We start from the raw sequence: 49,846 nt of genomic DNA on the forward strand, positions 1-49,846 counted from the left end.
CACTCTTGCGGCGGCATTGTTACATGATGTCGTTGAAGACACGAAGGTGACAGATGAAGAAGTTGAGCGACAGTTTGGCTCGGAAATCGCCCGTCTTGTCGATGGAGTTACGAAGTTGAAACGCCTGCGTTTTGAAACGCGAGAGGAACAACAAGCTGAAAATTTGCGTAAAATGTTTTTGGCAATGGCCAAGGATATTCGCGTAGCGCTCATTCGTTTAGCTGATCGCCTGCATAATATGAGAACGCTGAAATATCGTCCGCTGGAAAAACAACGCAAGACAGCAGAAGAGACGCTGGAAATTTTTGCGCCATTAGCTCATCGATTGGGTATGTCAACTATCAAGTGGGAGCTTGAAGATATTTCTTTACGTTTTTTAGATCCGCAACAATACTATCGCATTGCACATTTGATGGCGAAAAAACGTGAGGAGCGAGACCATTACATTCAGCAGGTGATTGTCGATTTGCGGGCTAAATTAGATGAGCTCAATGTACGTGCTGATTTGTCTGGTCGAGCGAAGCATATTTATAGTATTTATAAAAAGATGACCGTCCTGCATAAAGAGTTCAACGAAATCTACGATTTATTTGCCGTTCGCGTGATTGTTGATTCCGTCAAAGATTGTTATGCGGTTCTTGGCATTGTGCATACAATGTGGAAGCCTGTTCCAGGCAGATTTAAAGACTATATCGCGATGCCAAAACCTAATTTGTACCAAAGTCTTCATACGACGGTCATTGGGCCAAATGGTGAACCGATCGAGATTCAAATTCGCACGTGGGAGATGCACCGAACGGCAGAGTATGGCATTGCGGCTCATTGGATCTACAAAGAAACCACTTACCAAAATAAAGAAAAAGAGCCGAGTGTGGCAATTATTGACAAAAGTGCCGCGCTGACTGGGCAAACTTCTCAATCAGTACAATCAACAGCATTTGCCAAAAAATTAGGATGGTTCCGCGAGGTTTTAGAGTGGCAGCAAGATTTTCGCGATGCCCAAGAATTTATGGAAACCTTAAAAATGGATCTATTCACAGACCAAGTATTCGTTTTTACGCCTAAAGGAGATGTGATTGAACTTCCTGCTGGATCATGTCCAATTGATTTTGCCTACCGTATTCATACAGATGTCGGCAATCGCTGTGTAGGAGCGAAGGTCAATGGTCGGATCGTCACACTGGATACGCGATTGCGAACGGGAGACATTGTCGAAATTCTCACTTCTAAGCTCTCGTATGGTCCTAGTCGTGATTGGTTAAAAATTGCACAGACTTCACAGGCGCGCGCCAAGATCCGAATGTGGTTTAAACGGGAGCGGCGAGATGAAAACGTAGAAAAAGGCAGAGATTTGATCGAAAAAGAAATTGTGAAACACAAGTTAGACCCGCACGCGGTCATGGCAAATTATTTGTCTGAGGTACTCGGAAAATTTAATCTCACGAAAGTTGATGACCTGTTTGCCTCTGTTGGGTATGGGGGGATTTCTGCTTCCCAAGTGATGACGCGCATTTTGGAACGGATGAAAAAAAGTGATGCGACACTTGAGTCTGTCGCACATTTGCCACTTATGCCGCTGTCAGAGCGCGATCAAAAAAAGAAGCAGCATGTAAGCAAGGGTCATACGGGTGTGCGTGTAGAGGGGATCGACAATCTCTTGATCCGCTTTTCGCGTTGCTGCAATCCTGTTCCAGGGGATGAGATTATTGGGTTTATCACGCGAGGCCGAGGAGTATCTGTACACAGAAAAGACTGCCCCAACGTGCTAGCAATGATTGATGAGGGAAGTCGTATGATTGAAGTCGAATGGGACAGTAGTGTCGGGCAATCGTACAATGTCGACATAGAGGTCACTGCACTCGATCGAAGGGGTCTCATTAATGAAGTGATGAATGCTGTTGTGGAAACAAAAACGGATATTACTGCGGTGACAGGAAGAGCGGATCGGCGCAGGATGGCGACGATCCATTTGAGCATTGCGATTCGCAATGTCGATCACTTGCAGATGGTGGTGGATCGAATTAAGCGGGTAAAAGACATTTATGCTGTACGGCGCGTAATTCAATAACGGAAGCTGGCAGGGAGAATGTATTTAAAAAAATCTATAAAAGAAAGGAGGAAGCCTGGTTTTGTGGTTGATCAACGTGAAGGACGACTGCTCCTTGGCCAACGAGAAATTGTTGCTGTGTACACAAGGATAAAACGGTCAAATTCTATTGAACCACAGGCTCAAAAGAGTCGAAAAAATCTATTGAGATGATCATAGGTTTTTTGAACCAGGATATAGCTGTCGTGAGAGTCGTGGTACAGCGTGTGCGGCGCGCACAAGTGCGCGTACAAAATCAAGTTGTGGGAGAAATCGGCAGAGGATTGTTGCTCCTCGTAGGGTTTACACATGATGACGCAGAACCAGATTTGACCTATATGGTGGATAAAATTACAAATTTACGGGTTTTTGAGGATCCGGACGGGAAGATGAATGATTCTTTACTCGATGTAGGAGGGGGGATTCTATCCATCTCGCAGTTTACATTGTATGGGGATGCACGTAAGGGGCGACGACCTAATTTTATGGAAGCTGCTCGTCCGGAAGTGGCTGAGCCATTGTATGAGCGCTTTAATGAGCTGCTGCGAGAGACTGGGATGATTGTGGCGACAGGAGTATTTGGCGCGATGATGGACGTGGAATTTATTAATGAGGGGCCTGTTACCTTGTGTCTCGATACAGATCATCTCTAGGAGGTAAGTTATGCGAATTTGGCGTTTTACATTAAATCCGCTAGGGACAAATACATATGTTGTTAGCGATGATGAGGGGGCTGGACTCATCATTGATCCGAGTTCTCCTGATATGACTTCCGTTCTTGAACTCATTGAGCAAGAAAAATTACAGATTCAACAGATTGTGAACACCCATTGTCATTTTGATCACGTGCTTGGCAATGAGGAGCTTCGTGTAAAGCTTGGTGTTCCCTTGCGGATTCATGAGCGTGAACTGCCATTGCTGGAAAATGCGCCAAAGCAAGCTCTTGATTGGCTAGACATTGTAGTGACGACAGAGCAGCCAGACGGATTTTTTGTCGACGGAGAAGAGCTGTTGATTGGAAAATTGCGGTTTACCGTTCTTGAGACACCTGGACACAGCCCAGGTGGAGTGTGTTTTTATCATGCAACAGAAAATGTCCTTTTTTCAGGAGATACGTTATTTGCTGGAACGGTAGGCAGAACGGATTTGCCAGGGGCTGATGGTTCCCAATTGTTAGTTTCCTTAAAAACAAAATTGTGGCCTTTGCCTGATCAGACAAAAGTGTATCCTGGGCATGAAGAAGATACGACCATTGGCGAGGAGCGGTCGTTAAACCCGTATTTCCACTTTGCTTAAAAGACGGAGGTTTTGTCGCTACATTTTTTTTGCAGATGATGAAGGATCGCCAGGGAGTGTTTTACGCTCAGCGAATCCTTCAGTGAGGCCATGCCAGTGGCTAATTTTCGCTTCTCCATCACGCCAACACAAATAGGCATCTTCACCGTTTATCGTTGTTAAAAAGTCGACAAGTCCTGTATCGATGTCCTTTACTTCAATAGATAAAGTTAGTAAGTGGTCAATTTGCTGACGAGCAGTGAGTAAAGAGAATTCAATTTGCGCTTCTTCTTTAAAAAAATCATCACTGTTGCCATCTTTATTTTCTTTTTGTTTGCGTACCAGGGCAAGCCGCATGAGAGCGAGTTCTTCGCGAGCTTTGCGCAACTCCATGATCTGTCGTTTGATTTGGGGGAGTAAGGCATTTGCTTCTTCGACTGTATAGTAGTGTTTTTCCATAGTTGTCACCTTCCACTTGATCACATCGTCGTCTGACTTTAAGGACGCAACGAACGATGTCTTTTCTTGAGTAAATTTGACGGAATGTAGCAAAATGAAACATGAAATAGCAGGAAAGCGCATTGATACGTCGAATAACTACATCATACACTGGAATGCCCCAATTTAGACAATGGGATAAGGGGAGTGTTTAGACAACATGAATCAGCTATCTCCCCATCTGGAAACAGCATGGAAAGAGTTTAGGGAAAATGGGCAGTTGCAGATCGTCTTTCAACCTATTTTACGCTTAGAATCCGGACAAATTATCGGTTATGAACTTTTAAGTCGCGCATCGTCGGGAAGCGGTCAACCGATGGCGATCGATGAGTTACTAACCGCAGCTGAGGCGTTAGAACAACTTAGTGAGTTCGATTTGTTTTTGTTGGATCGCGCTTTGGATCATATTGGGCGACTTCCACTGGCTAAAATGCGCTTCTTTGTCAATGTGATTCCAAGTACATTGCAATCAAATAAGTTAGCGAAAGTATTACATAACTTTGTTGAACGAACGCGAGGAACGATTCCGCTTGTACTTGAAGTGTGCGAACGGACAGCGGATCCGTCGGCGGCCCCGTGGTCAGAATTGTTAGAACCTATTCGACGGATGGGAATTGACGTGGCGATCGACGATGTTGGCAGTGGGTATGCAGGATTAAACCGCACCGTAGAAATTCAACCGAACTGGATGAAACTAGACATTGGACTCGTTCGCGATATTGACACGAACTCCATGAAAGCAGCGATGGTTGCGAGCATCGTGACTTTTGCGCGCAAACTTGGATCGATTCATTTGATCGCGGAGGGAATTGAAACGCAAGCAGAATTCAATACACTGCGCGATTTGGGGATTGAATATGGGCAAGGGTACTGGTTAGCTAGACCGCTTGACCGCATGTTAGAGGATCAAATCTTGCCACTTGGTAAAGGTCCAAAACGACCGACTTCTGCTGTCTCGTTTGACCGATACGGAGTAGCGCTCGCCGGTTTTCTTGAAAGGATCTGCAATGGGCATGTGGCGGAAACTGCGATGGCGCTTGACGCTTGTAATACCATCGAGCACGTGATTCACGCACGCAAGATCGAGGTCTTTCGCGTCGTCAATCAGCTTGCTTATTCGATGACGTCTGAAGCGGACGTGTTAGACAGTGAACCGTATCCGGTTCCAGATGAAGCGTTTGGGGTTTTGCGTAAAGGACAAGAACACGTTGCACAAAAAACGCAAGACTTAAGTCAGGAATACAGCTTATTGCATGGATGCCTATCTTCAGTGAAAGTGCCTATTCTTGTTCAAGAGCAGCTGTTGGGATTTCTTTATTGCGGGTTTTCCAAGGCCAACCAAGTGCGAGCGAATGTGATTGTCGTATTAAAAGGATTTGCGACTGCGATCGCGATCGGTATCATGGCTCAGCGAATGATCGAACAAGGGTTGCAAAGTCAATTGCTGTCGCCTTTGCCGCAGTCGGAGTTGGAATAGGAGCGTAAAGGCAATGGAAATTGGCGTCATGCACGGCGGAAGACTTGAAGACTACGAACAAGCTGCTAAGCGGCCGCGAGATGAATTGGCGGATTTTAGTGCAAACATCAATCCGCTTGCACCTCCAAAGAGTGTCGTTGATGCAATTGCAATGAGTATAAAGCGTGTTCAAGATTATCCAGATCCTCTGTCACGCCGTTTGCGCAGAGCATTTAGTGAACGATATGCTGTTTCTGTAAAAAGCGTGTTTGCTGCGAATGGAGCTTCTGAAGTCATTGATTTGTTTTTGCGAATCGTGCGGCCACGGCGGGTTCTCATCCTTGAACCTGCCTTTTCTGAGTATGCACATGCAGCAAAACGAAATGGCATAGAGACGGTTTCAGTACCGCTGTTGCCTGACTTTTCATTGCCGCGCGAAATGATTGAGCGGACCCTGGAAAAAGGCGATGTCATGATTTTGACGACACCACATAATCCTTCTGGCCGATTTTATTCACGTGAGGAGATGTCTTTTATCTATGATGCGATTTCTTCGGAACAGGCGTATGCAATTGTGGATGAGGCATTTATCGATTTTGTGGAGAATGGGGAAGCTAGATCTTCTTTGACTTTGCCGCGCGTCAATTCCAGGGTGATGATTGTTCGCTCATTGACGAAGATGTATGGGATTGCAGGATTGCGTCTTGGATTTGGGATCGCAAGTGAAGAACGCGTGGCAGAGATTTTGCGAATGCGCGACGGCTGGAGTGTAAATGTCGTGGCAGAGGCCGCTGGGGTTGCGGCGCTTAGAGATGGAGAATTTGCCGAGCAAACGCGCAATTGGTTGCGCATGGAACGCGCTTACTGCATGGAACGTCTACAGCAAATGCCGGGTTTGCGCGCGCACCCTTCAGAAGCGAATTTTCTCTTAGTCGATGGATCAGCAGTAGAACTTGACGTTGCAAAATGGCAGGAGCGATTAACGCAACACGGACTGTTTGTGCGCGAATGTACGTCTTATGGTACTTTTGACAAAGGGGTATTTCGAATGGCAATTTTGCAGCGAGACAAAAACAAACGGTTACTTGATGCGCTCGCTCAAGAATTGGAGCGGAATTAATGTCTTTCTTTCGTATAAAATGGCAGGCGTTTACGATCCGACTTGCTCGCGTATTACCGATTTCTTTGCTAAAGTTATTCATCTATATTCTAAAAAAGAAATATGTAATCGGTGCAGTTGCCGTTGTATTTAATGAAGAAGGGAAAATACTGCTTTTGCATCATACGTACAGAAAAGATGCATCGTGGCGACTACCTGGAGGTCTAAAAGAAGCGCATGAAACACCTTATGAAACTGTGGTGCGCGAACTACAAGAGGAGGCCAATATACAGGTTGAGCCGCTCGCAGTCATTGCCGTACAACAGTCAAAAATCAGTCTTGACGTTGCAGTTCTCTGTAAGTTAATTTCTGAAGAACCATTTACTAAAAACATTGAAGTAGATGAACGTAAATGGGAGGACCCCTGTACGCTTTTAGCGAGACTACCACATGAGCAGCAATTATTTGTAAATTATGCCATAAAGCTACGCGCATGTTTTAGCCTGTAGCGTGGCTCGTTTCATAGCAGAGAATACTTATGGTGCTTAAGCAAATGCCTGATCAAGCACTCTGCGCACAGTTTCTAAGGGGCATTGTGCGGGTACGTGAATTTGCAGTATGTAGTGGTCTGGACCAAACGTTTTAATTTCGCCTGTGATCGTCTGACCCGTTGCTTTTTGTAGGTCTTGTACCAAGGTATCAGAAGCGACACGATAGGGTACGGTGAGGTCGAATGAGCGTGTTTCTTGTTTACTGTGTACAGTGATCGCAGATAAAATCACGGTCGAGTTTGGAAGTACACGGTGTCGATCGCCATCTTGCAAAGTTGTATAGTACCAATTGACATCGATTACGCGTCCAGTATACTCGACTGAGCTAAAGTAATAGGAACGAAAGCTGATCGTTTGTCCAATCGTAAAAGGGCGAACAGTAAAAAGAATCAGTCCCGCAAAAAGATTTGACAAAGTAGATTGGGCAGCGATTCCAACGATGACACCTGTTAAGGCACCACCAACTAAAATACTACTAATTTGTACCTGTAAAAGGTGTAAAGTGACGATCCCGACAAAAAGGTATCCCAGAGCGCTAAGGATTCTGCGGCCGATGACCCACGCTCGCGCAGCCCCATTCTTTTGCTTGCTAGCGAATTTTGTAAATAGGCGATTGATATAGCGAACAAACCAAAATCCAATGAGCAACCAGGTAATAGCGAGTGCCCAGTGATAGTAGAGATCGTCGCGTTTGGGGAGATTTGCGATGATTCCATTGGTTTGTATCACACTAAAAAGCACAGCTAAAATGATTAATGCGGCAGCCGTGATAGCGAGTCGACGCCATGGCGGCTGTTGATTTGTGAGATCCATTGTATACACTCCTTGTACAGCACTCCATGAATTCAAATTCTATTCTACGCAAACGAATCGCAAAATGGCAAACCGAGATCGGTTAAAGAAAATCGAAAGTAGGGGGGAGACGTCGTGGGTAAGATTCTTGTTTATCACGAACGCGCAGCAAAAGAATGTGTAAGGGAACTGGCGAAATGGGGGATTACGCAGGCTGTCGGCGCGCAATCACAAGCAGAGGCACTGGCTGTTCTCGAAGATGTAGAGATTATTTTTGGCTGGAACATTCCTCAGGATGTGTTTGCTAAGGCGCCCTCTTTGCGCTGGGTTCAACTTATGGGGGCTGGAGTGGATGACATTGTTTTATCCAGGCAGTTACCGCCGCAAGTCATACTTACCCGTATCGTGGGTCAATTTGGCCTTGCCATTGCAGAGTACGTATTTGCTTATCTATTATATCACTACAAACACATTGAACTCTTGCGTGCGCAACAACAGTCGCAAATATGGAAAAAAAAGCGGTTGCCTTTACTCGCGGGCAAAACACTTGCCGTCGCAGGTCTTGGTTCTATCGGAGAGGAAATTATTCGCTTGGGACGCGCTTTTGGCATGCGAATCCTAGGGTTAAGTAAGACGGGGAGCAAACGCGAACTTGTTGATGAGCATTTTTTTGATCGAGATTGGCCGCTTTTTGTAGAGCAAGCAGATATCTTGGTCATTACTCTGCCACATACTTCAGAGACATTCCATGTGGTGAATCAACGTGTATTTGCCGCAATGAAAAGTACCGCTGTGATAGTGAATGTTGGGCGCGGCGCTGTGATTGATGAAGTAGAACTCATACGTTTTCTCGAACAAAATAAAGAGAGCATGGCCATACTTGACGTCTTTGAAACTGAACCTCTTGCCCCTGAACATCAATTTTGGAAAATGAAAAATGTCCTGATTACCCCGCATTTGTCTGGTCCCAGTTCCATTGCCGAAGTCAGTCAATTTTTTTCTGAAAACTTTACGCGTTATCAAAATGGGCAGCCTCTGCTTGGTACAGTGCCACATGGATCTGAATATTAACTTTTAGGCTAAGCTTGTGTTTTTCGACGCAGTTTGCGCGCTTGTACAGAGGTTACATGTGTAGCATGAGTTCGCGTTTCGGATCGCTTTTTTGCATCCGCTTTTGATTTATGTCTCAGATAAAGGGCGCCCAACCAAATGAGAACGAGAGCAATTCCCCCAGCGATAATCCAAATGAGTGTTTTCTTCGAGAATCCAAGAAAAACCAGTGCAGCTCCTAAATCATACGGCATAATACCAAGCCCTGTAGTCCATAAGTACGTCCATGTGCCCACTTCAGGGAGCATCGCTGAGGCGTAATTTAAAACGACAAACGGAATTAAAGGAATTAGGCGTGCCATGAGAAGACCAATCGCTCCATGACGCCCTACGAGTTCATTTAATTTCTCCAAATGCTTGTCTGCTACAAACTTACGGATCCATCCTTCACCAAAGTGTTTGGCGAGTAAAAAAGTGACGTAAGAACCGAGCATGGCGCCAAGCCATACATAGAGAATTCCTAACCACACGCCGAAAATCTGCATGTCGATGACCATAAGAAATTCAGCTGGAAAAGGAATGATACAAAGGAGCGCCATCAGAATGATCGACCCAATCACACCAAAAGGTCCTAAGTGTCGAATAAATGAAGAAACGTCGTGTTCAAAGCGAAAATAGACCCAAACGGCGGCAATTCCCACGACAAGAGTGCCGATGGTCCACCAGAGTGTCGCAGATTTTTTTGTTTTCTGTGGATTTTCTATAGGTTGGGTGATTTGCATGTTGGCACGCCTTTCCGACTGTTCTCGGTATGCTTTAGTATGCGTCATGTACAAATGACCATACGTACTGTTTTTGCATAAAAAAGCCGCTACAACGCAAAAACTAACGTGCAGAGGAGGTGTGTGGAGATGTATGGGACGATTTGGTCGCTCTTGCCATTTCTTGTCGTGATTCCACTTGCAATGCTTACGCGTCAAGTGGTGCCTGCGCTTGTCGTAGGACTACTTGTAGGATCTTACATGATGGCGCCAACCCCACTAGGTGGCATTGACAAAGCTTTATATTATTTATATAAGGAGGTGGAGGTTTCTGGGAATCTTCATTTGATTTTATTCTTATATACTTTCGGATCATTCGTCGGTCTCGTGCGTATTACAGGTGGTGTCAATGGATTTGCGAAGTGGCTGGAACCGCGAGTTAAATCAGTGCGCGGCGCGTTTGCAGTCGCTTGGCTCACTTCGCTTGGCACGTTTATGGCACCAGACTTTCGCATTATTGCAGTAGCTCCCATTATGAAAAGTATTATTGAACGTCTGCATATTCGCCCGCAGAAAATGGCATATGTCATCGATGTGACAGCGACACCCTTGATCAGCTTAATCCCAATAGGTACTGCGTTTGTCGGGTACATGATTGGGCTACTCGCCGTAGCGTTAAAACATGTAGGGAGTTCACAGGCTGCTTACCCGCTGTTCTTGTCGACCATACCACTTAACTTTTTTGCGATTGCGATTCTTCTCATTGGCGCGTACATTAGCTTTTTTAGTAAAGATGTAAAGGCAGCAAATGCGGGTGAGCGTTCGTTTGCAAAGCGGCAAGTTTCATCTGAACATAAAGCGCGCACTGTAATTGCTCATGCGAGTCATTTGCATCGCGGTATACAGATGGAAACCGGTAAATTGGGGACGTTGCATAAACCCTCAGAACATGCGGCTCCCCCTGAAGCCATCGATGTGTTGAGCGAGCAGGCTCCCCCCTCTGCTTTGAATCTCGTGCTCCCTATCTTATTATTGCTCATGCTCACATTCTTTTTAACTTGGTGGAGCGGACACGCGCTTGCAACGAATTTCTTTGGCGTTTTGATGAAGGCAGATGCGACAAAGGCCATGTTACAAGCTATTTTGATCACGCTGGTCGTGTCTTCACTCTTCTATTTGTTTCGCGGGCAGAAAATTAGTAAATTGATGTATGGTGTTCTAGCAGGTGGAAATGAGATGATGGCTGTCATTGTTTTGCTTGTTTTCGTTTGGGCAGTATCTGGAGTTTCCACAGATCTTGGATTTTCACCTTATGTGGCACATACTGTAGGAGCTGTCGTACCAAGAATGTTGATTGCTCCCGCGCTGTTTGTACTAGGGTCAGTGATTTCTTATTTTATCGGTTCTTCCTTTGGAACGTGGGGAATTCTTATGCCTTTAGGCTTTTCCCTTGCCATGACCACACATGCATCACTTGCTTTGATCGCAGCTGCAGTGTTTGCGAGCGGTACGTTGGGTGGATTTGCCTCTCCTCTAAGTGATAATACGGTTGCTATGGCAACTGTTATGAAACTTCCCGTCGTAGACTTCGCAAACTCACTGTTAAAATCAACGCTTTTAGCAGGTGCCGTTGCGACTGTATTCTATGGAATCGCAGGGTTTGTCATGTGAAGTGTTTTGCTGCACTGCGATTTATAACAAAGTGCACAAACACCTAAACGGTGCTTGTGCACTTATTTTGAGCCTAAAGAGGAATTAAAACATGCGTTTTACTGCGGACAAATGATTGTACCAATAGGATCCAGGATAGACAGGCAGATAACCGACCTTATGCAAACCTCCGCCTTCTTGGATCATCTCGCCATGCCCGAGGTAAATGCCTACATGTGCTCCGGCATCAAAGGCAAGCAAGTCGCCTGGTTGCATCGAGCTCACTGGAACACGGTCACCTACATACAGATATTGCCCTTTACTTGAGGTAGTGAACAAGTAGCCAAGTGCATGGTGGTAAACGTATTCAGTGAAGTTGCTACAGTCAAAACCGTATTGCCCACGATCTTCATTGTGTCCCCAAATATACGGGGTTCCCAATTTGCTTTGTGCAATTTGTTTTAGAGCAAGCACTTTTGCCGTGGCGGGTGCAGTGAGTCCTGCACGTGGTGAAATGTTAGGATCTATGCGCACGCCATGCGGTGGCAATGGAATAGAACTACTTTGTCCGCTTGTTTGTCCGCTTGGCGACTGGGTAGTTGTACTTGATCCGGTTGTAGAGGGTACGGGTACATCTGCAACGGTCTGCGCGCCGTTTGTATCGACGGTTCCCGTTGCGACAGAGGCAGTTTTGGTTGGATTGCCACCTGCGCGTAGTTCTGTTCTAACACCACCAGAGTGCGGTGCAGTTCTTGAGTAATTCCAACCAAGGGAGTGATCTAATACCCGTACGCGCCGAATCTCTTCCCGCGGATACTCTGCAGTTGCAAAGTTGATTACGCCGCTTACATCTGCGCTGTCAATTGTTTTTTCGCCGCCAATTTTGTGCAGCGCATGTGGGGTTACAGGTCCTGTATAGAGGCGTTTGACATGTACAGTGACCGTCTTGTTTGATGCGTCATACTCAGTGCCGAGAATGCGATAAAATTTTGGGAGGGGATGGGCTACATAAGCCCCACTTTGCACAAGATGATGTGCAGAAGGAGCAGCAACGGGTTGACCGCAACTTGTAAGGCTCAATAAGGAAACCAGTGCTGCAGCAGCTGGGATTACATGTTTCTGGATGCGCAAAAAGACACCTCCTCAATCATTTGCCTTGTAGTTAGATTGGCAAATGAAGGGGTGTCTTATGCGCAACTTGCTTTTCTTGAAAAAAAGTAGAAACCTGAATTCACGATTCTGTTACGCTGCGCAAAGTGGAGTCACTTTGATTTACAAATTTGCGATAGCGTTGATACATCAAAACGCGCCACGGCAAGAGCATACCAAAAGCGAGGATAAAAAAGAGGCTACCAGTCTGTGGGATTGTTACATAGGACTCAATATACGTATGCAAGGCAAGGCGTAAGATCAATAAAACGAGCAATACAATAATAAAGGCTGGTGAACGTCGCAAATACACTTGACCATCAATGCGCTCCATTTTTGAACTGGCAATCAAGGGGATGGAAAACAAGCATCCAAACAAAAAAGCGATGATTGCGTAAGTCAGTGGAATACGCATAAAGGGAAAAGCAAACATCAAAAATCCGGTTGTCATGCCTAGTGGCGGAATCAGGATTTTTCTTGCCGATGTCGGTTTTTTCGCTGCGTGTAAGCGTACAAAGATGACCATAAGCGCAAAGATCACGATGACAAGCGTACTGAGAAGTTGGAGAGTCGCATTTGAAAAAGCGGGCATTGCACAAATACCTCCTTGCGGCAGTCATGGCATAATTCTTGCAACCTACCCCTTATGTCATCATACCGCAGTCTTCTTACGCATTCAATTCCCGTGCATCATATCGCAAAATGTTTCGATTTTCGATGTGTGTGCTGGAATGTGTTATGATGAGAGCAAATTGCTGTGAAAAGAGGCTTTATTGTTATGATCGAAAACGATTTATTTTTACGGGCATGCCGTCGCGAGCCAGTTGAACGCATCCCTGTGTGGTATATGCGGCAGGCGGGTCGCTATCAACCGGATTATAGAGAGGTGCGAAAGAAGTATAGTCTCATTGAGATTTGTGAACATCCAGAAGTTTGTGCACAAGTCACTCTGTCCCCTGTTCAACAACTGGGCGTGGACGCTGCAATTTTATTTTCTGATATCATGGTGCCCATTGGGGCGATGGGATTGGCGTTTGACATTCAAAAGGATCATGGTCCAGTGATTGAGCAGCCTTTACGGCAAGCAAATGACATTGAGCGCTTAAAACCCATCGATCCGGAGTCAGACTTACCTTATGTATTTGAGACAATCAAAATCTTAACACGTGAATTAAAAGTACCTTTAATTGGTTTTTCTGGGGCTCCATTCACTCTTGCAAGCTATATGATTGAAGGTGGGCCTTCGCGCGATTATTTGCGCACAAAGGCACTGATGTATGGAGAACCCAAGCTTTGGTATATGCTAATGGATCGTTTAGGAGATATGGTGATTACTTATTTGCGGGCACAAGTACAGGCAGGTGCATCTGCTATTCAAATTTTTGATAGTTGGGTGGGGAGTTTAGCTCCCGACGATTATGCAGAGTACGTGCTGCCTACTATGCAACGCATATTTACACAATTAAGTGACTTACATGTACCGCGCATCTATTTTGGTGTGACGACAGGTGAGTTGCTTACTACATTTGTAAAAACAGGTGCAGATGTGTTTGGAGTCGATTGGCGGGTGCCGATTCGATCAGCGCGCGCGCGTGTTGGTCGTAATGTAGCGATTCAGGGCAATCTTGACCCGGCTGTTTTATTTGCTCCGTGGGCTGAAGTGCAACGCCGAGCAGAGGCAATTATTGATATGGGCATCGAACAGCCTGGATTTATTTTTAATCTCGGGCATGGCGTGTTTCCGGCTACCTCAGTTGAACAATTACAGCGCTTAACAAGCTTTGTTCATACTTATAGCGAGCGGGCATTACGGGGATAACGGGGGGATAAGTCACATGGTGAAACAGGTGGCTGTGTTACTGTTGGCGTATGGGACTCCTGCCAATATGGATGAAGTAGAGGCTTTTTATACACATATTCGCCATGGTCATCCGCCAACCCAAGAGCTTTTAGCACAACTAAAAGCTCGTTATGAAGCAATCGGTGGATGTTCTCCACTGATTTCAATAAGTCAAGAAGTCGCGCGTTTGCTTGAGCAGAGATTAAATAAAGTGGCAGAGCAAGACGCTCATTTTAAAGTGTACCTGGGAATGAAACACTCGGCTCCCTTTATTGCAGATGCTGTAGATCAGGCGGTGAATGCTGGCGTCGATGCGGCAGTCGGTATTGTATTAGCCCCGCATTATTCTACAATGAGTGTCGGGGTCTATGAAGAGGAAGCAAAAGAGGCAGCGCATCAGCGAGGATTGGCGCCAGTGACATTTGTCCACAACTGGCACCTTGAACAAGCGTACTTAGACGCTTTAGAAAAGCGATTGCGTCAATCGCTTGCAAAATTCAATGAGGAAGAGAAGCAACATTTGAAATTGCTCTTTTCGGCACATAGTTTACCGCGTAGGATTCTCGATGTAGGGGATCCTTATCCAGAACAACTGCTCGAGACGAGTCAAGCGCTCGCTATGCGGATCGGGTTTACGGATTGGCAGTTTGCGTGGCAGAGCGCTGGTCGTACGAAGGAACCGTGGCTTGGACCAGATATTTTAGAAGTCATTGATACACTTGCAAAAGAGGGATATCGCGCAATACTAGATTGCCCAGTGGGTTTTGTCTCAGATCATTTAGAGGTTCTTTATGACTTGGATATTGAGGCAAAGGCGCGAGCAGAGGCGCAATACATCCATTTTGAACGGACGGCGTCACTAAATACGGATGAAGAGTTACTCGAGGCACTTGCACAATCTGTTTTTCGTGCGTTGCAGACAATCGCTTGAAGTTCGCATGTTTCATGTAGGTCTTTTCTTACTTCGCTTAACGCTTGAGCTAGTATTTTAGGTTGTTTGTTTAAAGGAGCAGTTTTTGCACAAAAAGCAAACAGGGCAGGAGATATCCCCAAAGCCCCGTTTGCTTTTTGTGCAGTAGGTTAGACTTGAAATTGCAGTGTTTCTTTGTTGAGTTCTTGCGCGTGATCGGAAAGTGATACACTCGCGGAGGCGATTTCTTGTGTAGCAGCAGTTTGTTCTTCGGCAGTTGCAGTAACATTTGCAATATCTTGAGCAACCTGTTCGGAGAGTTGCGCAACGCGTCTCGCTGCATCGCGCAGGTTGTCTGAATGCGAGGTCATATCTTTTGCAGAATGCGATACTTCGGCGATCTGCTGTGCAACACTTTGCACTGAAGCGCCGATTTCTGTGAAGATGCCACTCACTTTTTGCATGACTTGTGTGCCGATTTGTACTTGTTCTTTATCCTCGCGCGCAGCGATGACAGATGCATTCGTCTCTTTTTGAATATCCAGAATGAGTCGACCGATATCGGCAGAAGCTTCGCGCGACTTTTCCGCAAGTTTGCGCACTTCATCAGCTACAACGGCGAAACCACGGCCCTGCTCGCCTGCGCGGGCAGCTTCAATCGCGGCATTTAAGGCGAGGAGATTCGTTTGTTCAGCAATGTCATTAATGAGTTTAATAATTTCACCGATCTGGCGGGAGCGGCTTTCTAATCGCTCGATTCGCTCTTGGTTGAGATCGACATGCTCGGCAATGCGTTCCATCTGGGTGAGTGCACTATGCACGGCTTCATCGCCTTCACCTTTATGTACGACTAATTGTTGTGTTAATTCTGCCGTTGTTTGGGCACTCGATGATACGACGTTAATCGCTTGCAACGTCTCCTCAAGAATGGATTCGATCGTTCCAACTTCGTGACGTTGTTGTTCCGCTGCTTCAGAAACTTGTGAGGCGTATTCAGCGAGATTCGTAGATGCAGAAGCGACTTCTTCTGTGGTTGCGTTTAGTTCTTGCGAAGTTGCGGCAAGTTCGCTGGCAGCTGCTTGAATTTGATGAACGAGTGCGGCAATTGCTGTTTGCATATGTGCGAAAGAGTCGGCAAGTTGTCCAGTTTCGTCGTTGCTGCGCGATCCTGTAAGTGTTTGTTTGAAATCGCCGTTTGCCATACTTTTAGCAAGTTCTACTAGGGATTTTAGATTTTTAATCACTCGTGAGGTTAGATAAAGCTGGATAAAAATTGCAAGCAATGTAGCGACGATCGTCCCGATGACATTGACAGTATGTGCATAGGCGATGTAATTTTTGAAGGCAGCTTCTGCCTGTTGGCGACGTTGGATAATCGCTTGTGTCAGTTGGTTGAGTGCTTGAAGTGTTGGGTTCACCGGAACTTTCACAAAGTTTTCCTGCGCTTGCAAACGCAAAGTCCCGGTGTCGATTGCAGTCATGGTTTGATAATTTCCCATCAGATATTGCGACCAAGCTTGGTTAAATGCATTGAGATCAGCTTTATACGTCGTTTTTGCAGCTGCTGGCGCGGCGGTGATTTCTTGGAGCAATTGTTGCGTGAGTGACTTAATGGATGTTAGATCTGATTGATAGGCGTTCATGTAGTACTGCTCTGTCGCAGGAGGTGACATCAAATAGCGTGCGCCGTGGGAATCGGCACTGCGCACTGCGGTGTCAAGAGACTGGACTGTCGTAAGTAGGTGGTCATTGCTGTCAAGGATACGTTCAGCTTGTTGTTGTGAAACACTATAAAGACTGGACGAAATGATAATTGTTATCACATAGATGGCGCTTCCGAGCAATGTGCCAGTTATAAATTTTGAACGAATACTCGCCAAAGTGTGAACACCCCATTCATATAATCTACAAAGCTAGGCAAAACAGGTGTTGAGATGTTGTGTCACATTTGATTCACCTCGGTCAATGGACTGTGAATGTTTTAGTTAAAGATGAAATCTATGGATGTTAATTCGTCGTGGCGGTTCGAAATTCCTGCAGAAAACGCCTGGATTCTAGCAAATTTTGTCGAAAAAAAACGAGAAGCCTCGTTTAGCGCTGTCTCGTTTTTGTAAATTTTTTTATTCCTTAATGGACTGCGGGCCCATTGACTACTGTGACAATCGTTCCAATTGGCACGCGCATGAAGATTTGTTTGGCAACAGACGGCGGGAGTTCGACACAGCCGACACTTTGGGGAAATCCATACTGTTGGCGAATAAATCCATGAACTGCGCAACCTCCGCTAAAGTACATCACATATGGAACGCCAGGATCGTCATAGTAGGTTCCGTTTGGATTTTGCCCTCGCATGGTTTGGGATCGATATTTTTCATAGATAGGAAACGAGCCAATAGGGGTACGTGCGCCTGCAATCCCGGTATTACAAAGACTGGTAAGGAGTAAGTGGTTTCCCTGATAGAAATAAAGCCGTTCAGGAATGGTTTCTTTCACAAGAATGTGATAGGGGGCGGGAAGAGCGTTTGGGGTTGGGATGTGCTTGACAGATTCTGCGATCATCTGTTGAAGGGTTGGTGTTGCAATCCCATTTACAGGAAGTTTATGATCGAATTCATAAGTCATCACAGCGCCTTCTGTATAGACGCCGTAGTATCCAGTAAGGATTGGATAGGAATAATCATGTAAATCTTTTAATTCCTTCTGTAGTTGCCATACTTCTTTTGACGAACTGTTTAATTCGAGTGTCTGATACAGCTTTTTGGGTTTGCTTTTATGCGTCATATGCTCTTTTGTAGAAAGAGTTGCTGGTTTGCTTGATTTTGCTGCAGCGGTTGTGGCTACAGATTGGCATCCAGACAAAAAAAGAGAAGTGACGGCGAGAGGGAAAAAGTATTTGAGCAATTTCAATGGCAAAACCTCCTTTAGAGCAGACGGAATGCATTAAAATCCTTCTGCCAAGATAGACGGTGACTTTCTGGTTTTTGGTTACATGCGATGAGGTTGCGTACCCCCAATCTGTACCGTCTATATGGATAAGCGCCATTTTGCTGGATTATGCCAGAAGAAAGGTTGTGAGTAGAGGGAAACTACGAGGGAAGGGCCTTTATCCTGCAGTGACAAGGTATAAAGGCGCGCGTTCGATTTGCTGTGCTTGTTTCATATTGAGAAAACCTACACTAACCATGCTTTTTAGAACTTCCCATTGGCGTGCTTTTGCAAATTTGAGATGCTTGATTGGATCATAAAGGCTTGGTGCCTGCGGGAGGCCAGCTAAAATGGCACACTCTGCTGGCGTAAGATTTTGCACGCTTCGATTAAAGTAAATTTTCGCCGCCTGTCCGACACCGTATGCACCATGTCCCAAATAGACTTCGTTTAGGTATAGGGCTAATACTTCATTTTTGGGAAGGGCTTGACTGACCATAATCGCGAGGGCAATCTGTTTTAATTTTCGGGGAATTGTTTTTTGATCACTTAGAAAAATATCTTTCACCAGTTGTTCAGTAATTGTACTTCCCCCTTCTACGAGACGGCCTTTCATCAGGTCGACAAAGAGCGCTCGCAAGATTCCCTCAATATCAATCCCATGGTTATGATAGAATCCACGATCTTCTGTCGCGATGAGCGCTTTTTGTAAAAAAAGGGGGATGTCAGATAATTGCACATATCCCCCGTGAGCGGCTGCGCGCGCCTCCACACGCTGTACAAGGAGCGTTGGAATGTCAGGACTCCACACGGACTGTATGTAGAGTCCACTTGCAACCGTGACGAGTGCGAAAGAAGTGATCAACGAAAGCATGACTCGTCTCATACAAGGTTCCTCCTTGAATCGCCAACCCTATCTGCGTGAAGGTGGAGGGACTTCTGTCGTGCGGCGCCCCGTTTGGTGTTTACGCATCTCTGCGACGACAAGTCGATCAAGCTGCGAAGACAATTGAATGATTATGGGGTCTTGCAGATTGCCATGTCGCGCAAAGTGTTCTTCCATAGCTTTTCGAATCAGCCACATTTCTTGTGAGGATGAGTGATAGGGTAACAACATTGTGCCTTCATCATACAGGTTGTCGGTTTTTTTATGTTCAATCACTGTAGCTCCACCTAAATTAAGCACGAACAGAAGTTTCCATCACGCTTTTTATCGTCGCAATTGCAAGATCGAGTTCTTCTTTCGTAATAATTAGCGGTGGTGCAAAACGAATGACGTTTTCATGCGTTTCTTTACACAATAGCCCCTTGTCTTTCAGGGCTTCGCAATAAGGACGAGCTGCCGTTGTCAGTTCCATGCCAACGAACAATCCTCTGCCGCGCACTTCTGAGATTACAGGATTTTGGATTTCACGCAGTTTCTCAATAAAATATTGTCCAAGTTCTAATGATCGCTCAGCTAATTGTTCATCGACAATGACATCAAGTGCAGCGATTGCACAGGCGCAAGCTAACGGATTGCCACCAAAAGTAGATCCGTGCGAACCCGGTTCAAAGACGCCAAGAATGGCACGGTCTGCCGCAACGGCAGAGATGGGCATAACACCGCCGCCAAGTGCCTTGCCTAAGATGTACATGTCAGGGACCACATCTTCCCAGTCACAGGCAAATAGTTTTCCCGTTCGGCCAAATCCCGTTTGGATTTCGTCAGCGACAAAGAGTACATCGTTTTCCTTGCAAATGGCATATGCTTCTCTGAGGAAGCCTTCTCTTGGTATAACGATTCCAGCTTCTCCTTGAATCGGTTCGACAATGAGTGCAGCTGTATTTTTTGAAATCGCTTGACGCAAAGCAGCCGTATCACCATAGGGGATAATTTTGAAACCGGGCGTCATCGGGCCAAACCCGCGTTTGTATTCATCATTTGATGACATGGACACGGCCGTTAGGGTGCGACCATGAAAATTCCCTTCACATACGATGATTTCTGCTTGATCAGGAGCCACTTTTTTTACGTCATATGCATAGCGCCGAACTGCTTTGACTGCTGTTTCTACCGCTTCTGCACCCGTATTCATCGGTAAGACCATTTGTTTCTTCGTAAGTTCGGCAACCTTTTGATAAAATGGACCCAGTTGGTCATTGTGAAAGGCCCGCGAAGTGAGCGTTACGCGATCCGCTTGATCTTTTAATGCTTGAATGATGCGCGGATGACGGTGCCCCTGATTCACGGCAGAATAAGCGCTTAACATATCCATATATTTATTTCCTTCAGCATCGTACACCCAAATGCCTTCTGCTTTTGCGACAACGACGGGTAATGGATGATAGTTATGCGCACCATATTGTTCAGTTAGTGCAATCATTTCTGTTGAATTCATGATGTAGTTTCCTCCTGTGATCAGACCTATGCTGGGACGGTGAAGGCAACATGAAGTACTTTATAGGTATTGTACCTCCGACTGACCAATCAGAACAAATTGACGAGTTGCGGCGCAAGTATCCAGGAAGACATCTGGCTCATATTGATCCGCATATCACACTCATTCCACCACTCGAGTTTACCGAGACGCCTTTCGATTGGCTTCAAATGATAGAACAGACGTTGGCAGAGATTCAACCATTCTCGATTCAACTTGGTCAACCGGGCTTCTTTTCGCAGCGAGTGTTGTTTTTAAATGTTCACATCTTGCGTGCAAAGGGGAAGGAGAGTAACGCATTGCATCGTATGTATGAAAAAATGCAAAGTGTCACTGAACCGTATCGAACACAGGCGAGTCAATATGCACAAAGTAATCGCAATGGGTCGTTTCACCCACACTTAACTGTAGCTATGGCGTCCTTTGGAACATCTTTTTCTGTTATGACACAGATGTATGCGGACGCAACTGTACTGAGTCCTCTATTTCATCCTTTCATCGTCCGATCTGTGCGCGTTTTCGTAAAAACACCGGAGCGTTGGATTCCTTATCGAGATATAAACTTAGCTAAATAGTTGCCGTTGCTCTTGCTACCTGCTTACGGCATCAAGAGAAACGGCATCTTGTCTGTTGTACGTTTGATGATTCACTCGTGAACTTTATGAGAAGTATTTTTCAAATGCATTGACTAATTGTTGAGTAACGTCTTCTACAGAGTGTCCTTCAATCTGATGTCGTTGTAATAGATAGAGAAATTCACCATCTTTAAAGAAACCGACTGAAGGGGAAGAAGGAGGATAATTTTTAAAGTACGTGCGCACCTTTTTTGTCGCCTCTACATCTTGACCAGCAAAAACAGTTACTAAGTGGTCAGGGCGAGGTCCTTTTTCTAAAGCAAAAGCGACCGCTGGGCGTGCGATGCCAGCTGCACAACCACAGATGGAGTTTACAACGACGAGCGTGGTTCCTTTGACTCCCTCAATGGCTGCCACGACATCGTCAGGGGTGCGCAATTCTTTAAAGCCAATCTGCGTAAGCTCTTCGCGCATGGGCTGGATCATTTCTAGAAAAATCGGGGAATCATACGCCAAATTCGAGTCCTCCTTTATCTCTTGTAGTTGGATTATAGCACATTGCGTTTCGTTCGTTAGGATTTTGCTGTCACTGTCGCAGGATTGCGCTTTTTATCGCGCCTGTATCGGAAATAAAAACTGCCGGCTACAATGAGGATGAGCGCAATCAAGCCAGAAGGGACAGGATTTGCTTCAATCCAGCGCAATCCTACATGCCAATAGGCGCTGACCGTGCTGCCTAGTAAGATAAACATGCTCGCCCAAAGAGCCGCTGAGATGATCGTAATCACGAGGTAAAGCGGGACATTGAGTTTGTTCATTCCTGCAACATAAGCGATCAATACGCGCACGCCAGCGATGAAGCGACCAAATCCCACAATCGGTATGGAGTATTTGCGAAATGCGGTCTCTGCAGCGATTAATTTTTTTTCATCGAGCCGTACGTAACGACCATAGCGTAATAACACGGGGCGCCCTACGTAAGAACCGATCAGATAGGCGATGAGTGAACCAGTAAAGGAACCGAGTGTGGCGATAATGAGTAGCGGTACGATACGAAAAACACCTTGATGCCACATAAAACCTGAAAAGACCAAAATCGTTTCAGCGGGAAACGGAATTAACAGAAACTCTAAAATCAGTGCAATAAAAATTCCCGGATATCCATAGTGGACTAAAATGGCGTGCGGCGACATTCCTATCATCCATTCGTTCTGTAGATTTGCAAAAATTTTTCTTCGCTACTCTCTATGACGTTGTGAATGGTCGATTTGTTCGATCCAGTGATTTAGGGATGGGGAATTCCTGTTAGAAAACTGTGGTCCTTATTTTACTGTATTGTCTTTTTGCGGCACAATACTCAACCTAATGAAATCTTAGCTATTGACTGATTGCCGCTTCGTGCTGGGCCGTTGTTGCCCATATGATGTGTGCAGGCAATTCTGGCATAGTCCAATCCGTCTTTACCCAGGTAACAAATGCGGCAACGAAATCCGGATCCCACTGTGTTCCACTGCCATCTTCCAAAATCTCGAGTGCTTTTTCAATCGGCATGCCTGAGCGATAAGGTCGATCTGAAGTCATCGCATCAAATGCATCTGCTACTGCAATAATTCTTCCCAGCCAGTGAATCTGATAACCAGCCAGCTCATCAGGATAGCCTTTGCCGTCAAATCTTTCATGATGGGAACGGACTCCAGGCAATAATGGAGCCATCGCAAAACTTGGTTGCACTTGTTTGAGTATGGCTTCACCTAGTACTGGGTGACGTTTCATCTGCTCAAATTCTTCATCGGTGAGTCGTCCTGTTTTTAAGAGAACGTCGTCTCTCACGCCAATTTTACCGATATCATGCAACAGGGCCGATTTGCGCAGTCGTGCGAGATCGAAGGAAGACATTCCGAGTTGCTTCCCGAGTTCTACAGCATAATGTGCTACGCGGTAGGAGTGTCCAGCTGTGTACGGATCGCGGGCATCAAGTGCCGCAGCGAGTGTAGCGTAATAGCTATCTAGCAATCTTTCGTTGATGGCATCACGGTGTGCAAGTCCTTCTACCATTTGGTTAAATCCTGAGATGAGACGTGAGAATTCATCAGAGTAGAGATCTGTTGCCCGCACTGTAAAGTCTCCTTGCTCAACCTCGTGCATGGTTGCTTTGACTTCAGCAATTGGGAATACAATGTTGCGCGCTAGCAGCCAGGCACTAAGAACTGCAAATCCTGCGCCAAATAGAAAGAGGATAAGAGCCCACGGCCAGTATTGCGAGGCGAGTGCAGGCGCCGATTCTGCTAAGCGAATCTGCGTTGCAAAGCTAAAGAGCAACAGGGGAAAGATTCCCATGATCAAAAGACTCAATGTAAATTTGACGCGAATTGGAATAAGGACTGTGCCATGCAGGGAGAGATCGGTCAACGAACGGTTGCGTGCCATTTCATTTAAATGTCGAAGCAAGTCGCGAATCGCTTCACTTTGGAGAAAAAACTCGATGAGGCTGTGCATACTTGCGATAAGAACGGCGACAATTGCGGCAAATATGATGTATGCATAGGGTACAGTTAGCCGATGAGTCGACATTTCATAAAGCGTAATTACAATCGCTGGAATGGAGAGTCCCAATAAATGAGGTCCCATGGTGCGCTTTACTGACAGCCATGGAAAGCGATGAACCTGTAGATATGCCATTTGTATTTGTTCAAATGTCAGTTGTGTTTCGTCTGTGTGAAAAGCAGGAGCAATGGGACGCAAGTGGCTGCGCAATACCAGAAATTCACTCAGCCACATGACGCAAAGTGAGATCATGAGTGTATCGGATAACAAAATTGCTTGGCCTTTCGGAATGGTGAGGATCGAAAAAATAAAGATACCGCCGACACCAAGTACCGTAACGATAGAACTAATCGCATAATTCAGCAATAATCGGCCTAAAAACTTACGGTATACCTGATTTGCGGTGGAGTTGCGATCGACCATCCGTTAGCCTCCCCCAATGCTCATGCACGATATTTCTATCATATCACATGAAATTTCCACGTAGGAGGGGCAGTTGTGGTTTTGGCAAGTGCATAGCGCTTGTATGGAATAGGAGATGACGGGAAAGTTACTTAAAGAGTCTGTGAGAAGGTATCGAATAGGGGGTTCATTCGCTTCATGTCCTTGCGAAGCACACTTTTTACGTTCTTGTTTCTAGCGCTCCTGGGGTATTCTTTGTGGGCATTTTGGAAGGTAATGTATCACCGGCAAGTTTTCATGCATTTAGGTATTTCGCGACAGGCGCGCGGTGAATCGCGTGAGCGCCTGCGCTTGGCTTTGCGTCAAGTATTTTTACATAGCAAGTTATTTAAGGATCGGCGCAGTGGATTTATGCATCTGATTATTTTTTATGGTTTTTTGATTGTTCAACTCGGGGCCTTGCAAATCATCATAAAGGGTTTTATCTGGGGATTTGAATGGCCGATTGGCAAGGCGGAGCCGTGGTTTAATTTTTTTGAAGAATTGACTGTGGCTGCAGTGATTGTAGCCGTTTTGTATGCGGGATACCGGCGTTTTGTCGAACGACTAAAGCGTTTGAAAAAATCAGTAAAGGCATCGATTGTCCTGTATTATATCATTGCACTTATGTTATCTGTATTCTTTGTTTTGGCTTTTGAACGATTGTGGCTGGGGATTCCCCCCTCGCCATTTACCCCTTTTTCATCACTTCTCTCCTTTCTTTTTGAGGGGATTCAGCCGCAAACCGCCTATCTTTGGTTTTATGTGTTTTGGTGGGCGCATCTCCTGATCCTGTTGTCATTTTTACTCTATGTCCCACAATCAAAGCATGCACATCTTCTTTACGCGCCATTTAATATTTACAGTATGGATGTGGGGCCGCCTAGTATGCCCGTAGCGCTCGATTTTTCGGATGAATCGATTGAAGAGTTTGGTGCTGGGAAAGTCGAAGATTTTACGCGTGGACAATTGCTTGATTTGTACTCGTGTGTGGAGTGTGGGCGCTGTACAAATATGTGTCCTGCAAGTAATACAGGGAAAATGTTATCGCCGATGCATCTTATGACGAAACTTCGCGATCATTTGACGGAAAAAGCAGAGTTGCTCACAGGTAAGTCTCCTTGGGAACCAGGTCGCATCATGGGGGCACCGTTCGGGATGGCACACGTGATGAGTCCTGATTGTTTTACAGTCGGACCCCCTGAGAATTTTGTTCCCGATGAAATTCTGCAGACAGATATCGGTCCGACGATGCATCGTCAAGCAAAGGCATGGCATTTAGAAGAGCGAGATGCCCGTGAGGTACAGCTACTCGGGGAAGTGATGACTGAGGAGGAGCTATGGGCGTGTACGACATGTCGTAATTGTGAAGATCAATGTCCGGTTGGCAATGAGCACTTGAGTCATATTTACGCGATGCGACGCTACCTTGTTATGACAGAAGGGAAAATGCCTGGTGAAGCGCAACGCGCGTTAAACCATATTGAACGTCAAGGGAATGCTTTTGGAATGAGTCGCAAAGAACGAATCAAGTGGCGCGAGGAACGGCCGGATTTACAGATTCCTACAGTAGAAGAGCGTGCTGAGTTTGAATACCTTTTTTGGGTAGGTTCAATGGCTGCATATGATCCGCGCAGTCGCAAAGTTGCATTTTCCTTCGTGGAGATTATGCGCGAAGCAGGTATTCGTTTTGCCATTCTAGGCAATGAAGAGGGGTCGTCCGGAGACACAGCTCGGCGACTTGGCAATGAATACTTATTTCAAGAGTTGGCCAAGCAAAACATTGAGGTTCTGCAAGCGTATGGTGTGAAAAAGATTATTACCTGTGACCCCCATACCTTTAATGTGTTTAAAAATGATTATCGGGAATTTGGACTTGATGCAGAAGTTTACCATCATACGCAGATGATCGCGCAATGGTTGCGCGAAGGGAAGCTAAAGCCTAAAAAAGCTGTGAACGAACGCATTGTTTATCACGATTCTTGCTATCTGGGACGGTACAATGGCATTTATGACGATCCGCGGGCAGCTTTAGAAGCGATTCCGGGGATCGAACTGCTTGAGATGGAGCGCAATCGCGAAAACAGTATGTGTTGCGGAGCGGGTGGAGGTCGCATGTGGATGGAGGAGAGAGAAGGCAATCGCATCAACGTCACACGTGTGAAGCAAGCGCTGATTACTCATCCGACTGTGATTGCTGCAAATTGCCCCTATTGTCTTACTATGATGAGTGATGGAGTAAAGGCGGTCGATGCAAATGATGTCATTACGCTTGATGTAGCAGAACTTGTTGCACGTTCCTTAGGCGAATAAAGAAACGAAGGATACGGCAGCACCATACTCTATCCTATTCATTTAGGATGGGGGATCACAAATGAAGCCACACGTTATCTGCCAATTTCTAGAGCACTTATTTGACTTGCATTGTGTGCAAATCGACCGGATCAAACCAGGCGTTTATCGCATTGTAGAAAAAAATGGGCGGGTTTATGGGTTGAAACAAATGAACTTTACTCGTTCTCGTCTAGAGTGGATGGATGCGTCACTTGCGATGGTGCGCAAACGCGGATTTACCCACTATGTTTGGGGGACGTGGCATGATCTAAAGCAGGGAAGTACTGCTTATTTGTTGATGGACTGGTTGCCAGGCGTGTCACCAGATCCTTCTAATCTGCTTGATTTACAAAAGGCAGCAGCTTTACTTGCGATGTTCCATCGTGCAGGCTGTGAGCCGCTTGTGCGTGGTACAGGTGCACGAGTTACATTTGGTACATGGAAACGGCAATTTCAGCAGGGGAGTGTATGGCTCGAGCGAGCGAGACGTGAAAACTGGCCTTTTTTACAGGGGAAATCCATATCCCTGTCAGCGTATCGAAAAATGCAAAAACGTGCGCAGTTAGCACTTGACATTCTACAGCAAGAGCAGTATGAGAAGATCAGTCGTGCACAAGGGGTCTTATGCCATGGGGACAGTGGGCCGGCAAATTTTATTATGAATAAAGATGATGTGCGGATGATTGATTTTGAAACTTTGCGGATTGACTTACCAAGTTATGATGTGTTTCGCATGATCCGCTTAGCTGGCAAAAAAAATGGCTGGGATCTTGCTGCGGCTTTGGCGGTAGTAGATGGGTATGAACGAATTTCGCCACTCTCCTTAAGCGAACGCCAACTCGTCATCGCATGGCTCGCTTATCCTGCGAAATTATGCAAGTTATTACGTGCATATGGCGTTGCGACAAGGGGACAAAGAGATGCACTAGAAAGTAGGATGGCTCATCTCATAAAACGTGAAGAAGGGCTTTCACATTTGGTACAGCAACTACGCACGCAATTGTAAAAAATAAAATGGAGGGGATGGCGTGAAACACTGGATCGACCACCTTGGGAGACTCGTTGAGATTCCGAAAGAGCCAAAGCGCATCATCTCTTTGTGCCCATCACTCACAGAGACATTGTTTGCACTGGGACTTTCGCACCAGATTGTTGGGCGTACACGTTTTTGTATTCATCCTGCCCCACAGGTCTCATTGAAACAAAACGTGGGAGGTACAAAGCAGGTCGACTATACGGTGATCGATCGTTTGCAACCGGATCTTTTGATCGCGGAGAAAGAGGAAAATACCAAAGAGATGATCGGAGTGCTGGAGCAGAAATATCCCGTGTACGTAGTCAATGTAGAGAGTGTCGAGCAAGCGCAGCAAGCAATCTTAGATTTAGGTGCCATTACTCTGCGAAATGAAAAAGCATGGCAACTCGTCAAAGACATTCGCTCATCTTTTGCCCAAGCAAAACGTGCTGCTTCATGGCGAGTCGTCTATTTGATTTGGAAAGACCCTTATATGGCAGTAGGTACACCTACTTATATCGATTCTCTCTTTACATATTTTGGTTGGATTAATCTCGGTTCGGAATTGCCAGGGCGCTATCCCACGATTACTCTCGAAGATTTGCGGCGATTGCGGCCAGATGTCGTGTTCTTGTCATCCGAGCCATACCCGTTTAAGGAAAAACAAGTTCGCGAAATACAAGAGGAATTACAATCTGCGCGCGTGCTTTTGATTGATGGGGAAATTGCTTGGTATGGGGTGCGCATGCAAAAAGCTGTACAGGAAATGGAGCGTGTGCGAGTACTCGTAGAGGAGATAGCACAGTAATGCAAACGGCCGATCTATCGCAGGTCGGCTGTTTGCATTATATTTTTACCTTTCCTCAACAACGAGCTACATTGCGCGCAACTGAGGGTCAGTTGGCATGTTAGGGGTTGGGTCAGATAATGCATCGAGACTCTTGCCGCTTGGTTCAGGGAGCAGCATCGTGAGTGCTATGCCAAGCAGGGCAAAGACAAACGTGATGTCAAGTGTTCCTGCTAAGCCAAGAGTCGAACTAAGGACCGGGAACAAAAAGGCTCCAATGAACGCGCCAATTTTTGCGATGCCGGCAGAGAAGCCATGGCCAGTCGTGCGCACACTGACTGGAAATAATTCTGCTGAGAGAACAAACGTCGTAGTGTTTGGACCAAATTCTGCAAAGAAGTAGCTGATCGCGTATAACACGAGGAAAGGACCGACCATCGTCGTGATCCCAGGGATGATTCCCATGAGCAGAAATGCGAGACCCATGATAAAGAATCCGATAAGCTGCAACTTTTTATGGCCAATTTTATCGATTGTCGTAAAGGCCAAAATGTAGCCGGGGACGGCTGCAATGGCAAAGATCATCAGCGACCAAGCCTCTGCGGTCAGGGCGCTAGCGTGTGGAGCAATCAGTTTCATGATCAGCGGCGTCGAAATAGAATTCCCATAATAGGCATAGTCGAATAAAAACCATGTTCCCGCAGTGCCAAGCAAGGTAAGCATAAGACGGCGATTTGAGATAAATTTCCATATATTCATTCGTTTACTTGGAGTTGCTTCTTGATCTGCGACGATTGCCCCGCCAGAAAAGCGCCGAATGTTCTCTGCAGCAGCCTTTACTTGGCCACGTACTTGCGCTTCAAAACGAGGAGATTCTGGCATGGTCCGTCTAAAGTAGATGACGGCAAGCGCAGGAATCGCACCGAGACCAAGCATAATCCGCCACGCAATATTTCCGTCGACGCCGCTTGCAAGGAGAGTCATAGCTACGATAGGGCCAGCAATCAGGCCGAGCGCCTGCATTGAAAATACAAGCGACACGAGTTTGCCGCGGTCTTTGCGATTGGCGTACTCACTCATGAGCACTGCGCTCACAGGGTAATCACCACCGATGCCAAGCCCCATAATAAAGCGGAAAACTAACAGCCACAAAATATTTGGAGATAATGCTGATAGTACTGCTCCGATCGCCATAATTGCAGCTTCTAATCCATACACTTTTTTCCGTCCAAATACATCTGATATGCGACCAAATATAAATGCGCCAAGAAAAGCAGCAATGAGCGAAGTGCTTCCAAGCAGTCCAACCATTTCTTTAGATAAGTGCCATTGACCTTTGATGAGTACAAGCGCTGCGCCGATGATGAATAAATCGTAGGCATCAGTGAAAAAGCCTGCCCCAGCAGTCAGCACTGCGCGAAGATGAAATAATCCCATTGGGGCTTCATCAAGCGCTTGGCTTAAGTGGTTTTGATTCGACATTTCGCGTGTCTCGTCTGGCGCGAGCAATCGCGCGACAAACGAGTGTCCCCCCTTCCAATTCTCGTGTGCGGCACACAGAGTGCGTCCGTGTTTCTATACTTCATCCTAATGAAAAAATGCAAAGGCTTCGTAAAGATCGTGCGAAGATCTGATCATGAGGCTGTAAATCTATTGCGAAGGAGTGAAAACATATCGAGGATGTGGTGTGGCATACCGTTTTAAAGGGGGCGAAGAGGAAAATGGGAGTTAGCGAGAATGGATAAGAAAAATTCGAAAAAGATCGGGGTTGTATTGAGCGGTGGAACCTTACGAGGTGCTGCACATATCGGGGTCTTACGGGAATTGCACCGTATGGGAATTGAACCAGCAATGATTGCGGGAACTTCGGTCGGCGGATTGGTCGCTACAATGTATGGGCGCGGTCTGTCACTTAATTTATTAGAGGAGATTGTTCGGGAGTTTGACGGACGCAAACTACTTGACATCTCGCTGCCGACATTCGAGTTGATGTGGGCCGTGCTTTTGTTTCCCCTTTATTATTTTCGTGTGCTCAAACATATTTCACAACGCGTTCCACCAGGATTTATTGTGGGTGCAAAGTTTGAGGCGTGGTTGCGCAAACTGATAAAAATAACACCAACTCGTCTTCCTATTCCGCATCTCATTACCTCTACGGATTTGTTGTCAGGGGATGCGATTGTTTTTTATGGTGCTACAGAGCAACCTCATCCCTTGCCGCGTGTACAATTTGTCCCGATGGCAGATCCTGCACTTGCCATTCGTGCGAGTTGCTCTTTACCAGGCGTGTTTTTGCCTCGCGAAAATGCGCCCCATCTGTTGGTTGATGGTGCTCTTCGCAACAATTTACCGATCGATTTATTGCACCATCTAGGATGTGAAAAAGTGATTGCCGTCGATTTGCACAAATCTCAAATGGATGATCACTTCAAAGTTTCCTATTTGTCAGTGATGGATCGCATGATGGACATCATGTTAGATGAGTTGATGGAAATACGAATTGGGAAATATCGTCCCTTTGTCATTCGTCCAAATCTTGATGGGGTCGGTTGGACGACATGGGATGCCCTTACTGACGCTGTTGAAATTGGTGCAGATGCGACAAAAGCTGTGCGCGCGCAATTATTTTCCTATCTTTTGCATTCACCTGGGCAGGAGTAAACAAGCAAAAGTAGATCTAAAAAACAACAAATTAAAAATGAAAGCGTTTTAAGTTTGAAGTGAAGAAGAACCTGAGAAATGCGCGTTGGACGGCATCTTTAAAATCGTGTTAGACTAATTCACGAGGCTTTATGGCGCGAATAAGTGGATAGGATCGGAGGATTTTTTTTGATGGCGCACCGAGTGGTTTTAATTGGCGGCGGCTATGCGGGGATGTATTTTTTGCGTACAACACTTGACGCATTGCCGTCAGATGTACAGATTACACTAGTAGATCGCTTGCCTAAGAGCCCGCTGAAAACCGAATTTTACAGTATAGCTGCAGGGACTTCTTCTTTAAAAGAGGTAACCCTGCCTTTTCCTGCACACCCCCAATTGACGGTTGTCTATGATGAAGTAATTGGGATTGACCAAGAAAAAAAACAGTTGAAACTGCGGGAAACAGAAGATCTGATTTACGATACGTTAGTGGTTGCACTTGGGTGTGTCGACCGATTTCACAATATACCTGGTGCGGAAGAACATTCCCTTAGTTTACAGAGCCTGAAACGAGCACAAATTACGGGACACGAAATTTTGACGTTAGACGCATATCGCTCTGTTGTGCTGATCGGAGCAGGCTTGACAGGCGTCGAACTGGCTGCGGAGTTGCGCGAGACGAGGCATGATTTGAATATTACGTTAATCGACCGAAACGAACTTGTCTTAAATGGTTTTTCTACTAAATTGCGCCAGTATGTAGAGAATTGGATGACAGAGCATGAGATTGAAGTTTTACACGGTATAAAAACGCAAGCGATTTTTTCTGACCATTTAGAGCATGCAGAGGGTGAACTGCCGTTTGATAAATTAGTATGGACGGCGGGAATTCAAGCGAACCCTTTTGTTCAATTGATCCAAGGGGCTGAGTTTGATTCAATCGGACGCATTGTAGTCGATGAGTGGCAACGCGTTCCCTCCGATCCAGCAATTTTTGCAATTGGCGATTGCGCGGCTTCGGATCATCCGCCAACAGCTCAATTAGCTGAGTTTCATGGCGAGTATGTGGGAGAAGTACTGCTCGCACAATGGCGCAATCAGCCGATAGGGAAGCGTACATTTGCTCCGAAGGGAATGCTCGGATCGCTTGGACGGGGTTCAGGTTTTGGCACACTAAAGGGAGTAGATATGTCTGGAAAAATTCCGCGAATGTTGAAAAGCGGGGTGCTTTGGTCCTATAAGAAACATGTCGAGACAACGTGAATTTACTTTCCTTGCTTGACTTTAAATCGTACCCTCTTTATACTAAATTCACTGTATTACCGCGATGGAGCTCGCGTAATTTCCCAATTGGGAATGATGGCCCCTACAGATGACACTCATTTTGAGTGTTTCTGTGGGGGTCTTCTTTTTAGTCGAGGGAAAAACATAACAAGGAGGGATGGGTTTTGTATAAGGGAAAATTTAAACATGGCGAGACAGTGGAGGGCATCGTAAAGCAAATTGATGAACAGGGCATTTGGATCGATCTGCAAGGGATAACGGGATGGATTCCGCTAGCTGAAATCGCCTTTTTTGAGATTGAGCATCCGTCTGAAGAAATTGAACCTCATGCTGTGCTGCGTGTAAAAGTCGTGGGTGAGAGTGAACAAGGTCATTTGATTTGCAGCATTCGTGAAGTGGAGGAAAGCAAGAATGTGTAGTGGGAGGTGAAGAGAGAGGATGAATGCGCAGTCAGATCGGTGGAAACAGTACCTTTCAGTTGCTGTGTTTGCCATTTTGGGAGCACTTGCAAGACAGGGAGTAGAAATCTTATTGCCGCCTATTCCAGGTAATGGATTTCCGCTCGCGACTTTGCTCATCAATTGGTCAGGAGCATTTTTCTTAGCGTGGTTTTATACGATTACTATTTGGCGGTGGCGTCTTCCACAGTGGTTGCGCACAGGGGTGGGAACAGGTTTTGTAGGTTCCTATACGACCTTCTCAACGTTTATGGTGGAATCCGATGGTCTTTTTGCGCATGGCGCTCCACAAGTTGCGGTTCTCTATCTCGCGTTGAGTTTACTCGGGGGATTTGCTCTTGCACTCCTTGGGGTGCGACTTGCAGGTGAAAAGACCGAAGAGAAGATTTTAGATCAGTAGTCGCAAGAGGGGATGATTTCTTGGTAGACTGGATTGGAATAGGTCTAGGTGGAATTGCGGGCGCGTGGATGCGGTTTTTCGTCACGAATCACATCAATGCGATTTGGAATAAGCATTTTCCCTTGGCAACATTTCTCATCAACATTTCAGGTGCTTTTTTCTTAGGCTTTTTATATGCAGCGGTGCGTCCGCACAATCCACTTGATATTTTGTTGCGCAATGCGATTGGGATTGGGTTTATTGGCGCATATACGACATTTTCGACGATGATGTACGAGACGGTTACGCTGTTTGATTTACGTCAATTTAAGACGATGTCTTTGTATCTTTTAGCTAGTTTATTATTCGGATTGCTAGGTGCAAAGCTAGGCGCCTCTATTTAATCTACTTCTGTAGATCTAAGCGATTCAAGCGGTACCGAGCATCTGCACGGTACCGCAATTATGCGTCCACTACGTCATACAGCGTAAGGGACGCTATATGGTCGCCAAGAAATCTAAGATTTGTTTTTTGGTCTTGGCAAACTTGCTGTGTAAATGGGCGATTTTCTCGCCTTTTTTATATACGAGGAGGCTGGGGACGCCGCGTACTTCATACCGTTCACTTAGTTCAGGGAATTCTTCCGCATTAATTTCAAACCAATTTTTTTCTGTATGCAGTGCAATGATTTCATCGATAAAACGATTCAGATTCTTGCAGTCGGGACACCAGGTTGTAATAAATTTCATCACCGTATATTCATCTTTTGCAATGGCATCTGCAAATTGTTCTTCTGAAGTAATGATTTGCATGATAACTCCTCCTTAGTTACTTACATTTTATTATATAACTCGGCAATTTTCCAGAAATACGATCGTAACACAAGCGAACATTGTGTAAAATAAAACTGTGTTTGACGTATCGACGAATGCGCCTGATACTGATAATATCATCATAGTATATTTTTCATCTATCGAAAGGGGTGTAATGCATGTCAGTGCAAACACAAGATGGCGCTGTGACTTTCAAAGAGTCGCAAGACAACCAGTCTTCTCAGCTGGGTTTGATGAGTTTCGCGCATTTTTTGAATGACGGCTCGGCAAACTATTTGCCAGGTATTTTACCAGCAATCCTTCTTGCCCTGCACGAGCCACCAGCGATGGCTGGAGTCTTAATGGCGGCATTGTTAATAGGGCAGGCATTACAGCCATTTACGGGCATTTGGGCTGATCGCGTTGGCGGGCGATTGATCTTTATCATCGGATTGATTGGCAGTTCATTAGGTGGGGCGCTTCTCGGATTTAGCCATTATTTATGGTTGCTCATTTTGTTTTTACTTGTCATTGGAGTTGGCAATGCGATGTTTCATCCGCAGGCATTGGCGATTGTCAGAAGCACTGTAAGCAAAAAACGCCAAGGGTTAGGATTGTCAGCCTTTTTAGTGGGTGGGGAATTAGGACGTGGTATTTTTCCAATGTTAACAAGTTGGATTGTCGTCTCCCTAGGGCTTGTAAATTTATGGTTATTGGCAATTCCAACTCTTCTTACAGTGCCACTGTTGCTGCGCTATTCTCCCCGTTTGCCTGCACAACATGTGAGAGCGCACCGCATCAACTGGCGTTTGCACAGAAAGCCCATGTCTTATTTGGTAAGCTTTGCAAGTTTGCGCTCGTTAATCACTTATGGTGTCGTGACTTTTATTCCTGTTCTCTGGCATGCGCGGGGCGGAAATTTAGTCGTTGGAGCTTCGATTATCACAACTGTACTCGTGGTGGGAATTGTTGGGAATCTCCTTGGTGGGCACTTAGCGGATCGCTATGGGCGCCGTCCGCTATTGATCTTTTCGAGTGCTCTTTCGGCAGTGATTGTACCGCTGCTTGCTGTCGCTTCAGGCCCATTGTTGTGGATCCTCGCGGGACTCTTGGGGATTAGTTTGTTTTCAAGTGTTCCGGTGACGGTGTTAGTAGGACAGGATATCTTTCCGGAAAACCGTTCCTTAGGCTCGGGTATGGCGCTTGGGCTTGCCAATGGCATTGGAGCGCTCTTAGTACTTGGCATTGGTGTGTTGATCGGAGTGATTGGCGTTTCTGGAATTATGCTCTTTATTGGCATTCTTGGCTTGATTGCAACAGGGATTGCGGTTGTTATGCCAAGATCAATGACCCATCATGAATTTGGCTCATCTGCACATGCATAAGAAGACCTTGTAAAAACAGTGGCGGGCATACATGCGCCCGTCCACTCACAGCATCACTTTTTTTATTTGGGCTACTTTAGGAGGTTAGTTTCCGTCCTTCTCTTCGTAACTGCAAGCTGTTTACTACGACAGTGACCGAACTTAAGGCCATGGCAGCCCCACAGACCATAGGATTTAAGAAGCCTAATGCAGCGAGTGGAATGCCAATGAGGTTATAAAACAGCGCCCAAAAAAGATTTTGACGGATTTTGTGCATTGTTAATTCTGATAGTTCAAACGCCTGCAGCAGACGTTTTGTATCCGCACTCATGATTGCTAGATCTGCTGCCTCAAGTGCGACGTCAGTGGCCGTACCCAGTGCGATGCCAACATCTGCTGCTGCCAAGGCGGGGGCATCATTAATCCCGTCTCCGACCATTGCTACAGTATGACCCGATTCTTTCAAATGTGAAATGATCGCAGCTTTTTTGGCAGGGGAAATAGCTGCATAGATTTCTTCGATTTGTAAGGAAGAGGCGACAGCCTGTGCGGACTGCGCATTGTCTCCAGTGACTAGCGCGAGTTGAAAGTGGCTGTCACGCAAACGTTGCACAGTCGTGTAGGCATCAGGTTTGATGGTATCGGTCAAAGCGAGAATCCCCATTGGTAACCCTTCACTTGTGACAAGCACAGTGGTTTTACCTTGTGTCGCATAAGCGTGAATTTGTTGTACAAGTTGTGGGTCTAGGCGATTCATGAGGGGTTCAGGTTTGCCAACATAAATTTTCTTGCCGTGAAATAGACCTTCGATTCCAGTTCCTGGGATCAAAGTCATGGTCTGCGCTTGTTCAAGTTCGATTCCTTGTTGTACGGCAAACTGACAGATGGCAGTTGCAATCGGATGTTCGCGTTTAGCCTCGATTGCGGCTGCCGTTTTGATGAGTGTTTTAAACGTGATGCCCCGGATAGGCCACACATCACTCACAATCATTTGGCCCGCAGTCAGTGTTCCGGTTTTGTCAAACACGATTGTGTCTACTTGTGTTAAGCGTTCGAGATACTCTCCACCCTTTACAAGAATGCCGCGTTTTGCGCCAAGTTCAGTTCCAACCATGATTGCTGTAGGTGTGGCGAGTCCTAGTGCACACGGGCATGCAATAACAAGTACACTCACGGCCGGTAACCAAGCACTGTCAAAGCCGCGAGCAATCATCCAAAAGATAAATGTCATCATAGAGATCAGGAGGACGACGGGGACGAAGATACTACTAATGGCATCTGCCAAGCGTTGAACAGGTGCTTTTGATCCTTGGGCAGATTCGACCATTTTCATGATTTGTGAGAGCAGAGTGTCTTCTCCCGTGCGCGTAATTCGTACGAGAATAGGATTACCTTGATTGATCGTAGCCCCCACAATCAGATCGTTCGGGACTTTTAATACGGGGAGTGACTCACCCGTTAACAGCTGTTCATCCATCATTGTGGAGCCTGCGAGAACAACACCATCACTTGGCGCAGGTTCATGAGGATAGATGCGAACGAGATCGCCCGGTTTTAAACGGGATACGGGAAGATCTACTTCTCTTCCTTCTTCCACTACGTGCGCAGTGGTGGCTTCAAGGCGGGCAAGTGCGCTTACCGCTTCGCTCGATGCTAGTTTGGCTTTCTTTTCGAGCAATTTCCCAAGGAAAATCACCGTAATCACAGTGGCAGAGCTGTCAAAATACAATTCCGTGTGCCCTTGCATCCATAATATGAAACTGTAACCATAAGCGACAGTCGAAGAGAGGGCAACTAGCACGTCCATATTGGCGGAACGGTTGATCAACGCGTAATAAGCGCCTTTATAAAATCGCCGCCCAATATAAAATTGCACAGGGGTGGCTAAAGCAAAACTCATCCAGGTGGGCATGGTAGAGTCGTGCTGCTTGATCATGAAAAACATCTGGAGTAACAGAGGGAGAGTAAAAAGTGCTGACAGCAGAAATTCCCGTAAATCAGCGCGATATTCGCGCTCTTTTTGTTGTCTCGAGGCTCGGATGTCTTGGTTGGTAATCACTTTGGCACCATAACCGATTTTTCTGATCGCCGCGAGAATTGCATCGGTCTTGAGCGTCGGGTCATGTAGAGTGATATGTGCCTTTTCTGAGGCTAGATTGACGTGAACAGAACCAATACCTTCCATTTTTCCGATTGTTTTTTCAATGCGCAACGCGCACGCTGCACAAGACATCCCCGAAATGTCCAGTTCTATTTTTTTTTCGATTGCACGTGTCGATCCCATATTGGCGCCTCGCATCCACACTTGTTCTAGGAGGTCGCCATGGGCTGTCCATGGCGCTTCCTGTATACAAGGTATTCACACGCAAAGGTGTTCATGCGAAGCATAGAGATGAAAGAGTCAGTGTTCAGGCAGATAGGTTTGCGGGAGTTGTCTGGTGCGGGCAGAAGGTTCTGGAAGGGTCTGTAGCGCTAAGTAGCAAAGAGCAGCAAAGAGCACGGTGACGATCGCAGTATGTAGCAATTGTGCATAAATCGCTAATTGGCTTGCAATCAGAAGGATTCCAGCAAGGATTTGCAACACTGTGCAACTGACGATTCCGAGTGTGATATGCCATAAGTCATTACGATGCTGGCGCAGTGAATAAGCTTTTGCAAGGAGATAGATGACAAGTAGCAGCAAACCGACCCCGATAGAGCGATGCACACTATCGATCCAAAAAACATGGTTATTTGCAGTCATCCTCTCTTGGGGCAGCAAGAGACCGCGAAATGCGTCTGCAGATCGAGAGTTGGCAACGTAAGCGCCAATATACATTGCGATGTAGAGGTAAGCAAGGGTAAAAAATGTAATGCGCATAAAACTTCTGGGGATAGAAAAGGGGCGCAAAGGTGCAGGAACCGTCTGGTCTTTCGCGTAGGGCAGGCGATCGATCTGGCGGATGACAAGATGCAGCAATAAGACAGCAGAAAAGGCAATTAACGAAACGCCAAAATGCGTTGCCAATTCAGCCGGTGGATCGCCAAAAACGACACCTAGGGCACCTAATAAGGCTTCTAGAAACACAAAAGAGACAGCGATCAGCCCAAGTGCGCGCACTTCTATCCAGCGTCCGTAATTGATCCAAGCAAGTGTTACAAAAATGAGTAAAAGCAGGGTCACGAGCGCTACGAATCCGCGATGGCCGTATTCGATCATGGTGTGAATATCCCAGGTGCTTGGGATGAAGTGGTTGTTACATAGTGGCCATTGTCGGCCACAACCAAGGGCAGAACCTGTATCTGTGTCAATAAATCCCAAAGTATTGACAAGGAAGATACCGAGGGTCGTCAAACCAGACAAAGTTTTTGTCATGTTCTTACTGAAGTTGCTTGATAGGCGGTGCTGATGTGGTATGGACACAATGGATCCCTCTTTATTTACGTGTTAGATGGCGGAACTTACGATCATAAAAATAAAAAGGAGAGGCAGATAGAATAGTGAGTATGCAAATGTGCGTCTCGCCCACACATATGTGGTATCGGCTTCAAAGAGTGTAAGCACAGTAAAAACGATGAAAAGAATGCCTACACTACTTGCGATAATAAGGTATAAACTGCTGACGGTGTGTGTGAAGTAAAGGAGGGAAGAGGTGAGTAAGAGACATATGGCATAGAGAACGCTCTGTCTTTTTGTTGCGCGTGCCCCATGCACCACAGGCATCATTGGAATGCCTGCCCGTGCGTAATCACTGCTGCGATAAAGGGCGAGTGACCAAAAGTGTGGCGGTGTCCACATAAAAATCACAGCAAACATAATAATAGCCGGCAAGCCAATCTGTCCTGTTACGGCGGACCAGCCAATTAGAGGGGGAAAAGCGCCAGCGCCTCCTCCAATGACGATGTTTTGAGGTGTTTTACGCTTTAACCACATGGTGTAAATGACAACATAATAAAATGCCCCCAACAGGGTGAGGACTGCAGTTAATGGATTGACCCAGACAAACAACACGATCTGCGATAGACTGATCAAGAGAAAGCCAAATACAAGGACTTCTAGTGGTGTAATAAGTCCGCTTGGCAAGGGGCGCTTTTGTGTGCGTTCCATTTGTGCATCAATGTCACGGTCGTACCACATATTGAGTGCGGCTGCTCCTCCTGAAGAAAGAGCAAGTCCAAGTAGTGCTGCGCATGTTACGCGAAAATCCGGTAATCCCTTGTGTGCGACCATCATGGCACACAATTCGGTAAAAAGCAGCATAATCTGGATGCGCGGTTTGGTTACTTCATAATAAGCGGGAGCACTTCTATAGATTTTGTGTATCCAATACGGCTCTCTCGTACCTTCTGACTCAAAAACAGGCACACGGATTCACTCCTTTATACTTGAGGCAAGACATTTGAACTGTGATTTGCATTTTTTACCGCACATCGTATAGGTATTATTTAGCAATAAAGGTTTAAAATATGCATAAAAATAATTCGAACCAGTCTATAGAAGCACTGGTTCCCGCTTTTTTCTAGCTTATGATTGTGTGCGGTTCGATGAGCATTTATTTATGTGTGCAGATTCTGCGCCAAAAATTCCGCAATCAAGGCGGCTCGATAAGGGAGATTCGCGAGTTCGACATGTTCATTGCGGGCGTGTGCGCCATCCCCGACGGGTCCTAGTCCATCGATCGTAGGAATGCCAAGCGCTGCAGTGAAATTCCCGTCGCTACCGCCACCTGAGAGACCTTCTTGTAAAGAATACCCGTGTTTTTGTGCGATTTTTTGAAACTGCCAAAACAGCTGTACACCTTGCTCGGTTCGTTCTAACGGATAGCGGTTTACACCTCCTGTAACGGTGATTTTCGTGCCTGCGATGTACGGGGTACGGTGCATAATTTGTTTGATGATCTGTTCACCTTGTTTCTTGGTCATGAATCGCAGATCTACTTCTGCTTGTGCAAATTCTGCCTTGACATTGACGCGGGTTCCCCCGGTAATGCGGCCAACGTTTAAGCTAATGCCGTTTGCATGATCATTTAATGCACGCAAATCCACGATTTGCAGCGCTAATTCTTCAATGGCATTTGCACCTGCTTTTGGATCATGTCCAGCGTGAGCAGGAATGCCTTGGACAGTGATCGTAAAATCTGCAATCCCTTTGCGCGCTGTTTTGATGTCGCCGTTTGGTGGGAGGCTTGACTCGGGAACTAACACACAAACACTTTTGCGCGCTTCAGTCTCAATTAAGGCGCGTGATGTACGAGATCCAATTTCTTCGTCGGATGTTGCCAAAAAAACAATTTTGCGATTCCCTTTTACTTGATTGGCAAACAATGCATGAATGGCAAATAGTGTGACGACGAGTCCTCCTTTCATGTCAAAAGCCCCAGGTCCGTAAAGCTTACCTGCGCGTTTTTCGATGGGAAGTGCGCCTTGTGCCCACACAGTGTCAAAATGTCCCAAAATAAGTATTTGTTCTGTTCCCTCACCATAAGTGAAGCGATAACAATCCCCGGTTTCTAGTTGGTTGATTCGCTCTATTTGTCCGTTTACTAAACGTGAGTATTCTGATGCGAGTACTTGTCCACATTCATCTACGAGGCGTTTGTCGGTCGAAGGAGATTCTGCTTTGATCAATTGGATCAGCGAATTTTCCATGTCTTTTGCACGTTCTAATAAATACGGCAAAATATCAGTCAATGGCGACACCTCCCATGTGTGCTGTTGCCATCATAGCGTTCTAAACGGGGCACGACAAGGACGTTTTTGTGATTTGCGTTGAACCAGGTGCGTGCATGGTTCACGTGGATGACAGGATAGTCTTTCTGGAGGAGTTTGTTCGCGATTTGAAATACACACATGTTTAGTTCAAAAGGAACTTTTGGTTCATGAGGGAGGGAGTTATTGTATAGATAATGAATTCAGGAGGAAGGGATACGCATGGGGACGTCTGCTAAGCTATCTGGAAATCTACGTGCGTTACAGACCATTCAGTGGGAACTTGCCGAACACGCACAGACTCTTACAACCTTGGAGGCGCGCCGCGTGATTGACCAGGTTGCCGCGGTTGGGAAAGTGCGACTCATTATCAGTGGGGACAATCCACTACAACGGCGAGACATTTTTTCTCTCATTGGTTATGCAAAAAGTCGGGAGATCGACGTGTCGCTTGCAACAAATGGGATCGCGCGAATCACAAGAGAAGCGGCAGCCAATGCGCATGATGCTGGAGTTGCGAGTTTTGCACTTCGTCTAGATTCGTGGTCGTTTCCCCTGAATCACTTGATAGGTGCGCGATGGTCAGACATTCGACTTTTTCGCGCGGGGTATTTTTTAGCAGATCATGATGTGCCTATTGCGATTCATACGCTAGTTACTCCTGAGAATGCAGGGCGATTAGAGCAGATTGCAGATCTTGCTGAGTATGTTTTTGGTGCGGCAACGTGGAACCTAATGTTCGTTGTACCGACTGTAGCTGCGCTGCGTAAGCGGATGACAGCCCCTGGGCAAACGGAGCGCATTTTGCGCTTTGCTTATCAAGAAGCGCGTCAGCGTTCGATGAAGATTGAAACGACAAATGCACCGTTTTATCAACGGATCACCATACAAGAAAACGCAAAGTTATCAAACGATACACAAAAGAAACTGCAGGCGGCGCCTGTTGTACATGATGGCAAGGGGAAACTATTTATCGCGAATGATGGGGAAATCTATCCTGATGAGCACTTAGCGTTGTCAGTAGGAAATGTGAAAAGAGGGGAAATCGGAGAAATTTATGAGACGAATGAATTGTTAAATGAGTTGCGTTCGGGTGATCGATTGCATGGAAAATGCAGTGAGTGCGTGTTTCGAAACATTTGCGGTGGTTCGCGTGCACGGGCTTTTGCAATGACAGGCGATTACATGGGGCAAGACCCACTGTGTGCCTATGGCTTAACAGAAGCGAAAGTTTTTTCGTCGGAAAATCAAGTCCCTGTGTTGCAGCCAATCGAACACTAAAGATCCCCTTTTGCACCCCGTTTCGTTCGATGTTAGAATCACTGCATAGGGCTTGTCCATAGAGACAGGTACCGCGGGGCGGGGTGAACCACTTTCGTGACTTCTGCAACCAAACGACTTTCTCCATATCTTCATTTTACACGCGAAGCTTGGGCATCTTTGCGTGATTCTATGCCACTTACGCTTTCTGAGGAGGAACTCGCACAATTACGCGGCATTAACGAGCGAGTGTCTCTGGATGAAGTGACGCAGATTTATCTGCCACTGGCGCGTTTGCTGCATTTGTATATTGACGCTGTCAAGAACTTATACGAAGCGACGCATGTATTTTTGAATACTTCTGCCCGCAAGGTTCCATTTATCATTGGAATTGCGGGCAGCGTTGCCGTAGGGAAGAGTACGACGGCGCGGATTATTCAAGCGCTCTTGGAGCGGGGACCGGGAAATTTAGTCGTAGATTTAGTGACTACAGATGGATTTCTGTACCCCAATAAAACATTGCTTGAGCGCGGATTGATGGATCGTAAGGGGTTTCCGGAGAGCTATAATATTAATGCACTTATTGAGTTTTTATGTAATGTAAAATCGGGACGTCCGCGCGTTACAGCTCCCGTATATTCACATCTTATCTACGATATTGTACCTGATCAAAAAATCCAAGTTTGTCGACCGGATGTTCTGATTCTCGAGGGATTGAATGTCCTTCAACCACCAGCACACAAAGCGACGGAACACAATCCACAGGTAGTTGTTTCGGACTTCTTCGATTTTTCGATCTATGTGGATGCAAAAGAGGAACATATCAGAAACTGGTACGAACAGCGATTTCAAACGCTGCGCGTAACCGCATTCCGTCAGCCCAATGCCTTTTTTTATCGCTATTCGACACTCACAGAAGAAGAGGCGCATCGAGTTGCTCTTGAAATCTGGGATCGTATAAATGGGGTGAATCTTCATGAAAACATTGCCCCTACTCGCAATCGCGCGGATCTTATATTACAAAAAGCAGCAGATCACTCGGTAGAGAGTGTGAGTCTGCGCAAGTTGTAAGCGGTGCCATGAGAGAGGGTTGTACCGCGCAAAATCACAAGGTTGATGTGCGCGGTACAACAAACTGTGGAATCAGGGTTTATTTTGTGGTTCATGGACTTCAATTGGGCGATCAAAAACGTATACTGTCATCCCCATGTCGAGGTCTACATCAAAGTCAACAAATAGAGTAACCATCTTGGCACCGACCAGATTTTCAAATTCGGCTCGTAAATCTGGATCCTGATAGATCTCTTTGATAAAAGTTGTGCGCGTATCCTTAATCATGCGTTTACCTTCTGGGGAACGGTTGATGAATTTTTCTACGAGGGTTAGATTCCCTCGCAACTCACAAATGGCCCAAGGTCCGACAAATCGCGTCGTAACTTGTTCAGGGCCTTTCCCTACGTGACGTTTGCGCACTTCGCGCAGCAGATTGCTAAATTCGTGGGCTAGATTTGTCCCCTTCATACGAACTCCTACTCCTTGTCATGTTGTTCAGTCCTGATCATGTGTACGTGAAAAGTCAAAATTGATCATAGCACTCTTCACTGTAACAAAGGAATCCCTTCTAACAATACAAAGGATTATTTTTCAAATGATAAACTTTCTCTAGACATTTTTTCGACAGATTTGCTATACTTTGCGCAGATACAAGAAGTATAGCGATTTCATTTAAGGACGATTGTTCCTTTGATGAGAGCGCTTGCTTATTTAGTCAATAAGATTTGCTGGATTGGTGAAGAGTACAAGGGTGCTTTGAACTACTCCACAAAAACAGGTTGCGGATGCTTATTTCGCGAACTCTGTTTTTGTGGAGTTTTTCTTTTGCTTTAGGAGGTGATGTTGTTTTTCTTTTTATCCATTTGCGCATGGGAAGTGTGTGAAAGGTGCACGCTACTTCTTAATCACAAGAAATGCATTGCAATGAATGCACTTTATTTTATAGATGTTTGACATGTAGGATGAGGAGGAGACTATACGGTGAATACATTTCCGATTTCTTCATTTTGGCCGCTTGCAATTGGATTTTTAGGTCTTGCGATCAATTATTTTGTACAAGGCGGGACGGCAGTTTTTGGTGGACCCAATTGGAGTGGCGATAAGCAAAAGATGGAAAAAACATTGGGTCTATGGGGGATGGGACTTGGCGGTTTTGCTCAATTTATTACTGGCACTTATTTGATGGTGGGGTTGAGTTGGTTTCCTGTGTATCGCAATGCCGCTCCGCTGTATATGGCAGCGCTAGCCTTCACGATTTATGGGATTCACTGGATTGTTATGGGCTGGCGGCGTTACATCGGAGGAGAAGTGGGTCCGGAAGGATACATGGCCTTGGCTGTTCTCGTGTTGAGTGTACTGGGTGCAGTCTCCTTTCATACAGCGGGAGATATTCCGGCGACGATTTTATTCATAGGCTTAACGCTTATCTATGTCTGTGAAATCTTCGCCCGCTTTTTAGACAAGACAGTGTTTCATAAAGGTGTAGGGGTCTTTCAATTGTTAACGGGAAGTTGGTTATTATATCTGACAGTAGGTGTTACTCTTAATTTTGCTAATGGTGCGCATTTTTGGGTTTAATCGCTCGATGCACAACAGTATCCCTTCATCCAAAGCCAGATTCTTCGCGCTGTGCGTTTAAAAATAGACATTTTGAACTATAGTCATTGTTCCTGAACTCTGCTATGGTTAAAAATATCTGAGAGTCATTCGCGGAGTGTATATAGAGTGCGAAGGATGTACACCTGAATATGGAGGGTGCTGGAAAATGGATAGAGTGACTGGACAAGCTATGAATCGGGGAAATCATGGGATGGGCTTGAACAGTGATCGCAGGGAGCGCCATCTTCACGATCAAGAAGTATTTCATACGCTGTTGCGTGATCATGATCGAATTCAAAGAGAAGTGACCAACTTGCCAAATGGGATCCGAGCGACGACCACTTCTGATGATCCTGAAATCGTGAAACTTTTGCACGATCATGTACCTGCGATGCACCATCGGTTAGAAGAGAACTTTGGATTGCGTTTTTGGGATCCTGCATTTGTTGAGATTTTTGCCAATCGCGACAAAGTGCACATGGAAGTTACTCTTTTGCCAAATGGCGTACTCGTGGAAGAAACAAGTGACGATCCGAATGTCGTATTGCTTATTCAAGCGCATGGCGAGATGATCAACGGTTTTGTAAAGGAAGGGTTTGCTGCGGCCGAAAGGCAGGGCGTGTTGCCTGCAAACTATAAGCGGGTGTCTACTCGTGCATGATTGTCTCGTCAGGTGATCTGCTTTTAAAAGCAGTGGGCTTACTGTGTGTACGGATGAAGCTGTTACAGAAAGAACAACATTGCACCGCGATTGTTTAAGGCTGGCTGTTTTCTTATAGCCAGCCTTTTTCTTCTGCGTGCCGAATGGCATCCTGCCGAGTTTGGACTTGCAGTTTAGACATGATTTCAGACAAGTAATTGCGTACGGTTCCACTCGATAGAAAAAGTGTTTGTGCAATTTCTTTTGTTGTTAATCCACGACGGGCAGCTAACAAAATTTCAAGTTCGCGTTGCGTGAGCGGATTTTCTTCACGCATTGCCTGTAAGAGCAATTCCTTTGTCAGTATTTTTCCGCCTTGATAAACCGTGCGAATTGCAGTTGTCAACTCTTCGATATGTGCGTCTTTTAACAAATACCCCGATGCGCCTGCTTCAAGTGCCCGTTTGAAATAACCCGGTCGTGCAAATGTGGTGACGACCAGTGTTTTGCATGTAGGTAGTTGAATGGCAAGTTGTTTGACTACTTCAAGTCCACTTAGTAGCGGCAGTTCAAGGTCGATCAGCGCGATGTCAGGCTGTGTTTTTAATGCCAGTGCGATCGCGTTTTGGCCATCGCCAGCTTCTGCGACGACATTCATGTCTTCTTCAAGTTGTAGCAATGCGCTCAAGGCGCCACGTACGAGCGTTTGGTCTTCTGCTAGCATGATTTTGATCAATTTTTCGCTTCCCCTTTCCTGCAATTGTCATTGCTTTTTGGGTACTGCAAAGAGCCAGGCGAGGCCTTGTGTCCCCTGTGGAAGATAATCAGTAAATTCATCCCACGGCTGCAAAGCAACTCCGTTTGACCAGGAGAACACACGTCCGCCTATAGAATCAAGACGTGCATTGAGGCTGCTTAGTCCATAACCTAGTTTCTGTTTTTGGGGGGTTGTACTCTCATGTTCTAGTCCAATGCCGTTGTCAGCGACATATAAGCACAGAAATTTGTCTGTTGCAAAAAGGCGTATCACAGCTTCTGTCGCTTGACTATGGCGCACGATGTTTGTCGTCGTTTCACGTAAGCAAAATGCGAGTGTTTGTCTCATAGTAAGCGGAAGTTCGCAGTGTGTTTGTACCTTTTCTTCTAAATTGCGAATGCCTGCCGTTTGCAAGAATTTCATGGCTTCTTGCCACTCTTCCTCAAAATCTGCCTGGCGAATGCCTGTGATATATTCACGAACTTGAGTGAGCGCTTGGCGAGCGGCATTTTCAATATCGGAAATTTCTCCCTTTGCAAGTATTAAATCTCGTGTGAGCAACTGTTTTGCTAGTTGTGATTTTAGTGTAATGAGGGCGAGTTCATGCCCGATGACATCGTGCAAATCAGCGCTGATCCGCTCCCGTTCAGCAATTTTGGCCAAACGCTCATTTTCTTGTTGGGCGCGTTGTAATTCACGATGGGCAATTTGTATACGCATTTGATAATTTGTGATATAAGATGTTGCGCCTAGGCTAATGATGAAACCTGCAATAATCGGAAAATTATCAATACTAAAATCCCCGTGTTGTTGAAGTAGAAAGAGAAAATCAGCGAGATTACAAAGGATGAACAGTGGCAGCACAAAGGCTAATTGACGCCTGGTTAAGAGTGCACCTATGGCGGCTGCCGGATAAAAATCTAACCAAAAAAACCATCCTGAGAGTAAGGCTGCCATTATCATGACAAGCAATGATTCAACAGCGATCCAGATATATCGAGACTTTCCATGCAATCGATAAGTTTGAATATAAGCAAATGCAAAGATGAGGAGCAAAGAGAGACCAAGGAGCAGTTGTTTCAGTGGCATGGTAAAGAGAAAGAACAGGGGAATAAGCAATTGAAAGAGATATAAGTAACCAAAGGTTCGATTTTCTTTATGAAACAAGTGTTTCATAACATTCACTCTCCAACACGTTTCACAGGTTTACAGATCCTAGATTGCATTGCATCTGGAAATTTTGCTTGAATGCGGGATCTTCCAGCGAAAAGATGACAGATGTCACTTGTCGATTGCCATTTACTAGAGTGTATCATAAGGTAAACACGTTGCGAGGAGGTTCGTGCGCTTTGGCAGATGCGATTGTGGTTGAGGACTTACATAAATTTTACAAAGAAAAACATGCTGTGTGCGGGGTGTCTTTCCGTGTAGCGAAAGGGGAGATTTTTGGCATCGTTGGACCCAATGGAGCCGGAAAAACAACGACACTGGAAATCCTTGAAGGCTTGCGCAGACGCGATCGCGGAAGTGTGAAAGTACTGGGTCTAGATCCACAAAAACAGGCTCGTACTCTGCGAGAGCGAATAGGGATTCAGTTTCAATCGACCTCTATACAAGAGAGGTTAAAGGTTCGCGAGGCACTTACCCTCTTTTCTTCTCTATATAAAAAGCAGGGGAATGTGGATCGAGCGATAGAGTCTTTTGACTTAAAAAAAGTGGAGAACACCTACTTTAAGGATTTATCAGGGGGATGGAAGCAGCGTTTGATGTTAGCACTTGCGACGATTCACGATCCTGAACTCATTTTTTTAGATGAACCAAGCACGGGGCTTGATCCGAATGCGCGGCGTGAGATTTGGGCACTGATTAAACAATTGCGCGATGCCTCGAAAACGATTGTAATTACAACTCACTATATGGAAGAAGCAGAAAAACTATGCGATCGTGTGGCGATGTTCAAAGGGGGTGAAGTGGCTGCTCTTGACACGCCCAAGCGATTAATTGCTACGAGTATGGGGATGAATTATCTCTCTTTTTTATCAAGTACAGTAGATCGAACTAAGTTACGCGCGATTCATGGAGTTTCGCGTGTAGAGTGTGAAGGAGAGACAGTGAAAGTATATTGTGCAGATTTACAGGCAGTGAGTTTGCAGGTTTTTCAATTGGCACAGGAGCAAAAGTGGAAAATTGATGCGTTTTGTTTTGAAATGGGAAGTTTAGATGACCTTTTTGTCCAATTGATCGGAGGAGGCGAGAAGGCGTGAATGGATTGTGGCGGTTGCTCGTGATTGAGACAAAATTATTTTTCCGGGAAAAACAAGCGGTGTTTTGGACGTTTTTATTCCCCCTTGCGATGATCTGGTTGTTTGGTGAAATGTTTGGGAAATCATCGGTGGATGGGATGAGTTATAGTGATGCGTATGTGCCTTCTTGGCTTGCGATCAACATGTTGACGATCGCCTTATTTACGATTGGGACCACACTTTCATCCTATCGTCAGACGGGTGTCTTGCGACGCCTACAAGCGACTCCAGTTCCCTCGTGGATGATCCTTGCTGCGCATATGGCCTATGGTATTGTCATTTTTAGTTTTAGCGCGCTTGTGGTGATTCTTTTCGGGAAACTGCAATTTCAACTGAATTGGCCCAAGTATTGGGGGAGCACTTTCCTTGCACTGTTCTTGTCAGTGGCAGCCCTTTTTCCCTTTGGTTTGCTTTTGACTTCTTTTGCAAAAAATCCGCGCACGGCAGCTGCGATCAGTTCTCTGCTGTTATATCTGATGTTGTTTCTATCGGGAGCCACCTTTCCCGTTTCCGAAATGCCGAAATTCTTACAACAGATCTCAAAAATTTTACCTCTCTATTATGTAATCGATCTCTTACGTAAAACGTGGAATTTTTATCCAATCAGTAAGGAGGGGACCGATGTTTGGGTGCTTGTGGTGATCTTTATTGGCTCTATACTGCTAGCTCCACGTTTTTTTCGCTGGAATGGCGAATCTTCATAATGCGGAATCAGCACTCACGTCTAGCCTCTATTTTCGCGATTGTGCGTTTGGTTTTGCAAAGCAGGAATATGTTTTTGGGGACGAGCGCTCGTGCTTGCCCCACTTTACGCCCATCTTTGACTCGGAATTCTCCATACACAGTAATGGGTTGCGGTCAGAATACAGCGCACACGACGCGGTGAAACAGGCGCAGAGTTACATAGCGCAGGAGTACCGCCTGGGTAATTGATATGGACTTGGCACAGTTCTTTGACCGTGTAAATCACGATATGTTGATGGCGCGTGTGGTGCAGAAGGGCAAGGACAAGCGCCAGCTCAAATTGATATACAGGTACCTGCAAGCAGGAGTCATGACTTGAACAACAGTTTTCAGTGGACAAACAGCAAATTGATTCGAGAGCTTTTCCCAGAACGACGGATCGTCGTTGCGATTACAATGTATCAGGCATGATGTGAGACATTAGTAACACGAATTTCAAGTGCTGTAACCGAAGGGAGACAACCTTGTTCATTCGGGGCCCGTCTCCCTTTGAACTCAGGAAAGCGTGGATCTATATTCGTATGAGTACGAATCGCATAAAACGAAAAAATTGCAAAAATGCAATCTTTCAATCTTGGAAATAAAGGATTTTTATAGAATATAGCGTATTTCCTCTTTATCCATTTACTTTCTGGAAAAAAGGGGGGCACGTGGTGTTCTATTCAAGGTTTTTGGCCATGAGTTCACAGGGAAGGATGAGGCATTTT

48 protein-coding genes and 1 pseudogene (1 of these 49 only partly in view) are annotated in these 49,846 nt (G+C 45.8%); 27 read left to right on the top strand and 22 right to left on the bottom strand.

All coding sequences use genetic code 11. The features are described 5' to 3' along the window. From BM613_RS03190 to BM613_RS03200, 3 genes are all read left to right on the top strand, one after another. A protein-coding gene (locus BM613_RS03190; protein WP_425450681.1) for a RelA/SpoT family protein crosses the window boundary here: on the top strand, window positions 1-2,068 show its 3' portion. Its footprint begins 224 nt before the window's first position; 2,068 of the gene's 2,292 nt are visible here — the last part of the coding sequence; the start codon falls outside the window, past its left edge; the stop codon is at window positions 2,066-2,068. A gap of 224 nt (window positions 2,069-2,292) precedes the next feature. Beyond that, on the top strand, window positions 2,293-2,739 hold the full coding sequence (gene dtd, locus BM613_RS03195; protein ID WP_109429726.1) for a D-aminoacyl-tRNA deacylase: 447 nt from the start codon (window positions 2,293-2,295) through the stop codon (window positions 2,737-2,739). Window positions 2,740-2,749: 10 nt separating this feature from the next. Further along, the gene (locus BM613_RS03200) at window positions 2,750-3,382 is read left to right on the top strand and encodes an MBL fold metallo-hydrolase (RefSeq protein ID WP_109429727.1); all 633 of its coding nucleotides are present in this window, start codon (window positions 2,750-2,752) and stop codon (window positions 3,380-3,382) included. A gap of 18 nt (window positions 3,383-3,400) precedes the next feature. Here the strand turns inward: BM613_RS03200 and BM613_RS03205 are convergent, their stop codons facing one another. After that, on the bottom strand, window positions 3,401-3,844 hold the full coding sequence (locus BM613_RS03205; protein ID WP_181362861.1) for a DUF2203 domain-containing protein: 444 nt from the start codon (window positions 3,842-3,844) through the stop codon (window positions 3,401-3,403). Between the two features lie 175 nt (window positions 3,845-4,019). On the opposite strand from BM613_RS03205, the gene BM613_RS03210 reads away from it, so the two are divergent. Genes BM613_RS03210 through BM613_RS03220 form a run of 3 tightly spaced genes read left to right on the top strand, consistent with a single transcriptional unit; the run spans window position 4,020 to window position 6,923 of the window. Continuing rightward, a complete protein-coding gene (locus BM613_RS03210; protein WP_109429729.1) occupies window positions 4,020-5,336 on the top strand; it encodes an EAL domain-containing protein in 1,317 nt (438 codons plus the stop codon). Between the two features lie 13 nt (window positions 5,337-5,349). After that, window positions 5,350-6,435, top strand: coding sequence for a threonine-phosphate decarboxylase CobD (gene cobD, locus BM613_RS03215; protein WP_109429730.1), 1,086 nt, complete (start codon window positions 5,350-5,352; stop codon window positions 6,433-6,435). Beyond that, window positions 6,435-6,923 (top strand): NUDIX hydrolase, encoded by a 489-nt coding sequence (locus BM613_RS03220; protein WP_109429731.1) that lies wholly within the window; start codon window positions 6,435-6,437, stop codon window positions 6,921-6,923. The genes cobD and BM613_RS03220 overlap by 1 nt, the downstream gene beginning before the upstream one ends. Before the next feature lie 36 nt (window positions 6,924-6,959). On the opposite strand, the gene BM613_RS03225 is transcribed toward BM613_RS03220, so the two are convergent. Further along, complete coding sequence (locus tag BM613_RS03225) at window positions 6,960-7,778, bottom strand: mechanosensitive ion channel family protein (RefSeq protein WP_109429732.1); 819 nt, start codon at window positions 7,776-7,778, stop codon at window positions 6,960-6,962. 114 nt (window positions 7,779-7,892) lie between these two features. Here BM613_RS03225 and BM613_RS03230 point away from each other — a divergent pair, with 114 nt between their 5' ends. Then, on the top strand, window positions 7,893-8,828 hold the full coding sequence (locus tag BM613_RS03230; RefSeq protein ID WP_109429733.1) for a D-2-hydroxyacid dehydrogenase: 936 nt from the start codon (window positions 7,893-7,895) through the stop codon (window positions 8,826-8,828). A gap of 8 nt (window positions 8,829-8,836) precedes the next feature. On the opposite strand, the gene BM613_RS03235 is transcribed toward BM613_RS03230, so the two are convergent. Then, a complete protein-coding gene (locus BM613_RS03235) occupies window positions 8,837-9,589 on the bottom strand; it encodes a TVP38/TMEM64 family protein (protein WP_181362862.1) in 753 nt (250 codons plus the stop codon). A 129-nt stretch (window positions 9,590-9,718) separates the two neighbouring features. Between BM613_RS03235 and BM613_RS03240 the strand changes: the two genes are divergently transcribed. Then, a complete protein-coding gene (locus tag BM613_RS03240; protein ID WP_109429735.1) occupies window positions 9,719-11,239 on the top strand; it encodes a Na+/H+ antiporter NhaC family protein in 1,521 nt (506 codons plus the stop codon). An 84-nt stretch (window positions 11,240-11,323) separates the two neighbouring features. Here the strand turns inward: BM613_RS03240 and BM613_RS15470 are convergent, their stop codons facing one another. Beyond that, on the bottom strand, window positions 11,324-12,349 hold the full coding sequence (locus tag BM613_RS15470) for a C40 family peptidase (RefSeq protein ID WP_245926221.1): 1,026 nt from the start codon (window positions 12,347-12,349) through the stop codon (window positions 11,324-11,326). A gap of 100 nt (window positions 12,350-12,449) precedes the next feature. Then, entirely contained in the window at window positions 12,450-12,959 is a 510-nt protein-coding gene (locus BM613_RS03250; protein WP_109429736.1) for a CcdC family protein, read from the bottom strand. A 186-nt stretch (window positions 12,960-13,145) separates the two neighbouring features. Between BM613_RS03250 and hemE the strand changes: the two genes are divergently transcribed. Together hemE and hemH are read left to right on the top strand one after the other, a co-directional pair. Beyond that, on the top strand, window positions 13,146-14,186 hold the full coding sequence (gene hemE, locus BM613_RS03255; RefSeq protein WP_109429737.1) for a uroporphyrinogen decarboxylase: 1,041 nt from the start codon (window positions 13,146-13,148) through the stop codon (window positions 14,184-14,186). Window positions 14,187-14,202: 16 nt separating this feature from the next. Beyond that, window positions 14,203-15,138, top strand: a complete 936-nt coding sequence (hemH, locus tag BM613_RS03260; protein ID WP_109429738.1) for a ferrochelatase — start codon at window positions 14,203-14,205, stop codon at window positions 15,136-15,138. Between the two features lie 149 nt (window positions 15,139-15,287). Here the strand turns inward: hemH and BM613_RS03265 are convergent, their stop codons facing one another. The 5 genes from BM613_RS03265 to BM613_RS03285 all read right to left on the bottom strand — a co-directional run bounded on the left by BM613_RS03265 (window position 15,288) and on the right by BM613_RS03285 (window position 20,423). Next, window positions 15,288-16,997, bottom strand: a complete 1,710-nt coding sequence (locus BM613_RS03265; RefSeq protein ID WP_109429739.1) for a methyl-accepting chemotaxis protein — start codon at window positions 16,995-16,997, stop codon at window positions 15,288-15,290. Window positions 16,998-17,244: 247 nt separating this feature from the next. Next, window positions 17,245-18,024: a L,D-transpeptidase family protein gene (locus BM613_RS03270; protein WP_109429740.1), complete on the bottom strand. Its 780-nt coding sequence runs from the start codon at window positions 18,022-18,024 to the stop codon at window positions 17,245-17,247. A gap of 196 nt (window positions 18,025-18,220) precedes the next feature. Further along, a complete protein-coding gene (locus tag BM613_RS03275; RefSeq protein WP_109429741.1) occupies window positions 18,221-18,928 on the bottom strand; it encodes a transglycosylase domain-containing protein in 708 nt (235 codons plus the stop codon). 27 nt (window positions 18,929-18,955) lie between these two features. Continuing rightward, complete coding sequence (locus tag BM613_RS03280; protein WP_109429742.1) at window positions 18,956-19,204, bottom strand: Spo0E family sporulation regulatory protein-aspartic acid phosphatase; 249 nt, start codon at window positions 19,202-19,204, stop codon at window positions 18,956-18,958. Between the two features lie 16 nt (window positions 19,205-19,220). Then, window positions 19,221-20,423, bottom strand: a complete 1,203-nt coding sequence (locus tag BM613_RS03285) for an ornithine--oxo-acid transaminase (RefSeq protein ID WP_109429743.1) — start codon at window positions 20,421-20,423, stop codon at window positions 19,221-19,223. A gap of 50 nt (window positions 20,424-20,473) precedes the next feature. Here BM613_RS03285 and BM613_RS03290 point away from each other — a divergent pair, with 50 nt between their 5' ends. After that, a complete protein-coding gene (locus tag BM613_RS03290; protein WP_109429744.1) occupies window positions 20,474-21,037 on the top strand; it encodes a 2'-5' RNA ligase family protein in 564 nt (187 codons plus the stop codon). A gap of 84 nt (window positions 21,038-21,121) precedes the next feature. On the opposite strand, the gene BM613_RS03295 is transcribed toward BM613_RS03290, so the two are convergent. From BM613_RS03295 to BM613_RS03305, 3 genes are all read right to left on the bottom strand, one after another. Then, window positions 21,122-21,523, bottom strand: coding sequence for a BrxA/BrxB family bacilliredoxin (locus BM613_RS03295; protein ID WP_109429781.1), 402 nt, complete (start codon window positions 21,521-21,523; stop codon window positions 21,122-21,124). Window positions 21,524-21,609: 86 nt separating this feature from the next. Beyond that, window positions 21,610-22,239, bottom strand: coding sequence for a DedA family protein (locus tag BM613_RS03300; protein ID WP_109429745.1), 630 nt, complete (start codon window positions 22,237-22,239; stop codon window positions 21,610-21,612). A 175-nt stretch (window positions 22,240-22,414) separates the two neighbouring features. Next, window positions 22,415-24,004 (bottom strand): HD domain-containing phosphohydrolase, encoded by a 1,590-nt coding sequence (locus BM613_RS03305; RefSeq protein ID WP_109429746.1) that lies wholly within the window; start codon window positions 24,002-24,004, stop codon window positions 22,415-22,417. Window positions 24,005-24,181: 177 nt separating this feature from the next. On the opposite strand from BM613_RS03305, the gene BM613_RS03310 reads away from it, so the two are divergent. The 3 genes from BM613_RS03310 (at window position 24,182) to BM613_RS03320 (ending at window position 28,179) form a co-directional block, all read left to right on the top strand. Then, window positions 24,182-26,335, top strand: coding sequence for a heterodisulfide reductase-related iron-sulfur binding cluster (locus tag BM613_RS03310; RefSeq protein ID WP_109429747.1), 2,154 nt, complete (start codon window positions 24,182-24,184; stop codon window positions 26,333-26,335). A gap of 61 nt (window positions 26,336-26,396) precedes the next feature. Beyond that, the gene (locus BM613_RS03315) at window positions 26,397-27,362 is read left to right on the top strand and encodes a phosphotransferase (protein WP_109429748.1); all 966 of its coding nucleotides are present in this window, start codon (window positions 26,397-26,399) and stop codon (window positions 27,360-27,362) included. 22 nt (window positions 27,363-27,384) lie between these two features. Beyond that, window positions 27,385-28,179 carry a helical backbone metal receptor gene (locus BM613_RS03320; RefSeq protein WP_109429749.1) on the top strand — a complete coding sequence of 265 codons (795 nt, stop codon included), beginning with the start codon at window positions 27,385-27,387 and terminating at the stop codon, window positions 28,177-28,179. A gap of 66 nt (window positions 28,180-28,245) precedes the next feature. Here BM613_RS03320 and BM613_RS03325 read toward each other — a convergent pair whose 3' ends face one another. After that, complete coding sequence (locus BM613_RS03325; protein WP_109429782.1) at window positions 28,246-29,640, bottom strand: MFS transporter; 1,395 nt, start codon at window positions 29,638-29,640, stop codon at window positions 28,246-28,248. 255 nt (window positions 29,641-29,895) lie between these two features. On the opposite strand from BM613_RS03325, the gene BM613_RS03330 reads away from it, so the two are divergent. From BM613_RS03330 to crcB, 5 genes are all read left to right on the top strand, one after another. Continuing rightward, complete coding sequence (locus BM613_RS03330) at window positions 29,896-30,819, top strand: patatin-like phospholipase family protein (protein ID WP_109429750.1); 924 nt, start codon at window positions 29,896-29,898, stop codon at window positions 30,817-30,819. A gap of 171 nt (window positions 30,820-30,990) precedes the next feature. Continuing rightward, window positions 30,991-32,061: an NAD(P)/FAD-dependent oxidoreductase gene (locus tag BM613_RS03335; protein WP_109429751.1), complete on the top strand. Its 1,071-nt coding sequence runs from the start codon at window positions 30,991-30,993 to the stop codon at window positions 32,059-32,061. A gap of 185 nt (window positions 32,062-32,246) precedes the next feature. Then, window positions 32,247-32,501 carry a S1 RNA-binding domain-containing protein gene (locus BM613_RS03340; protein ID WP_109429752.1) on the top strand — a complete coding sequence of 85 codons (255 nt, stop codon included), beginning with the start codon at window positions 32,247-32,249 and terminating at the stop codon, window positions 32,499-32,501. Between the two features lie 19 nt (window positions 32,502-32,520). Next, on the top strand, window positions 32,521-32,940 hold the full coding sequence (locus tag BM613_RS03345; protein WP_109429753.1) for a fluoride efflux transporter FluC: 420 nt from the start codon (window positions 32,521-32,523) through the stop codon (window positions 32,938-32,940). A gap of 20 nt (window positions 32,941-32,960) precedes the next feature. Further along, the gene (gene crcB / locus BM613_RS03350; RefSeq protein WP_109429754.1) at window positions 32,961-33,323 is read left to right on the top strand and encodes a fluoride efflux transporter CrcB; all 363 of its coding nucleotides are present in this window, start codon (window positions 32,961-32,963) and stop codon (window positions 33,321-33,323) included. Between the two features lie 93 nt (window positions 33,324-33,416). On the opposite strand, the gene BM613_RS03355 is transcribed toward crcB, so the two are convergent. Further along, a complete protein-coding gene (locus tag BM613_RS03355; RefSeq protein ID WP_109429755.1) occupies window positions 33,417-33,731 on the bottom strand; it encodes a thioredoxin family protein in 315 nt (104 codons plus the stop codon). 179 nt (window positions 33,732-33,910) lie between these two features. Between BM613_RS03355 and BM613_RS03360 the strand changes: the two genes are divergently transcribed. After that, entirely contained in the window at window positions 33,911-35,116 is a 1,206-nt protein-coding gene (locus BM613_RS03360; protein ID WP_109429756.1) for an MFS transporter, read from the top strand. Window positions 35,117-35,192: 76 nt separating this feature from the next. Here BM613_RS03360 and BM613_RS03365 read toward each other — a convergent pair whose 3' ends face one another. From BM613_RS03365 to BM613_RS03380, 4 genes are all read right to left on the bottom strand, one after another. Next, window positions 35,193-37,379: a heavy metal translocating P-type ATPase gene (locus tag BM613_RS03365; RefSeq protein WP_181362863.1), complete on the bottom strand. Its 2,187-nt coding sequence runs from the start codon at window positions 37,377-37,379 to the stop codon at window positions 35,193-35,195. Between the two features lie 117 nt (window positions 37,380-37,496). Then, the gene (locus BM613_RS03370; RefSeq protein ID WP_109429758.1) at window positions 37,497-38,498 is read right to left on the bottom strand and encodes a COX15/CtaA family protein; all 1,002 of its coding nucleotides are present in this window, start codon (window positions 38,496-38,498) and stop codon (window positions 37,497-37,499) included. Window positions 38,499-38,522: 24 nt separating this feature from the next. After that, a complete protein-coding gene (locus tag BM613_RS03375) occupies window positions 38,523-39,440 on the bottom strand; it encodes a heme o synthase (RefSeq protein ID WP_219930619.1) in 918 nt (305 codons plus the stop codon). Between the two features lie 191 nt (window positions 39,441-39,631). Then, on the bottom strand, window positions 39,632-40,765 hold the full coding sequence (locus BM613_RS03380; RefSeq protein ID WP_109429759.1) for a M20 family metallopeptidase: 1,134 nt from the start codon (window positions 40,763-40,765) through the stop codon (window positions 39,632-39,634). Between the two features lie 240 nt (window positions 40,766-41,005). On the opposite strand from BM613_RS03380, the gene BM613_RS03385 reads away from it, so the two are divergent. Next, window positions 41,006-42,064, top strand: a complete 1,059-nt coding sequence (locus BM613_RS03385; protein WP_109429760.1) for a radical SAM/SPASM domain-containing protein — start codon at window positions 41,006-41,008, stop codon at window positions 42,062-42,064. A gap of 96 nt (window positions 42,065-42,160) precedes the next feature. After that, window positions 42,161-43,114, top strand: coding sequence for a type I pantothenate kinase (coaA, locus tag BM613_RS03390; protein ID WP_109429761.1), 954 nt, complete (start codon window positions 42,161-42,163; stop codon window positions 43,112-43,114). 72 nt (window positions 43,115-43,186) lie between these two features. On the opposite strand, the gene BM613_RS03395 is transcribed toward coaA, so the two are convergent. Next, window positions 43,187-43,564, bottom strand: a complete 378-nt coding sequence (locus tag BM613_RS03395) for a Na-translocating system protein MpsC family protein (RefSeq protein WP_109429762.1) — start codon at window positions 43,562-43,564, stop codon at window positions 43,187-43,189. Window positions 43,565-44,077: 513 nt separating this feature from the next. Between BM613_RS03395 and BM613_RS03400 the strand changes: the two genes are divergently transcribed. After that, the gene (locus BM613_RS03400; RefSeq protein WP_109429763.1) at window positions 44,078-44,674 is read left to right on the top strand and encodes a hypothetical protein; all 597 of its coding nucleotides are present in this window, start codon (window positions 44,078-44,080) and stop codon (window positions 44,672-44,674) included. Between the two features lie 187 nt (window positions 44,675-44,861). After that, a complete protein-coding gene (locus BM613_RS03405) occupies window positions 44,862-45,356 on the top strand; it encodes a hypothetical protein (RefSeq protein ID WP_219930620.1) in 495 nt (164 codons plus the stop codon). Between the two features lie 112 nt (window positions 45,357-45,468). Here BM613_RS03405 and BM613_RS03410 read toward each other — a convergent pair whose 3' ends face one another. Further along, window positions 45,469-46,071, bottom strand: a complete 603-nt coding sequence (locus BM613_RS03410) for a response regulator transcription factor (protein WP_109429764.1) — start codon at window positions 46,069-46,071, stop codon at window positions 45,469-45,471. Between the two features lie 27 nt (window positions 46,072-46,098). Then, the gene (locus BM613_RS03415; protein WP_109429765.1) at window positions 46,099-47,268 is read right to left on the bottom strand and encodes a sensor histidine kinase; all 1,170 of its coding nucleotides are present in this window, start codon (window positions 47,266-47,268) and stop codon (window positions 46,099-46,101) included. 173 nt (window positions 47,269-47,441) lie between these two features. Here BM613_RS03415 and BM613_RS03420 point away from each other — a divergent pair, with 173 nt between their 5' ends. The 3 genes and pseudogenes from BM613_RS03420 to BM613_RS15475 all read left to right on the top strand — a co-directional run. After that, window positions 47,442-48,356: an ABC transporter ATP-binding protein gene (locus tag BM613_RS03420; protein WP_109429766.1), complete on the top strand. Its 915-nt coding sequence runs from the start codon at window positions 47,442-47,444 to the stop codon at window positions 48,354-48,356. After that, window positions 48,353-49,099 carry an ABC transporter permease gene (locus tag BM613_RS03425; protein WP_109429767.1) on the top strand — a complete coding sequence of 249 codons (747 nt, stop codon included), beginning with the start codon at window positions 48,353-48,355 and terminating at the stop codon, window positions 49,097-49,099. The genes BM613_RS03420 and BM613_RS03425 overlap by 4 nt, the downstream gene beginning before the upstream one ends. Window positions 49,100-49,202: 103 nt before the next feature. After that, window positions 49,203-49,452, top strand: a pseudogene (locus tag BM613_RS15475) (group II intron reverse transcriptase/maturase); the annotation flags it as partial. Window positions 49,453-49,846 lie beyond the last annotated feature (394 nt).

Origin of the sequence: Sulfoacidibacillus thermotolerans (genome assembly GCF_003144315.1) — a bacterium.
Classification (GTDB): Bacteria; Bacillota; Bacilli; order Alicyclobacillales; family SLC66; genus Sulfoacidibacillus; species Sulfoacidibacillus thermotolerans.

Excerpts from the sequence above, each read along its gene's own strand:
- BM613_RS03305 (WP_109429746.1), bottom strand. The coding sequence starts at position 24,004 with ATGGTCGATCGCAACTCCACCGCAAATCAGGTATACCGTAAGTTTTTA.
- BM613_RS03225 (WP_109429732.1), bottom strand. The coding sequence starts at position 7,778 with ATGGATCTCACAAATCAACAGCCGCCATGGCGTCGACTCGCTATCACG.
- BM613_RS03335 (WP_109429751.1), top strand. The coding sequence starts at position 30,991 with ATGGCGCACCGAGTGGTTTTAATTGGCGGCGGCTATGCGGGGATGTAT.
- BM613_RS03250 (WP_109429736.1), bottom strand. The coding sequence starts at position 12,959 with ATGCCCGCTTTTTCAAATGCGACTCTCCAACTTCTCAGTACGCTTGTC.
- hemH (WP_109429738.1), top strand. The coding sequence starts at position 14,203 with ATGGTGAAACAGGTGGCTGTGTTACTGTTGGCGTATGGGACTCCTGCC.
- BM613_RS03240 (WP_109429735.1), top strand. The coding sequence starts at position 9,719 with ATGTATGGGACGATTTGGTCGCTCTTGCCATTTCTTGTCGTGATTCCA.
- BM613_RS03200 (WP_109429727.1), top strand. The coding sequence starts at position 2,750 with ATGCGAATTTGGCGTTTTACATTAAATCCGCTAGGGACAAATACATAT.
- BM613_RS03415 (WP_109429765.1), bottom strand. The coding sequence starts at position 47,268 with ATGAAACACTTGTTTCATAAAGAAAATCGAACCTTTGGTTACTTATAT.
- BM613_RS03295 (WP_109429781.1), bottom strand. The coding sequence starts at position 21,523 with ATGATCCAGCCCATGCGCGAAGAGCTTACGCAGATTGGCTTTAAAGAA.
- BM613_RS03385 (WP_109429760.1), top strand. The coding sequence starts at position 41,006 with ATGGGGACGTCTGCTAAGCTATCTGGAAATCTACGTGCGTTACAGACC.
- BM613_RS03220 (WP_109429731.1), top strand. The coding sequence starts at position 6,435 with ATGTCTTTCTTTCGTATAAAATGGCAGGCGTTTACGATCCGACTTGCT.
- BM613_RS03325 (WP_109429782.1), bottom strand. The coding sequence starts at position 29,640 with ATGTCGAATCAAAACCACTTAAGCCAAGCGCTTGATGAAGCCCCAATG.
- BM613_RS03405 (WP_219930620.1), top strand. The coding sequence starts at position 44,862 with ATGGATAGAGTGACTGGACAAGCTATGAATCGGGGAAATCATGGGATG.
- BM613_RS03395 (WP_109429762.1), bottom strand. The coding sequence starts at position 43,564 with ATGAAGGGGACAAATCTAGCCCACGAATTTAGCAATCTGCTGCGCGAA.
- cobD (WP_109429730.1), top strand. The coding sequence starts at position 5,350 with ATGGAAATTGGCGTCATGCACGGCGGAAGACTTGAAGACTACGAACAA.
- BM613_RS03330 (WP_109429750.1), top strand. The coding sequence starts at position 29,896 with ATGGATAAGAAAAATTCGAAAAAGATCGGGGTTGTATTGAGCGGTGGA.
- BM613_RS03210 (WP_109429729.1), top strand. The coding sequence starts at position 4,020 with ATGAATCAGCTATCTCCCCATCTGGAAACAGCATGGAAAGAGTTTAGG.
- BM613_RS03365 (WP_181362863.1), bottom strand. The coding sequence starts at position 37,379 with ATGGGATCGACACGTGCAATCGAAAAAAAAATAGAACTGGACATTTCG.
- BM613_RS03285 (WP_109429743.1), bottom strand. The coding sequence starts at position 20,423 with ATGAATTCAACAGAAATGATTGCACTAACTGAACAATATGGTGCGCAT.
- BM613_RS03355 (WP_109429755.1), bottom strand. The coding sequence starts at position 33,731 with ATGCAAATCATTACTTCAGAAGAACAATTTGCAGATGCCATTGCAAAA.
- BM613_RS03315 (WP_109429748.1), top strand. The coding sequence starts at position 26,397 with ATGAAGCCACACGTTATCTGCCAATTTCTAGAGCACTTATTTGACTTG.
- BM613_RS03235 (WP_181362862.1), bottom strand. The coding sequence starts at position 9,589 with ATGCAAATCACCCAACCTATAGAAAATCCACAGAAAACAAAAAAATCT.
- BM613_RS03275 (WP_109429741.1), bottom strand. The coding sequence starts at position 18,928 with ATGAGACGAGTCATGCTTTCGTTGATCACTTCTTTCGCACTCGTCACG.
- BM613_RS03345 (WP_109429753.1), top strand. The coding sequence starts at position 32,521 with ATGAATGCGCAGTCAGATCGGTGGAAACAGTACCTTTCAGTTGCTGTG.
- BM613_RS03360 (WP_109429756.1), top strand. The coding sequence starts at position 33,911 with ATGTCAGTGCAAACACAAGATGGCGCTGTGACTTTCAAAGAGTCGCAA.
- BM613_RS03310 (WP_109429747.1), top strand. The coding sequence starts at position 24,182 with ATGTCCTTGCGAAGCACACTTTTTACGTTCTTGTTTCTAGCGCTCCTG.
- BM613_RS03300 (WP_109429745.1), bottom strand. The coding sequence starts at position 22,239 with ATGATAGGAATGTCGCCGCACGCCATTTTAGTCCACTATGGATATCCG.
- hemE (WP_109429737.1), top strand. The coding sequence starts at position 13,146 with ATGATCGAAAACGATTTATTTTTACGGGCATGCCGTCGCGAGCCAGTT.
- BM613_RS03290 (WP_109429744.1), top strand. The coding sequence starts at position 20,474 with ATGAAGTACTTTATAGGTATTGTACCTCCGACTGACCAATCAGAACAA.